This is a genomic window from Microcoleus sp. A6-C6, assembly GCF_036705955.1.
In the GTDB taxonomy this organism is placed as follows: Bacteria; Cyanobacteriota; Cyanobacteriia; order Cyanobacteriales; family Microcoleaceae; genus Microcoleus.
Genome location: NZ_JAUBVR010000038.1, coordinates 1 through 57,671 on the forward strand (window position 1 = coordinate 1; position 57,671 = coordinate 57,671).

The following is a 57,671-nucleotide window of genomic DNA, read 5'->3' on the forward strand; positions in this document are numbered from 1 at the left end:
ATGGGTGTTGAAGGCAGTGACTTAGCAACCATCGATTTAGAAATTGACGGTTCAAAAGATAAGTCGAATTTTCCTGTCAGCAGTTTTCCCGTTTTAAAAAATGTCTGACGAGCGAAATAAACAGCGCTATTGTACAGCTTTCCCGATTGCCGGCAGAGATACTGCAACACTGCTTCAACTTCTTTGTTAGGAGCTAGAAATATTTGTTGTACTCCCATTGCTTTTTTGATTTTAGCCACCCCTTTTTCCTAAAAAATTAATTGATTTATTTAGTTTAAAGGAATATAGTAGACAAGTCAAGTTACGACAACACAATTTTATTTAGCATTGACACTCTCAGCTCTTTCATAGACTGAGATTCTTGAATAGACCGCCGAAGCAATCTTCAAAGGCATTGTCAAAGTGCCTCGCTTTCGCTCAGAACAACTGTCTTGCGACGCTGCTATTGCGCTTACTTTTCTACTTTTGGTTGTTTTCGGAGTTCAACGCAAAGCCAAAATTCGGTACGCTCCCCATCCTACTATTACTTGCTCTTTTTGTGTTGGGTATCTAGCCCCGTACTAAGTAGCCGGAATTTCGCCGTACTAGGAATGGTTCAACACGTAGTTGATTATTCTTACTCACTGCTCAATTATAACAGAAGATTCAAGGCGATTGAAATCGCCGAGTCGTTTCCCTCTCAGGACTAAAGTCGCGCTCGTTTCCCACTTACCGTATTTCTTCTTATGAAGTCGTTAAGAACTATAAAGAAGATCCACACCATTCTGCTAACCAAGAAAGACACGGGGACTGAAGTCCCCGCGTCGCTTTCCTCTCAGGACTAAAGTCGCGCTCGTTTCCCGCTTCCCGTATTATTTTTATGGATGCAACTGTAGGCAGACTGCAAACTCTTATGCAGTGAGTAATTTCCAATTCTTTAATCCCCAATCCCCAATCGAAAATGATATTAGTTTCCCCACACCTGCTGTTTGTGAGCTTCCTTGCAAATACTCAAAATTCGTCGATCGTTGTCGCTGACGACGGAAAGAGGGTAATACTGTTGCAGGTTTACGGAGTAGGGAGAGCGAGTGCCGTCGTAAGTGTCTACTACTGTTAAATTTAACTGATTTCGATCGCCAGTGCCGTAAAAACAGTAAAAAGCAGACCGAGGCAGGTAAAAAGCCCCGACTACCTTGCTCTGACGCATTTCAAATACAAAATATTCTTGTTTAATTTCATCGGGCTGGCTCGACTGGCCGTAGAGGTAAATACCCTCTGATAAACCTGTACTAGCGGTATCTGGCACAGCATTTGGGGGAGATTGCGAACTAAAAACGCCGGATTTGATCTCCGAGTGTCCAAGCGGGCGTGCCGTCCATGCGATGCTAAAGTTACCGGGCGAGAGACCAAGGGCGATCGCCTCTAAACTGCTTGTCAATATCAAATAAGTCAAAACCACTCGCTTGCCCCAAAATTCATAATAACTGCCTCGCAGCGCCTTTTATACCGGTTTCAAAAAGCTCGTCAAGAAACCGGGTATTTGGCTGAACGCAGGTTATTAATTTGAATTCTCGATCGCCCGCCCGGTTCCTGAATTCAAATCTCAGATTAGTTTTGATAAATTTTGCGATCACGCGATCGACTTTCAAATAAAAATATCCTTGCCAGCAGCACAAACACCAAAAAAGGAGTTGAGATTTGGGGGAAATCTCAACTCCTTTAGTGACTAACTAGCCAAGTATTCTCGTACTTGAGATTGGCGCCGCCGCAGGTGGGCGAGAGCTTGATGTTCTAGCTGTCGCACTCGTTCGCGGCTGAGATTCAGCCTTTCTCCGACTTTCGCCAGCGACATTTCGGTGCCGTCTTCTAAACCAAAGCGCAGAATAATCACATCTCGCTGCTGCGGGGTAAGTTCTGAGATCAAAGTATTCAGGTCTTGTCGCAGCAATTCTGAGGTAATATAGTTATCTGGAGATGCAGTTTCGTCCTCTAAGAGTTCTTGCAGTTCGGTATCTTGGTTGTCTCCTACCCGCAAGTCCAAAGAAACGGGATGTCTTGCCATCAGTAGGTATTCTCGAATTTGCGAAGGTTGCAGTTCCAGGGCGGTGGCAATTTCCGCAGGCGAGGGAGAACGGCCAAACTGCTGGGTGAGTTCCCGCTGCACTTTTTTGATTTTGTTGAGTTTTTCGGTGATGTGAATTGGTAATCGAATGGTGCGGGCGTGTTGGGCGATCGCGCGAGTGATTGCTTGGCGAATCCACCAGTACGCATAGGTAGAAAATTTGTATCCCCGCATCGGGTCAAATTTTTCTACTCCTCGTTCTAAACCGAGAGTTCCTTCTTGAATTAAATCCAAGAATTCCATATTGCGTTTTTGGTATTTTTTGGCGATCGCCACTACTAAGCGCAAATTCGCTTCAATCATCTTTTGCTTGGCGCGCCGCCCTATTTGCAATATCCGGTTCAGTTCGGCTTCCGCCAACTCCATTTCGGCAGCCCACTCTTCGTTCGTAAGATCCCGCTGCCATTCTTTAGCAAATGCTTGTTTTGCTTCGATTAATTTCATCATTTGCTGTACCTGCTTCCCGAAAACAATCTCTTCTTCTCGGGTTAGCAGGGGTACGCGACCGATTTCGTGCAGATAGGTACGAACCGTATCCGTTGAGGAGTATGGCCGACTGCTCGTGCGATCGGCTTTCACTGTTTTGGTTTTAGGGGTTGTAGTGGACATGGGTGAGTTTTGCACTCCTTGTAACAACAGATAAAAAGTTGGTGATACCCTGTCCCACTTTTACAAGTGGGATAAAGACTGCGACAGGGGGATGTTACCCATCCTGTTTCTCGGTGACGATCGGTAGAAGCTTGTGGTTTTGGATTACTTTTGTGCTGAATTTTCTAGTAATCCCCGTTGATTTTCCGTAGCTCACTAGCTTTAACGGCTAGTTCCCGGCGAAGTGAAGCAAGAGTTTACTTTTCTCAATACTATTCCAAATTTTCAGGATCGTAAAGGGTAAAAGCCTCTGTCTTAAGGTCAAGATTCTACATTTTTCCTTAAGGTTTTAAATTCCCTGCTAGTTTTAACTGCAACTCAACTTTACAATACTCATGCAAACAGACTCATGCAAACAAACTCATGCAATTCGAGGGCTTTTTTTGCTCTCTGTTCTATCATCGCTTGAATTTTTCTCCCTGCCTAGATGCTAAGATGCGAGATAACCGAACTCGATCGCCCTATTCGCTGCAACTTACGGTTTAAAATATTTATTGACATTTTTCTTAAAATGTGATAAGGAAATTCTGCGAGGAGTAAGTAAAAGTCTATAAAAGCTGGCTGTGAACGCGCCAGCCTAATTTTTTTGCCTCAATGGAATTTCAACGCAAAACTCCGCTCCCGAACCCGGTGCACAAATGCCACGAATCAACCCCTGATGTTTCAAAACAACAATCTGGTAACTGATTGAGAGCCCCAACCCCGTACCCTGACCTACAGGTTTTGTGGTAAAAAACGGGTCAAACATTCGATCGCTCACAAGAGTGTCAAATCCCGGTCCGTTATCGGCAATTAGCACTTGGGCGCGATCGCCCGCCTGCAAAAGTTCCGTGCGAATCCGAATCCTACCGCCCTCACTGGCACCCATTTCTATAGCATCTATGGCATTGCCGAGCAGATTGACAAACACCTGATTGAGCTGTCCTGGATAACATTCTATAAGTGGCAAATCGCCATATTCTTTAATCACTTCAATTTCCGGCCTGCCATTATTTTCTTTGAGCAGGTGTTGCAGTATTAGCAGCGTATTATCTAGCCCTTCGTGGATATTAACAAACTTCATTTCCGCTTCGTCTAGGCGAGAAAAATTACGCAGCGACAGCACGATCTTGCCAATCCGGTCAGCGCCCACCCGCATGGAAGAGCAAAGTTTAGGCAAGTCTTCATTTAAAAATTCAAATTCAATTTCATCTCTATAAGCTAGAATTTCCGGTGCCGGAGCGGGATTGTATTTTTGATAGAGTTCTATCAGTTTCAGCAACTGTTGAATGTTGTCGCGGGCGCAGTCGAGATTGCCTAGAATAAAATTGACAGGATTGTTGATTTCATGAGCTACACCCGCGACAAGTTCACCGAGGCTCGACATTTTGGCGCTTTGGATCAGTTGCGCTTGGGTTTGCTGCAATTCTTGCAGAGTTTTCTTGAGTTGTTGGTTTTGGGCCACAGCATTCGCCGCCTGTTCTGCTTCCTGTAGTGCCGATCGCAATTGAGCTCGCTGTGTGGTTAATTTCTCATTCAATTTTTTAGCATCCGCTAAGGCAGTTTTCTGTGCTTGCAACAAGAAAAGCAAGTCAACTACCCGATCGTGAAGGGCGAAATCGTTAATCGTCAGCCCCAGCGGGGCGAGATCCGCTAAGTCTGCGATCCAAGGGGAACCGAGGAAAAAGATTACTTCTTGATTTTCCGCCGCAACCATCTGCCCTTTGAGCAGCATTTTGTTGTGGAGGGATTCGAGAAGGAAGATCGAGCGAGACTGCTCTCGAATGGCGTCAAATTCTAGAGGAACGTTCGGGCGTTCGATCCGAAAGTGTTCCTTCAGCGAACTTCCTAAAGATAATTCGGGGCAGATCCGAGCTAAAACATCTCCCAAATGCACAATTTCAGTCTCCCATCTCCGGAATGCTAAATGAAATGGAAAAGCTTTTGCAAATATCAGAGGAGAAGAACTGAATGCAGGGGAAACCATAATAGTTTTAGCTAGATTTGCAGTGGATGGAGAACACGTCGCGATCTGCTCCCTGAGTGCGATCGCTTGTTTGCTCGATCTCTACCTCTGTTTGGAATCGGCACGCCAAACCTTTCAACAGCCCCTTCACCATTGGGGCAAACCCTTGCCTGTGAGAGTAATAGTGCAGTTCCATGCTATTTTCTGAGTTTTCAGTACACTGAAACGAAGGCGGTTGAAGCTGGGGAAAATTCAACCCTACGCGGGCGTGGAGGTTGTCGAGGTTTGCCAGAAACTCCCGCAGGTTATCTCCCGCCAGATCGAGGATTTGGGCGTAGCCTTCAGAGGCGGTATAGATTACCCAGTATTCGCCGAAAGCCTGTAAAATATCATCGGCGCTCATTCCTAGCACTTCGCTTGCCGAATGTACCAGGCGGTGAGTGAGATCGTCTGGATAAGCATCCATTGTCATGAAAACGTCAATGTCTACATCTGCTTTCTCTTTGATGGTTTCCCAAGTCTCTTCCCCGAAGCGAGAACAGACCATTTCTTCGATCGCTTTGTTAACTAAACCGTACATAGATTACTCCTGCTTATCGAGGCGAGTGTTTTTTTGATACTTGCACTTCATCGGGCTTGAATTATATTGTAGACCGCCTGCCTCACTGAGAATTTTCAAACTGCGAATTTGAACGGGAATTTCCAACTTGCGATCGCCACGAAGCAACCGTTCTTTGTCTCAAAAAATACATAGTAAATTGGTAAAATTCCTTTAAAACCGATTATGACAGTCGAGAGTGCCGCCAGCGATTAATATAACTTAAACTCAAATTTTGGGTTTCCATAAAGTTAGAGACGATCGGGCTTTCCGACTCCTAGCTAGCTGCTAAAAAATCCTCAAACCCTTAAAAATTGTGTTTAAATGCCTAAGTTTTATTTATCTTAAATTTTGTGAAATGAGGGCTGAGGGTATGAGGGGGAAAACTCCTGGGCTCCTAGATGAGGGCTAATTTTATTTTACTGTCGAGCCTCGCACTTTCTAATTTATAACTCAGGCAAAAACCAGGTATTTCCGTCATTGCCAGCGATCGCCAATTGTTCGCAACGATTAATTTACAGTAACATTTGCCTAAGTTCTGTAATGAATCTAGCCGTTGTCAATCTAAAATCCCAGATCCATTTTAGCAGATTCTGCCTCGGCAAATACTTGTTCATCGGGCATTTCTTGCCAGTCGATATCCCCGATTTCCCTGTAGAATTGCTCATCATAGGGACGAGTCTGTACAACTACCGGCATCGGTACAGCGTGCCCCAAAACTAATGCTTGCTGTTTCGAGTCTAGTTTGGCCAAAACCGATCGCAAACTCTGGCCTCCTGAAACGCCCGTAAAGATAGCATCGATGTCTTTATCGTCGTTTAGCAAAGCTGTAATCCGCGTGCCGACTTGCGACATCACCTCGCCGTCGATACCGGAGGGACGCTGGTCTACAATTAGCAGAGTTACGAAGTATTTTCGCATTTCGCGGGCAATTGTACCAAAAATAGTCGATCGCACGATCGCTGGATCGAGAAAGCGGTGGGCTTCCTCAATGGTAATCACCAATGGTTGCGGGCGATCGCACGGATTTTTACTCTGCAAAAACTTCTCAGCTTTCCGCACATAAGATGCGTGAATGCGGCGAGTAATCACATTGGCTGCTAACATATACGACAGCAAATCCGAGTGCGAACCAAACTCAATTACTACATTTTTACCGCTATCCAAACACTGCAAAACTTCAGTTACATAATTTTTTGGACAGCGTTTGCGAATATATTTCAAATCATTTAAACGCTCTAATTTGCGCTGCAAAGCCATAATCGAAGATTTATTTCCCCGCTTTTCTTCGCAAAACATTTGGATATCTTCGTTGGTCATTTCCAACAACTTGTTAATCCAACCCTTGCCCAACTCATTGCGCAAAATAATCGCATTCTCGATACTAGCTTCCGACAAATTCAACTCCCGCTGCACTAGCGAGATATCTTCCACTTCAATTTCCTCGAAACTCAAAAATAACTCTTGAGCGTCACGGACACCCCGGCGTTTTGTCGATTCTGGATCGAGGGTATAAATCTGAATTTTATCGGGAAATAACTGCCGCAAACCTTTAACAGTGCTGAACTGTTTTCCTTCCGAAACTGCTTCCCAGCCGTACTCCGAGTGCATATCAAAAATTAGATTAACAGCAGCTTGTTTGCGAATAATTCCCGACAGCAGCAAGCGCGTCAGAAAAGATTTTCCTGTTCCCGACTTACCAAAAACTCCGTTGCTGCGTTCCACAAATCGGTCTAAATCCAAGCATACAGCCACGTCCATGTCAATCGGTTTGCCGATCGCAAAATTGCGGCGATAGGGGTCATCTTCCCAGCCAAAAACCGCTCGAAAGTCGGTTTCTTTGGCATCAAACACCTGGGAAAAGTGGCTGGGAATAGTTTTGACCGGCAGCAGTTCCATATCCGCACCACTTTGTGCCTCAAAAGAACCCAAATTGCCTAATGCCAACTTTTTATCGGGGACTCCGTTACCTGTTGGATTGAAGATTGCTTGAGATTTTTCTTTTTCCGCAGTCAGCATCAACATGGGCGCAAGCTCGATCGTACCGTAGGTGCTGCTACCGGCGAGGACTGCGATCAGAAAATCGTCGTTGGGGTTGGGAGGGTTGGATAAAATGCGTCCGCTGGATGTTCCGAGAGACACGTCGGTGAGCATACAGAAAAAGTGCGATCGCACCCCCCGCACTACTAGAAATTTCCCCACCCTCATATCTTCCACCGAAACGTCGGCGTGCAATCGCACTTCTAATCCCTTGCTGAGGGAACCTTGAATAACAGAGCCTAACGGTTTGTCATTAGTCATTTGTCAGTTGATTAGTTGTCAGTTGATTAGTTGTCAGTTGTCAGTTGTCAGTTGTTATTCGTTTATTTGTTATTCGTTTATTTGTTATTCGGCAATTATTAGCAACTAGCAACTGCCAACTAGCAACTGCCAACTGTTAACTGTCAACCGTCAACTGCCAACTGTCAACTGTCAACTGCCAACTGTCAATTATAATTCCGATGCTAATGGCCATTCAAATAAACTCGGATGCAGGTCTACATCGGTCAAATCCGTTTCGCTCAAATAAGCATCGGTCAAAGATACTCCTTTCAAACTTGCGCCTTTGAGGTTTGCACCTTTAAGGTTAGCACCTCTGAGATTAACTCGGAATAAATGAGCATCGCTCAAGTCTACCTCAGTTAAATCTGCTCCCTCCAAATTTACTCTCATCAAATCTGCTTTTCTGAGGTCAGCTTCGTTTAACTTCGCGCCGCTGAGGTCAGCTTTTGTCAAGTCTACACCTCTCAAATCGGCCCCACTCAAGTTAGCGAACAGCAAAGTAGCTCCGGTGAAATCTGTCTCCCTCAAATCGGCATCGCTTAAATTAGCGCCGCTGAGGTCGGCTCTGGTTAAGTCTACACCCCGGAGGTCAGAAGAACACAAGTTTACTTGGTGCAAAATTGCGCCGCTTAAATCGGCTCCTCTTAAGTCTGTTCCCTCCAAGTTTGCACCTTTGAGGTAAGCTTTTTTTAAGCTGGCTCTGCTGAGATCTACATTTTTGAGATTGACCGAACTTAAGTTAGAACCGCTCAAATTAGCTCCGCTTAAATCTGACCCGTTTAAGTCGGCTCCGGTTAAGTTTACCCCTTGCAGCGATACATTGGGAGCAATTAAATAAGCTCCGGCTTGACGGGGGTCAATGCCTTCTGAAAACAATGTTTTGTTGCTGTAAACAGCTTTTTCTAAAATGGTGCCGCTCAAACTGGCTTCCCTCAAGTCCGCTCCGCTGATGTTGGCTCCTGCTAAGTTTGCCCGATCGAGTTTTGCTCCAAATAAAATAGCTTTGTATAAGTTTGTCCGCCGCAAATCGGCTCCTTTTAAGTCGGCTTCGGTCAAATCTACCATAGCCAGATTTAAGCCGGGGAGCGAGGCATTGGGAGCTAGCAAAATTGCTCCCATTGCGCGTGGGTCAATATCGTCAGGAAAGATAGTCCGGTTGTTGTAGACTGTTTTGTCTAAAATGACGCCAGTCATCTGAGAACCGCGCAAATCTGCTCCGCTGAGGTTGGCTCTCGTTAAGTTGGCTTCCTGGAGATTTGCTCCAACTAAATTGGCCTTGATCAAACTTGCTTGTTTGAGGTTGGCTTGACTGAGTTCGGCTCCTACGAGAGTAGCTTCTCGGAGGACAGCACCGGTCAAATCGGCTCTGGTGAGGTTGGCTAAATTGAGCAATGACTCAGCTAAATCCGCCCCGCTGAGATTGGCGCCGGTGAGGTCGGCTTCGATCAGGTCTGCATACCTGAGACTAGCGTCGCTGAGGTTGGTTTCTCGGAGGTCTGTTCCCCTGAGGTTTGCTCCCCGGAGTTCTGCACCGCCGAGGTTGGTGCCTTTAAGTGCTTGTCCCCTGAGGTCGAGCCGGTGCAGAAAGTCACCAACGTTCATTTCCATGTCGATTTGCCCTTTCTATTCTTGACCCTAGCTTGACATTCCGAGGGCTGAATCGGGAATAGGGGAAAAACTATAGATTTTTTGAGGTTGAAGCCTCGCGCACGCGGACGCGACTTGTCCGAGGGGGAGGTTTTCGCGATCGAGCTGGACTTGCAGGGTTTTGAGCGGATCGCCACCGGAGGAAACAATGAATTCTAGTGTTTTCAAGTCGGATTCTGTGCTGATTTCTGCGAGAATTTGCCCGATCGCCTTGACGTAAGGATGATTTGTGTCCGAGTACCAGTCGGGGGCCGCGAGTCCGGCTTGATCGAAGCCTAGGTGAACGATGAGCGAGCCTTCTCCAAACAAAGCTATGCCCACCGGCCGCGCTTCTTCTTGCAGCAGCAAGTCGTGGCTAGCCGCCAAATGCCGCAGTTTTTCTAAGTGTCCGTACCGATTTTGAATGACAGTATCTTCCTCTTTTCCTTCTTCCCTCTTCCTGAATTTCCCCCCTTGGGGGGGGCAGGGGGGGGTTGACTTCTTCCCTCTTCCTGCTTCCTTCGCTGCGTTCCACTGAATCGCCACTGTGACTAAATAAGTTTGCAGCAGCAGATGACCGAGTTTTTCGGCTTTTGTTGCCAGATAGATCGAGTTGTAATCTGTGGCTTCTATCAGTAAGGGGACGCGATCGGCAACTTCAATGCCGTAACCTTTCAAACCAGCAATTTTGCGCGGATTGTTGGTAATCAACCGAATTTTTTGCACTCCCAAATCGTTGAGCATTTGTGCTCCGACACCGTAGTTCCGCAAATCAGCGGGAAAGCCCAACCGCTCGTTAGCTTCCACGGTATCGTATCCCAAATCTTGCAGCGAGTAAGCTTTTAGCTTATTTACCAATCCAATGCCCCGACCTTCTTGGCGCAAGTAAACTATGATGCCAGAACCGGCACTTTCGATCATTTTCAGTGCCGCTTGCAGTTGCATCCGACAGTCGCAGCGCAGCGAACCCAAAGCATCGCCGGTCAGACATTCCGAATGCACTCGCACCATCACGGGTTTGTCCTTAAATTCTGCGGGGTCGCCCTTGACAATAGCAACGTGTTCTGAATTGTCTTGAGTGTCGCGGTAGGCGTAAATCATAAAATCGCCGAATTCCGTGGGCAATTTGGCGACGGTTTCGCGGCGGACGAAGCGATCGTGCTTGAGTCGGTAGCTAATTAAATCAGCAATGCTGATGATTTTGAGATTGTGCGTTTTGGCATACTCGATTAATTCCGGCAACCTCGCCATCGAACCGTCAGGGTTTTGAATTTCGCAGATCACGCCGCTGGGATAGAGGCCGGCGAGTCTGGCGAGGTCAACGGAGGCTTCGGTGTGGCCAGCGCGTTTGAGGACACCACCGTCGATCGCCCGCAGCGGGAAAATGTGACCGGGACGGCGCAAGTCTTGAGGTTTGGTGTCCGGGTGGATGGATACTTGGATGGTGCGGGCCCGGTCTTCGGCGGAGATGCCGGTACTGACACCGTTGACTGCATCGATGCTGACGGTGAAGGCTGTTTGATTGTTGTCGGTGTTTTTGCTAACCATCAGGGGTAGTTCGAGCCGATCGAGTCTTTCGCCGCTCAAGGCCAGACAAATCAAACCCCGGGCGTTCACTGCCATAAAATTGATATTGTCGGGAGTGGCGAATTGGGCGGCACAAATCACGTCGCCTTCGTTTTCGCGGTTTTCGTCATCTACTACTACCAGCATCCGACCTGCTTTCATGTCTGCGAGGGCGCTGTCGATTGAGTCAAATTGAAAGGATTGAGTTGGGGTGTTGTTATTTGGCACTGAGGACTTCAAGCTATAAACTGTATTGTTATCGAAATAGAATCTATTTTTGATTGTAACCTTTTGTTTCCGGCAGGGGATTGCCCTGTCCAGATAAGTTTGAAACCATTTTCGAGCTTTTATACTATAGATATTGCTTTTTGTCAATCAAAAAATGCCTGAGTATTTCGTGAGTTCGATCGAGATTGCGAGGCTTTTAGGGAAAGATCAGCACAATTATGTTTACTCTAAATCCGAATTTTTCCGATATTAATATGATTGTTATAGCGCGGTTGAGTTGTTGATTTAGCAATTATTACTCTAAGCAAAGCAGCGATAAGCGATCGGTTTTGAATTTCTTAGGCACGGTTTTGCGGCGATCAGCCTGCCCGGATGTAGCGCTATTCTTAAAACATGGATCTGTCTAAGAGAGGTGGCGTAATGAGCCAATGCTTTGTCTGAACACTAAAGCAATTGCCAGAACTCAAGTGTAGTGGGACAATAATTGAGATCCCTCCAATTGCCCCAATCATGAATAACTGGCCAAAGTTCCTCCCCTTTCCTGCATCATGGGGAAAAGGTTTTGCATTAAGCAGCGGTTTTTGGCTGATTGTTTCCTTTCTGCTGCCTGGATATTACTACTACTACTACAGATTTAGCACAGCGTACTGGTACATCATCAGAAATTCTGACTCTAAAGGCGCGATCGCATTTGCTTGGTTGTGCCAGATACCGTTATTTGCTTTCTACCATTGGGGCTTAACTAAAGTTGCCGAGTGGGTGGAAATCCGCCGCCACAACCAGCAGCCCACAGTAACAGTATCGGCTTGGCTGCACTGGAGGGAAGGGATTATCGCATTTCTGATGCTGCCGGCTGCAATCGTGATGGGAATTCCAGCGATCGCCTTTTTGATGCTGCCACTCAGGGACTCTTCGAGCAGGATTCTGGCTTTAATTGTAGGAACTGCGATCGCATCTGCTTACTTATATCACTTCCGCTTTGCCAAGCTGCTTAAAATTATTCTCAAATTCCTATGGATTTTCTATGCAAACCTACTAAAAATATTTGAACTCCTGTTAGTTCCAACACTAACCGGTACTCCGTTTTTTCTGCTAACTGTTGCCACGACCGAAATCGTGCCACAAAAGCTACTGCCGCTAACAACCTTTCTGTTAGTTATTTCTGTGTTTCTAAGCGGCATCGTCGGATATGCAGCTTTGCAATATTGGTCAGCGCATTTAGTTAATTGGGCAGCGAAGTGGTGGCCAACTGACTTTCCTGGTAACAGTCGGATTCAAGCTCGAAAAGCTTGGAAACACAACAAAACAGCAGCCAGCCAATCTTTTGTGCGGCATACAACCAGTTGGCATTTAGCGGCTAATGATACTACGTACCTAATTTATTTCAATTTGAGCGCGATCGTACTCGGTGCGATCGCCATCAGGTTGTTTGGAGATCCGTCAAAATGGTCAGAAACAGGAAAAGAGATGTTAGGATGTGTCGTGGCGCTAGTTTGGGTGGCGCAGTGGCATTTCTGGGGTTGGCGTCGTGAAGTAGAAATTGCCAGCGGCGAGCCCTCAGCCAAAAAGCGATCGCCCAATCGTAATTTACCTGCTCCCGATCCAGTTGCAGTCGAACTCAACCAGCTTGCAGCGGAGTTAGGCGATGTTCGGATGAAGCCTGTCAGAAAACCGCCTTCAGCAACGAAAAAGCCTAAGTCACAGCAGGCTCAGTGGTACGTATTCCGCAGCGGTAAAGCCGAGGGGCCTTATACTAAGCGACAGTTGCGAGATGTGCAGCAGATTACCGATCGTACCAAAGTACGCGCGGGTGAAGCCGAATGGCAGCGCGCTGGTGAAATTCCCGAATTAGCACAATTTCTAACTCAAAAAAAATAAGGGGCGATCGCTTCATGTTGACCCGCATTTTACTTAAAAAAAAACCCTCAACATTGTGAGGGTTTTGCGATGCCAAGACGGAGATTTGAACTCCGGACACGTGGATTTTCAGTCCACTGCTCTACCAACTGAGCTATCTCGGCTTGTTTTTTCGCGCTTTACTATCTTAGCAGACACATACGGAATTTAGCAAGCACTTTTTCAAACTATTTTTTAGATCGCCGGGAACCGCCCACCTGTAAGCTAAAGCTGCAACCTAAAATCCAACAATCGCAATGGCAGTGCAACATCGAGACAGCCGGGGCAAGAGTATGCTGATCTTAGGCATAATTTGGCTGCTGGGGGCAATTAGCGATCGCCTCTGGTTTGCCCTCGATCGCTCGGTACCCGCCTGGGATCAAGCAGAATACCTCACTAGCACCCTGAATTACTTCCAAGCGTTGCAGCATCCTCTGTGGTTGTCTGGGGAGTGGTGGACAAATTTCTGGCTGCTGTCAACGAAGATTCCGCCCTTGGTGTACATTTTAACGGTGCCGTTTTTGCATATTTTTGGCGCTGGGGGCGATCGGGCAACCCTCGTTCATTTATTATTTAGTGCTATTCTGCTCGCCTCAGTCTACAATTTGGGCACCAAATTATTTAATCGGCAAGTTGGTTTGTGGGCTGCTGCAATTTGCGTTTTGTTGCCGGGACTTTATCGGTTTCGCCTGCAATTTTTACTTGATTTCCCCCTCACTGCTGCCATTACTTTTTGTTTCTATTGTCTGACAATGTGGAAGGAAGAAGGTTCGGCAGCGGATTTTGTAGCGGATGTAACGGATAGACTGAAGTTGGAAGAAGGAACTAAAAAGAAGCATAAATTCTCTCCCTCTTCTCCCCCTCTCCCCCTCTCCCAATCTCCCAATCTCCCAATCTCCCAATCTCCCCCTCTCCCCCTCTCCCCCTCTTCTTTCTTTTGGGCGATCGCCTTTGGGATTTCTCTGGGTTTATCAATATTAGTTAAACACACTACAGTATTATTTTTGTTTACGCCGATTCTGTGGTTGGCGGTTGGTGCAGTGCGGCAAAAAGCTTGGGGGAGATTAGCTCAATTAGCTGGTGCTTTGTTGCTGTCGGCGGCGGTGTTTGGCCCGTGGGCGAAAACCAATTGGCTGTTAATTTTGACCGGGGGAAAACGGGCAACGCTGGATTCTGCGATCGCCGAAGGAGATCCGGGCTTGAATACCATCGGTGCTTGGATTTACTATATTCAACACTTACCCGAACAGATTTCCTGGCCTCTGTTACTGATTCCCTTAGTTGGATTTATACTGTATTATTGGCTAAACAAAGCCGATAGTCAATCAATCTTGTACCTTAACTCCTGTCGGTGGCTGGCGGTATTTTGGGTAGGATCTTATTTAATTAATTCCCTAAATATCAACAAAGATGACAGATATGTGATACCTTATTTACCAATAGTCGCAATCTTTTTAGCCTACTGTTTAACCCTGTGGCCTCAACGTTGGGGAAAGCAAATTCGTTGGGGAACAATTGGCTTGGCAATTCTGGCGATGCTATTTCATATCTGGCCGCTGGGAGGTGGTTTTGGAAATAGCTTAGTCCAAGTTTTTAGTCCCGGCAATTCCAGCTATCCTTACTTAGGGAAAGAGTGGCCACACCAAGAAGTAATTGCGGAAATTATCGAGACGGAACCTTATTTGCAATCGACTTTGGGCGTGTTGCCTTCGACGCCGGAAATTAACCAGCATAATTTGAATTATTATGGTGCTTTAGCTAATTTTCAGGTTTACGGGCGGCAGGTGGGAACTAATTTAAAAGAAGTGCCGCAGGATGTGCGATCGCTTTCTTGGTTTGTAACTAAAACTGGCCCGCAAGGTTCGATTCGGGAACGGATTAAAAAAGCTCAAAATGCAGCAGTGGCGACGATTGAAACTGGCGGCAAGTTTCAGTTGCAAAAAAGTTGGGTTTTGCCTGACAATACTAATTTGAATCTTTATCGCAAGCGATCGCACGCGGTGGAAGTACAGCCGTTGCCTGAAGCGCGATCGCAAGTACAATTAGAGCAAGTGACTGTCCTGGCAAAACCTGTTCCCGGTGTAGCGCTGCCGGTTACTTATATTTGGTCAGGGCCTTGGCAGCAGTTGCAGTCTGGTTTAGTGTTGTTAACGTGGCAAAATCAGCAGTCTGGTGATATTCCACCGGGACAGACTTTCAGGATTTTACACGATCGCGCGATCGCCCAGGGGACTTTGCATCCGGGGATGCTGGAAGCGGATAAATTTGCTGTGGGATTCCGAGTTGTCGATCGCACCGCGATGCTGACTCCTGCTAATATTGCACCGGGAAGTTACAGTCTGCAAGCTACTTATCTGAATCGCAAAACCGGCGAAACTTATCCGATGAAAGTGCCGCAGGTAACGCTTAAAATTGACGCTGAGCCTGCGGTTATTGCTTCCCAGACTCGAAGGGGGAGCGAAAATGAGAAAAACTTGAAAATCACCAAACAAGTCCCAGCAAACGAAGATATGCCGGAGTTAGATTTGGTGACTCAATTGCGGGAAATGGCAGTTAATTTACCGAAAGGATTGCCCGGTTTAGAACCCGTGTTTGAGGAAATTGGGCGCATCAATCAGTACGATCCAACTCAGGATTATACAGTGCAAGCGCAACAAGCGTTAGCATATCGGCTGAAGCAGGAACCGAATAATCTAGAATGGGCTTATGCTTTGGCATTTTCTACAGTATTGCAGCAGAATGTCGAAAGTGCGATCGCAGCTTTAGAAAAAGTCACCCAACTCGACTCTCAAAACCCCTATGCTTATGCTTATCTCGCCTTCGTCCAGATTTACGGTTGGCATCCCAAAGCCGCTGAAACTGCCTTAAAACCAGCCCTAGCCCTCAACCCCAACCTGCCAGAAATTAGAGTTTTAAACGGTTTAGCAGCCTTGATGCAAGGCAATCTCATCCAAGCGTGGCAAGATTTGCAATTCCTAAAACAGTTGAAAATCTAACAAGTAAGATTAATACTCAATACCTGCTTGAGCTTTAATGCCTTGTTCTCGAAATGGATGCTTAACCAAAGTCATTTCCGTCACCAAGTCGGCGCGTTCAATCAATTCTGGTGGCGCGCCTCGGCCTGTTAGAATCACATGAGAGTCTACTGGTTTTTGGTCTAAGCCTGCGAGCACTTGCTCGACTTGCAAATAACCAAGCTTTAATGCTATATTGACTTCATCTAGTAAGACTAATTTAAATTCGGGATTACAGATAAAAGTTAGAGCTTTATCCCAGGCTTTTTGAGCTGTTTCGATATCTCGATTGCGGTCTTGCGTATCCCAGGTAAAACCTTCACCCATTGCATGGAATTCTAGCTGATTTTCCCAGAGTTCAAAAACGGCTTTCTCTGCCGGTTCCCAAGCTCCTTTGATAAATTGTACTATGGCGACGCGGTAGCCGTGACCGAGCGATCGCAAAACCATACCCAAAGCAGCCGTAGTTTTGCCTTTACCGTTACCCGTATTGACAATAATTAAGCCTTTGTCTTCCGCAGCATTAGCAATTCGCTGCGCCTGGACTTCTTGTCGGCGCTGCATTTTTTGTTTATGCTGTTCGGCAGTTAAGCCAGTCGTCGTAGTTGTTTCTGTATTGGTTTCCATGAGATTTATTTTAACCGCAGATCAACGCAAATAAACGCTGATATATTTAGGATGTCTAGTTAAGCCCAGAGTGTTTGCAAGTTTAGCACGAAACCGGGCAAAATGTCTTCTCCTGAAAGTTCTGTCGGATATTCCAGAATTTCTGTTTCTTGTCCTTGGCGGTAGATTTCAACTCGGCGCGTTTTACGATTGATTAACCAGCCTAATTTTACTTGGTTGTCCATGTATTCTTGCATTTTGTCTTGAGTATCTTTTAAACTGTCAGTTGGTGACATTAACTCTAGGACAAAATCTGGGGCGATGGGAGGGAATTTTTGTTTTTGTTCGGGGGTGAGTGCATCCCATCTGTCTTGTTTAATCCAAGAGACATCGGGAGAACGATTTGCACCGCTGGGTAGTTTGAAACAAGTTGAAGAATCGAAACAAACTCCCAGTTTAGCTTGTCGGTTCCAAATTCCAAAATCAGTAGCTATTTCAAAATTGCTGTTTCCGGTTTCTCCTCCTGTGGGTGACATGACGGTGATTTCTCCTTTGGCGTTGCGTTCAAATTTGACATCGGGGTTTTGGCGACACAGTTGATAAAATTGGTCGTCGGTGATTTGGGCGATCGCATTAAAGTTAATGGTGACTGCTAGCATGGTATTTTAGAGGCTGCATTTGGATTATTTTAAGTGCAGATGAACGTCGATCGATGCAGGTTGTCTGTTCGCCAAAAAATCTTGTAAAACCTAATTTTGCATTACAGGCCAGACTGCTTGCAAGTTTAGCACGAAACCGGGCAAAATGTCTTCTCCTGAAAGTTCTGTCGGATATTCCAGAATTTCTGTTTCTTGTCCTTGGCGGTAGATTTCAACTCGGCGCGTTTTACGATTGATTAACCAGCCTAATTTTACTTGGTTGTCCATGTATTCTTGCATTTTGTCTTGAGTATCTTTTAAACTGTCAGTTGGTGACATTAACTCTAGGACAAAATCTGGGGCGATGGGAGGGAATTTTTGTTTTTGTTCGGGGGTGAGTGCATCCCATCTGTCTTGTTTAATCCAAGAGACATCGGGAGAACGATTTGCACCGCTGGGTAGTTTGAAACAAGTTGAAGAATCGAAACAAACTCCCAGTTTAGCTTGTCGGTTCCAAATTCCAAAATCAGTAGCTATTTCAAAATTGCTGTTTCCGGTTTCTCCTCCTGTGGGTGACATGACGGTGATTTCTCCTTTGGCGTTGCGTTCAAATTTGACATCGGGGTTTTGGCGACACAGTTGATAAAATTGGTCGTCGGTGATTTGGGCGATCGCATTAAAGTTAATGGTGACTGCTAACATGGTATTTTAGAGGCTGCACTTGGAGTATTTTAATCGCAGATAAACCTCGATCGATGCAGGTTGTATAAATCGTAAAGTCGAAATGCTATTTTTGAAGCGGGAAGATTTTGGGAGATCCTTGTGCTAGCATTATATCACAAAGTTATTAAAACCTGTTTATCTGGTCGTAAAAAGCTTTTTCGAGGAAAGATTTGCAGACATACCAATAATAAAATGCAATATTGATTTCACTCAACAACTTAGGAACTCCTTCTAACATACTAGCTAATATTTTACTTTTTAAATGCAGCGCGTCCATGCCGATCGCAAAAAACAACAAGCCCAATCCAGCTAACAAGATTTTGTAGGGAGTAGACTTTAGTTCTCGCCGAAAAAACCATCCGTAGGAGAAGACAAAAATAGCGTACAGCAAACTAACTCCTAACTTGCGAATTCCCAAAGCGCCAATGTATAGATGAATCCTGTAAATTTCATTGATCAGAAATGCGCCTGTCAACAAAGCAGAGAACAGAATAAATCGATGTTTTGAAGGGCGCGGCTGCATAGTGTTAGCCAATCCATAGCTAAAGCTACAAACAATGACTGGTACAGCACATAATACTTGAAATGTGCGAGTTAATAAGGCGACATTGGGATTGGGGGAGAAAAAAGGGTGAAAAAATAAATCGCTGACTTGCAAGCCTGACAACTGAGTCAAGACAACCAGAAATCCCACCAGCAAGAGAGACAAACAATTGAGTCGAAAAGCTGAGCGAAAAATAGTCATAAGCGAGGGACAACGAAAGGAAAGTTTACCGCAGCCGAATAAAAAAATACTTTTCCACTATAGCTGCTGATTTGCTAAACTAAGAAGAGTCTTGTCAAACAGGGTGACACTGATGCTGTCAGTAAAAGAAGCAGAATCGATCGTTCTAAATTTAGCGCAACCCCTCGACAGTCAGCGGGATGTAGAAATTGTAGACTTGTTGGCAGCATCGGGGCGCATTTTGGCTGCATCCGTCACCGGTTCCCTCGATTTTCCCTATTGGGACAATTCGGCAATGGATGGGTACGCGGTGCGGTTTGCTGATGTGGAAAATTGCAGCGCCGAAAAACCAGCGGTACTTGAAGTAGTTGAGGATATTCCAGCGGGATATCTGCCTCAAAGTACGGTACAATCGGGCCAAGCAGCACGGATTTTTACGGGTGCGATGATGCCGGATGGTGCTGATACGGTGATAATGCAGGAAGAAACAAGGCGTGAGGGCGATCGTATTTTTATCCTAGTTTGTCCTGAAAAGCCGCAAGCATTTGTCAGGCACAAAGGCGCTTTTTATCAAGCAGGAACAACTTTGCTAACTCCTGGTACAATTATCAACGCCCCAGAAATAGCGGTATTAGCAACTGCACAGTGCATTCAAGTTCCAGTTTATCGGCGTTTGCGAGTAGCAATTTTTTCGACTGGTGATGAATTGGTATCGCCAGACGAACCTTTAGCACCGGGAAAACTGGTTGACTCGAATCAATATGCTTTGACTGTTTTGTTGGCGCAAATGGGATTTGAGCCGATTCGCTTGGGGATTGTTCCTGACAGTAAAGATGCGCTAACCAAGGCAATCGCTAAGGCTGTTTCTACCGCAGATGTGGTACTTTCGACTGGCGGTGTATCGGTAGGAGATTACGATTATATTGATCAAATATTGGCTAATTTGGGAGGTCAGATTCACATAAGCTCTGTGGCGATCAAGCCGGGAAAACCTTTAACGTTTGCTCAGTTTAAACGAGATGAAAAAAAATCCGATTCGCCGATTTCGAGTTCGGATTGTCTCTATTTTGGTTTGCCGGGAAATCCGGTTTCAGCTTTAGTTTGTTGTTGGCGCTTTGTTGTGCCTGCTTTGCGAAAGATGTCTGGGCTGGGCGCGGATGCTTGGGGCCCGGAGTTTGTGCGGGCTCGATGTGATGTTGAATTGCGATCACACGGCAAGCGCGAAACTTACATTTGGGGTAAACTACATTTAGTTGCCGGAGTCTGGGAATTTGAACCTGCTAGTGGCAGCCAAAATTCAGCCAATTTAATTAACCTCGCCAATACAACTGGTTTAGCAGTTTTGCCACCAACGGAAACCTGGGTTTGGCCCGGCGAATTCGTTGAAGTTTTAAAAGTTAGTCAGTAGTCAGTAGTCATTAGTCATTAGTCATTAGTTTCATAATCGGTACTCTTTTTTTATTCTTTCCTCCCTCTTCCTTCTTCCCTCTTCCTTCTTCCCTCTTCCTTCTTCCCTCTTCCCTCTTCCTTCTTCCCTCTTCCTTCTTCCTTCTTCCCTCTTCCTTCATATTATGAGAATTTTAATTGTTGAAGATGATCCGATGATGCAACTGGGATTAGAGCAAGTTTTAGCCGATTCCCCAGAAATAGAAATAGTAGGACAAGCAGAAGACGGTTATTTAGGTGTAGCAGCCGCACTGAAACTAAAACCTGATATTATTGTGATGGATATCGGTTTGCCGCGACTGGACGGTATAGCAGCGACGCAGCAAATTAAAGCACAACTGCCGGAAGTTCGAGTGGTAATGTTAACTTCTCATACGGCTGAAACTGAAATTATTGCTGCCCTTTCTAGCGGGGCTGATGCTTATTGTATTAAAGGTGCTTCCGTAGATAGGCTGTTAGCCGCGATTGCAGCGGCAGCAGAGGGGGCTACATATCTTGATCCTCAAATTGCTCGGACTGTCATCGAACACCTCAAACCGCCGATGCCTGCCTCTACAACTACTTTTGGTCAGTTGTCACAGCGGGAATTGGAAGTGTTAAGATTAATGGTGGAAGGTAACAGCAATCCAGAAATTGCCGCGGCGCTTTATTTGAGCCCAAATACTATTAAAACTCATGTTCGCGGTATTATGAATAAGTTGGCTGTGGATGACCGCGTGCAAGCAGCCGTTGTAGCGCTGAGGACGGGGTTGGTGTAAAAAAGAAGGAAGAAGGAAGAAGGAAGAAGGAAGAAGGAAGAAGGAAGAAGGAAGAGGGAAGAGGGAAGAGGGAAGAAAGAAGAAAAATAATTCAACGTTTTTCAGTTACCAATTCGCAATTCGTAATTCCCAATTCCCAATTCGCAATTCGTAATTCCAAATTTTCACGATCAATTAGTAGCAATTTGAGTAATAGAATCTATGTCTGAGTGGATAGAAATCGGTACAATTGTAGCAGCTCAAGGTTTGAATGGGGAATTGCGAGTCTATCCCGATTCGGATTTCCCGGAAAGGTTTATTGAACCGGGAAAGCGGTGGCTTTGGCGCCCGAAGAAAACTGAACCGGAACCGATCGAGTTTTTGGGTGGTCGCTACATTCCGGGCAAAGGGTTGTATGCTGTAGAGGTGGAGGGTATTGAAGACCGCGATGGTGCTGAAGCGCTGCGGGGCTGTAAGTTATTCATCGAAAAGGGCGATCGACCTTACCTCGAATCTGATGAGTTTTACGTGCAAGATTTGATCGGTATGGAAGTTTTTAACCAGTTAACCGGGGAAATCTTAGGTAAGGTAAGTGATATTATTCCCGCAGGTAACGACCTTTTAGAAGTAGAAACAGATTTAACAGCGCCGGAACCTGTCGCCCCAGGATTAGAAAAGCCAAAACGCCCTGAAACTCCCAAAGCAAACGCTGACCCCAGAAATACCCGCAAACCAAGGAAAATCCGCGTTAAAGAACCTAAATCAACGAAAATTTTGATTCCTTTTGTGGAAGAGATTGTGCCAATTGTTGACTTGGAAAAAGGCAGAATTGAAATTGTTCCTCCTCCTGGTTTGTTGGAAGACATTTAGACAAGACGGCGGTTGAAACCGCCCAGTCTTCTACAAAATAAAGGAAAGGATTATTCAGGCTAAGCCGGATTGGGTATTAATTATTAACAATGCCCAATGCCCAATGCCCAATGCCCAATTTCCAATATTAATCATTTGATTTATTTGCGTATCGCACTATCAAGTAACTGATGGAAAGGGCGAAAATTGCCGCCGCCAAACCAATCAAGTCGGCTGCGGTTTTTTTTTCCAGGTCAAGAATGATGATTTTTCGAGATACTGCTATCAATGAAGTTACAATAACCAGCTCTACTTGAATTACGTGCTTTTTGAGATAAGCTGTAATATTTTCTAATATTTCCAGAGCAATTAAAACATTTAAAAACAACCCAAATATGACAAACAACGTATCTTTTAACAAAAAAGTCTCATGGTCATTAAACAATTCTTTTGCTAAAAAAAGCAGCAAATCGCAAACGCTGACCATAATTACCAAAATCATCGCCAGCGATAAAATTTTCGATATTATGACTTCTACACTTTCCGCAAAATGAAGAAAGTCTTCATCGCTACCTAGCTTAGAAATTTGCCTAAATAGTTTTTTCAGCATACCCGTGATTTAGTAATCATTCATTCATTGATGATTCTGTCATCGTTTGGTGCACTTGGCAATCCTGAAACTCTATGATTGCTTGTTTCGTTGTGCCACCAGGGCTGTGGGGAAGCGGGTTCTCTCTACCCGTTATATTTCAATACAGTTCATTTAAGAACAATTTGGCTGCCAAGAGAGACTTGTATCTCCCACACAATCGTGAAATTTAATTCGTTCGTAAAAAAGCGCTAACTAAACCGTATTGCGTTATATTTTACAGTTTTTCGCATCAGCTAGGAATCGATCGCACACCGTCGAACTCCTGATTAATAAATTTTTTCCATAAAAAATCCTCAAACTATTGTCTAGCAATATTTTGAGGACTTTAAGACGCGGTACGATCGCAGAACTAACTATCTATTCTCAACAAAGAATGATTGTTGACTGCATTTTCGCCCTGTCGAACACACGGTTAAGCTAAATTTTTAGCTTGGGTGGGTTTAGTAACGGCGAGAAGAGCGGTCGTTGTTGCCCCAGTTACCGCTGTTGGACGAACCACGTTCTTCACGGGGTTTTGCCTTATTGACCTTGAGGTCGCGACCCATCCACTCAGCACCGTCAAGAGCCTCAATGGCTGCGGTTTCTTCTGCTTCAGTAGACATTTCTACAAAAGCGAAGCCACGCATCCGACCTGTTTCGCGGTCAGCAGGCAATTGAATGCGCTTTACTGTTCCGTACTCTGAAAAAGTTTGGCTGAGGTGCTCCTGCGTTACTTCGTAGGATAAATTGCCGACATAGATTGACATTGAACATTCTCCAGAATCGAGGTTGTAGAGATTTAAATCCGGAGGAACGCCGATCGAACGAACTGTACTGCCGAAAATAAAGCCTTATAAAAATATCATAGCACCTATAGGTGCAAACTGCAATTTTTTGATCCGCTCGATCGACTAAAAAAAAGGAAGAAGGAACCAGGAAGAAGGAAGAAGGAACAAGGAACAAGGAAAAACCCCGAATAAAGCAGGAAAAACCAGAAAAAATAAATTTAATTTTCTTGATTCGCGAGCTCTGCCGCAGAACGCAGCTTGTCGGGTGCTTCATTCAGTTGACAGTTGACAGTTGACAGCGACCTCTACCTCTACCTAGAAGGAAAAGGATTGGAGTAATGAATAGTCTGATTTTAATTTCTCGCCTTTAAGGATTCCGGCTTTAAACCAATTCTTTCTGGTAAAGGCTCACAATTCCTTGATGACCGTAGAGCACCCCGCGATTGTGCCGTACTCTAGGGCCCAGAAACCGGGTTTCTTGACAAAAAACTACGATTTTACGTAATTCTGTGGCAAGAAACCCAGGTGATGAGATTGGTGCCACTATGTGAGTTTTAAGATACCAAATTTGGACAGTAGCTCAAGAATTGACGGTGACGGTGGATTTTGCCCAATTAAACTCCCCAACTTCTGTAGCAACTTCTTCGACAACTTCCGCCCCAGTTTCTGCCCCAACCAACACTAACTGCACCGCACAAGCTTTTAACTCGGGCTGTTTAGAATCTGGACAGCTTGCAGCATGAGTCATGGCATTGGCTTCAGCACTTTCTGCCCACAGAGAACCCCAGTGCATCGGTACAAATAGGGTACCAGGGGCGATCGCCTTTGTGACTTTTGCGGGAAACTGCCCCTTGCCGCGGCGCGATCGAACTTCTAGCAAATCACCCTCCTTAATTTGCAATTTAGCAGCATCGCGGGGGTGAATTTCCAAAAATGGAGCGGGGTGCAATTGATTAATTTTCTCAGTTCTCCCCGTGCGCGTCATCGTGTGCCAGTGTCCGTAAACTCTGCCTGTCGTCAACACAAACGGATAGTCTGGATCGGGAGGTTCTGCCAGTCCCCGCGAGTGATAGGCCGAAAATCTCGCCCGCCCGTCAGGAGTGTGAAAACGCCTGTCAGTATACAGGCGTTTCGCTTCGTTGGCTGGATGCACAGGCTCATTTTCGGGACAAGGCCACTGCTGCGGGCCTTGGAGGCGCAAATACTCGTGGCTGAGGCCTGTCATGTCGCAAGGTCTGCCCCCTGTCAACTGCACGTACTCTTTGTATACGTCAGCGCTGCTGTCGAAAGCAAAGTGTTCGGCAAAACCCAAGCGGCGGCCGACTTCTGCGAAAATCCGCCAGTCATCGCGCGCTTCTCCAGATGGTGCGTCGAAACCTGGACAAAACGTCACGCGGCGTTCGGAATTCGTCATCACTCCGGTTTTTTCGCTCCACTGCGTTGCCGGCAGTAGGATGTGAGCGTAGGCTGAGGTTTCCGTGGGATAGTAGGCTTCTTGATAAATGGTAAAGGGCGATCGCAACAAAGCAGCTTTTGTCCGTTCCAAATCCGGCATACTTACTACCGGATTGGTGGCTGCAATCCACAGCAACTCGACATCGCCAGTTTCCAAACCGGTGATCATATCCCAAGCAGTGCGGCCGGGATTTGGGGAAATACTTCCCGGTGCGATTCCCCAAAACTCCTCGACTTGGGTTCTGTGTTCGGCATTTTTCACAAATCGGTATCCAGGCAATAAGTGAGAGAGTCCTCCCGCTTCCCTACCTCCCATCGCGTTTGGCTGGCCGGTCAGGGAAAACGGGCCGCATCCCGGTTTGCCAATTTGACCGGTCATCAAGTGCAAATTAATTAGCGATCGCACCTTTGCCGTGCCTTCCGACGACTGATTGATGCCCATCGACCACAGCGACAAAACCCGCTGCGACTGTTCCCAGTAGTTAGCCGCCGTTTCTAATTCGCTGACAGTAATGCCGCAGCGCGAGGCTACAAACTCCGGCGTGTAGCTGCTAATAACTTCAGCAAAAGCTGAAAAATTCGCCGTGCATTCTTGAATAAAATCAGGATCTATTGCTTTCCTGCGCAACAGCAAATATGCAATTCCGTTAAGTAAATCTATATCCGTACCCGGTTTAATTGCTAAGTGCAAATCCGCCGCTTCAGCAGTCGGAGTCCGCCTGGGATCTACCACAACCATCTTGACATTTGGATGCTTTTTATGGTACTTTGCTAACCGGTTAAATACAATTGGATGACATTCCGCTGTATTGCTGCCGATAATAAAAGCGCAATCTGTTAATTCTAAATCGTCGTAACAGCAAGGTGGCCCGTCTGAACCAAAACTTTGAACGTATCCCGAAACTGCTGAAGACATACACAAGCGAGAATTCGCATCAAAATTATTAGTGCCCAGACAACCTTTCATCAGTTTCTGGGCAACATAATAGTCTTCTGTAGCGAATTGACCCGAACCGTAAATGCACAAAGCATCGGGGCCGCTGGTACTGCGAATTGTTTGGATGCGGTTAACAATGGCATCGAGAGCTTCGTCCCAGCTAGCGCGGCGAAACGGTTGGTCGAGAGAATCTCGGATCATTGGATAAAGTAGCCGATCGCTCCTAATGGACTCTGCTACCGTTGCTCCCTTAATACAAACCATACCCTGACTCGATGGGTGATTGCGATCGCCCCGAACTTTCCAAGTTTGTTTTTTGTCGGGAACAACTTCTAGACCACAACCTACACCGCAATAAGGGCAAAGAGTTTTTATAGTTTCCATCTGGTGATTTTAGATGCTAATTTTTGAAAGCTAATGCATAATTCGTAACTCGTCATTATAGTCGGAACTGAGGGCTCCGGCAAACAATGTATCAATAATTACGAAGTTACCGCAAAAATGCTTCACACAAGCGGAAAATACCCTGATTTTAAAGTAACCGCTATCTTACTGAAACTCGCTAGCGATCTCGATTGTCGCTAGCTTTTCCCCGCTCCTGAATCCCCTCAAACAGGCTCAATTGATACCTAACCAAAGCACAGGGGATTTAAGCCCCCACCTTTAGGTGGATTATTTTTAGGCAGGGGCTTAAATCCCCTGCCTAAAAACTTCGCTGTCAACTGTCAACTGTTAAGGTTGTTCCCCCAAGGGATGGAGGGCTAGCAGGATTTTTTGCAGGACTCAGACAGCGGGCTGGTCATACTTTTGAGTTAGTTGTTGATACCAATCTGAGATTGAGTACGGGAAGATGTTGTCTATTTCGCTGCTTTAACTTCTAGTACGCCATTGTTGGTGGGGCTAAAAGTTACTTGGAATTCAGCCGTTTTTTGAGCGTCTGCTGTGGCACCGGTAGGAATTTGCAAAACTGGCAGAGGAGTTTCTTTCACGAAATCTTTAGCTGCTTTATTTGTGGGATCGAATTGTAGGATATCGCCGTTTTGTTTCACTTTGACCCGATAAGTCAAACTTTCGGTAAATGTCGGAGTTGTCTTCCAATTATCGTTAATTTGTGCATACAACTGCTGTCCGATCGCATCGAGTTCGGCTTGGTCAGAAATCCCTGATGTGGCACTGGTTGCTGCCTTGGGATCTGCGACAGCAGTTGCTGCAATCGGTGCAGGGCTTTCAGTAGCAATCGGTGCAGGACTTACTGCAACAGGTGCAGGGCTTCCAGTAGCAATCGGTGCAGGAATTGCTGCAATCGGTGCAGGACTTACTGGAACAGGTGCAGGACTTACTGGAACAGGTGCAGGAATTGCTGCAATCGGTGCAGGGCTGGGGGGAGAACTCACAACCGCCACCGGTGGTGCAGTTTCTGCTAGTTTCGCTTGCTTGAGTTGGCTGGAAACAGCAGATACATTGACGGCAGCTAAAGTCGCCATTGCTACCAACCACGAAACTGCCAGGATACCGCCTTTGATCGGCGAGGCTTCTAGGGGCTGTGCAGCATGAGGCACAAAGGATACAGGTGGCATCTGTCTGTCAGCAACCGCACGCTTTTTGCTAGCAGGTAATGGTAGCATGACTGCTGATGTGTCTGACTCCGTTGTATCCTCTTCGTGGTGGGCGTAGCGAGAGAATAGGAACTCTAAAGCAAAGTTGCGCAGTTCGTAGTATTTCGGGTCTTCCATAATCCGCGTGCGGTTGCGGGGACGGCTGAAGGGAATGTGCACATCTTCGCCGATCGAAGCAGCCGGGCCGTTGGTCATCATCACGATACGATCGGCTAAAAACAAAGCTTCATCAATATCGTGAGTAATCATTACGATCGTAATTTTGTACTCGCGCCAAATTTTCAGCAATTCTTCCTGCAACTCTTCCCGCGTAATCGGGTCTAGAGCTCCGAAAGGTTCGTCCAAAATCAACAGTTTGGGGCGAGTTGCTAGGGCGCGGGCGATCGCAACTCTTTGTTTCATCCCCCCGGACAATTGGCCTGGTCTTTTGTTGCAAGCTTCGGTGAGCCCCACTAATTCCAAGTGATCCTGGACGATCTTATTCTGTTCGTCTGCGGACTTGTCTGCGTAGACAGTTTCAACGCCGAGGTGGATGTTTTCAGTAGCAGTCAGCCACGGTAGCAGCGAGTAGTTTTGAAACACCACCATGCGATCGGGGCCTGGTTCAGTAATCCGTGCACCTGCGAGAGCAACTTCTCCGCTTGTCGGCCCGTTGAATCCGGCGATCATGTTCAGCAAAGTTGATTTGCCGCAGCCGGAGTGACCGATCAAACAAATAAATTCGCCTTCATTAATCGTCAGGTTTACACCGTCGAGAATCACGAAAGGGTTTTCGGGTTCTTTAAGGTTTGGGTAGACTTTCGATACATCTTTAATAGTCAAAAAGCCTGGTTTGTCCGTTTGAATTTTCGTTGTTTGGGGCGTTTTGAGAGTTTGCATATTTTCAGGAGTGAGATTTTGGCTTGGGGGATTAGACATGAGAAATTAGGATTGAGAATTTTGAATTATGGTGTTAGAAAGTAGGAAATGTGGAGTAGTGCTTCCTGATTAATTGCTCCTCATTCCCTCTTCCTATTTTCTGGTTATGCAGGTGTTTTAATGGAACACTGACTGCCTATTTGTTCAATTAAAATTTCTTCAATGCGGACGTTACGCTTGATTTTGACATTCTGAAGATAGTCGATCGGGTCATCGGCATTAAAGACAGTGCCGTCAAATAGCTCGATCGTCCGACGAACTCTGGAAATATCCGGTAAACCCAACTCGCGCACTGCTTGACCGAAGACATCGGGCCGCAAAACTCGATCGACCACTTCCACCCAGTTTTTCGGGAACGGAATCAGTCCCCAGCGGGCCATCTGCGCCATCACCCACACCATTTCTAGGCGGTCTGGACAATTGGTTTGGTCAACGTAAAACTGGTTGAAATTGTAGAGCATTTCAGGTTCTGCCTCCGTACCGGAGTTGTAGGGGTCGAGGAACCCCGGACGGATGTCTTTCGGATCTGCGCCGATGTATTGTTCTTGGCAAATCAATTGTAGAATTTCTTCGCGGTTACGGCGATCGTCGCAGTAGTCGCAGGCTTCCAAAAGCGCTTTGACGAGGGCGAGGTGGGTTTGAGGATATTTCTGAGCCCAATCTTCGCTAACGCCGAGAACTTTTTCGATGTGTCCGGGCAGAATATCGAGGGAACGGGCCATGACAAAACCGGTACCGTCATTGACTGCTTTGGAGTTCCAGGGGTCGCCCGCGCAGTAGCCGTCAATGTTGCCTGCTTTTAAATTCGATACCATCTGCGGGGGCGGAATCATGGTCAAGGCCACATCTATGTCGGGGTCAATACCGCCGGAGGCCAGCCAGTAGCGGAACAGCAGATTGTGCATGGAGGCGGAGTGTACCATGCCCAAGGTATGTACCGTGTCGGGGGTGTTGGCGATCGCAGCTTTGAAATCCTCTAATGTCCGAATGCCTTGTTTGTAAAGGTTTTTGCCGAAGATAATCGAGTTGCCGTTGCGGGACAGGGTTAAGGCGCTGTTGACTGGCACCGGTTCCTCTCCGTCCATACCTAACAGCATGGCGATCGGCATTCCTGCGACCATTTGCGCGGCGTCCAGCCGTCCTTGGGCGATGCCTTTGGCAATTTCTTTCCAACTAGGTTCGCGGCTCAGAGTGACTTCTTCTAAACCGTGGGCTTTGAAGAATCCTTTTTCTTTGGCTACGACTAAGGGCGCGCAGTCGGTGAGGGGAATAAAGCCGATGTCGAGGTTGACTTTTTCTAGGCCGTTGCGGGCGATCACCACGGCTGGGGCTTGTTGTTTGGCCCGGCGCTGTTTCACCCGTTTTTGCTGGTTGAGGAAGTAAACCATTTCGTTACGCAGCGCGTAGTAACTCGGATGGTTGACAACTTCCATCCGCTTGCGAGGGCGGGGAATATTCACTTCGAGAATTTGCCCGATTTGTGCTTCCGGGCCGTTGGTGAGCATGACAATGCGATCGCTCAACAACAAAGCTTCATCCACGTCGTGAGTTACCATCACGCTGGTGACTTTGCTTTCCTCGCAAATGTTCATCAACTGGTCTTGCAAACCGCCGCGAGTTAAAGCATCAAGAGCACCGAAGGGTTCGTCTAGCAGCAGCAATTTTGGGCGAATTGCCAACGCGCGGGCGATCGCAACTCGTTGTTTCATCCCCCCAGAAATTTCGCCCGGACGTTTATTGGCTGCTGCCCCAAGTCCGACCAATTTAATATGGTATTCGATTACCAACTCGCGATCTTCTTGAGAGTTACCACTGTAAATTTCATCTACTGCTAGAGCAATATTTTCGCGGACTGTCAGCCAAGGTAGCAGCGAGTAATTTTGAAACACCACCATTCTGTCCGGGCCTGGATCGCGAACTTCACGCCCTTCTAAAGTAATCCCGCCCTGACTTGCTGTGTCGAGTCCAGCGATGATATTTAGCAGTGTGGATTTGCCGCAGCCAGAGTGTCCGATTAAGGTGATGAATTCTCCCTTTTTAATTTTAAGTTCGATATTTTTTAGAGCGATGTACTGCTCGCCATTGGGCAAGTTAAATACGCGATCGACGTGATCTACTTCAACAAGTATTGACATGGCTATTTTAGGTTAGTTTGTAATTTGTAAATTAAGTCACTGTAGGCTGTAGGGTGCGCACTGCGCACCTTACCTTGTATTGTCAACCAAATCCTATTTCTGTTCTTCAGGAACAACTTTGGAAGCGATGAAACCAACGATTCTGTCTAAAATCAAACCTACAATTCCTACATAAAGCACTGCCAGAATCACGTGGCTGAGTCGAGAACTGTTGTAAGCGTCCCAGATGAAGAAGCCGATGCCAACGCCGCCGACTAACATTTCCGCAGCTATGATCGCCAGCCAAGACAAACCGATACCAATTCTCAAGCCTGTGAAGATGTAAGGAACTGAAGACGGTAGCAGGATTTTCCAGAAATATTTTTGGTTGGGGAGGCGCAAGACGCGGGCGACGTTTCGGTAGTCTTGGGGTATTTGTTGGACGCCTACTGTGGTGTTAATCAGAATCGGCCAAATTGCTGTAATCAAGATTACGAAAAGCGCCGAAACTTCGTTAGCTTTCATCCCCATACTTTCAAAGGGATTGAACTGTTGAAATACGGCCAGGGCAATGGGCAACCAAGCTAGCGGCGGAATAGTTCTAAATACTTGAAACAGCGGGTCTAAAGCATTGTACATTAAAGAGTTTGTGCCGATCAATATCCCTAAACTTATGCCGAGAATTGCTGATAAAGTAAAGCCGATCGCCACCCGCTGCAAGCTGGCCGCCAGTTGCCAAAATAAGCCTTTGTCAATCCCACCATTGTCGAAGAATGGATTGGTAATTAAAGTCCAGCTTTCTTGGACAACTTTAATCGGGCCGGGCAAGGAGGAACCATCACCGTGGCAAAGGATTTGCCAGATTGTGAGCAAAATTGCGATCGCGACTAAAGGTGGAATGATTTTTTTGCGATTTTTTTGCACCAAATCCAGAACGAAATTTACCGGATTTTTGCTTTTAGAAACAGAGAGGTTGGTTGCCATTTTTCTATTTACTGTGAGGAATTAGCAGTGAATTGATAATTGCTTGTAGATGCTTTTACCTAGTGAGTTGAAATTTAAGATTTGATATCTTCACTCCTGGACGCATTTAGTATCAAAGCAACCGGGCTTTTACCTATTTTCCGGGCTATAACAAACAATATTCGTAAAAAACCCAGTTTCTGACCCAGTGCGTAACTCCTGAGTTTAGAACACTTTTCTAGTTTCAAGGATAGTTATAAATCCGAAATTTCCCACCTTAAATCTCAATCAATTTACTAGCTAATGGTTGATTTTATGCTATCAACCATTAGCACCGAGTCTGCTGCTTATGCTTTTTTGATTGCCAGACTCTTCAGATATTCTTCTGGTTTGTCTGGGTCAAATTTTATGCCATCAAAGAAGGTTTCGATACCGCGAGAAGTCGTAGCTGGAATTTGGGCTGCGGGAACACCAATTGCTGTGGCTGCTGCTTTCCAAATATCCTCGCGGTTAACTTTATCGACGGTTGCTTTGATGTCGGTATTAGCCGGGATATAACCCCAGCGAATATTTTCAGTGATGAACCAAGCATCGTGGCTCTTGTAGGGATAGGAAGCATTGTCAGCCCAGAATTTCATTGCCACTGGACTAGCAGCTTCAACGCGACCCGTACCGTAGTCAATTTCACCTTTAGAACGAGCGACAATATCGGCTACTGGAACTTTTAACCATCTATCTTTACCGATGATTTCACACATTTCTTGTTTGTTTTCTGGCTTGTCGCACCACTGCTGGGATTCCAGTACGGCCATTGTAATTGCTTTAGCAGCTTTGGGATTTTTGGCTACCCAATCTGCTCTTAAAGTTAAAGCTTTTTCTGGGTGATCTTTCCAAAGTTCTCCAGTGATTAAGGCGCTGTATCCTACTTTTTGAGCAATTAGTTGAGCATTCCAAGGTTCGCCTACGCAAAAGGCTTCCATGCTGCCGGATTTCATGTTAGCTACCATTTGGGGCGGCGGTACGGGAATCACGGAAACATCTGTATCTGGATTGATGCCGCCGGCTGCTAGCCAATACCGTATCCACAAATCGTGGGTGCCTCCGGGAAATGTCATAGCAATCGGAACTTTCTGATTGGCGAGGGCTGCTTTAAAAGGTTTGCTGTCTGTACCTATTTTTAAGTCTAGGTATTTTTTGCCGAGGGAAATACCTTGACCGTTAGTATTTAACCGCGCCAGAATGTTCATCGGCACTGGCTGATTGCCTTTGGTAATTGTGCCTAATGTCATCTGGTGAGCCATCGGGGATAAAAGGTGCGCGCCGTCAATGCCGCCTTTGTCGGAACCGAGTTCTAAGTTGTCGCGCGTTACTGGCCAAGATGCTTGTTTGCTGATTTGCACGTCTTTCATGCCGTATTTGGCAAAGTAGCCTTTTTCTAGGGCGATGATTAAGGGTGCTGCGTCGGTGAGGGCGATGAATCCGAGTTTGGCTGCGGTAACTTCGGGGGCGTCGGCGGGGTTGATGTTGACTGCTGGGGCGGCGGTGGGTGAGGTTCCGCTGGGAGTTGCGTTAGATGTGGTGGAACCGGAACTGCAACCGTGGACGAGAAGGGTGCCGGCGGCTGTGGCTCCGGCGGTGATGATGAATTTTCTTCTAGAAAGGTTGCTCATTTGTCTTGAATTATTGTTGTTGTACTTTGAGATGAAATTCTGAGATTAGGCGTCGATCGACACTTTGCCGATCGCCCGCCCGCTGCAAGCTAAGATAAACCCTGGTTCTATGTCGCTCAGCGCGTCCAGTTTGCCATCGTAGGCGACATTGCCTTCTAGGAGTTGCTGCTTGCAAGTGCCACAACTTCCCGATCGACAATTGCTGTCGAGTTCGATTCCGGCCCGTTCGGCAACGTCGAGAATAAACTCATCTTCGCTACAAGCAACTGTTTTGCCCGATCGAGCGAAAATGACAGTAGATGTCTGAGGTTTGGTCGCGAAAGCCGTTTCATCCCTCTCAACCGTCAGTTGCAGTTGCCGATTCAGGGAAGCGACATCGCTTGGAGATTGATTGGGAACAGCCCCAAACTTATCGATTAACAGTTGATGCAGCACCGGTTTCAGGTCTTCGCAAGGAATGCTTTTTTGGACGCAAGTACCCAAATGAGCGTCTTTGCCAACTGTGCCTCCCATGTAGATGTCCACACCTTCGAGGGTTTTACCGTTCTTGCGAACTTTTGTACCCATCAAACCGATGTCAGCTACCTGGGGTTGAGCGCAGGAATTGGGGCAACCCGTCCAGTGAATTCTGACCGGTTTGGGAACGGAGAGCTCGGCTTCCAGTTCCCGAATCATTGCCACGGCGCGGGTTTTGGTTTCGATGAGGGCGAAGTTGCAAAAATTCGATCCGGTGCAGGAAACTAAGGCTCTCGTCAGGGGTGCGGGGTCGATCGAGAAACGCTGTAATAACGGTTCTTTGAGTAGCGACTCAATCCGCGAGTCGGGAACATTGGGAACAATCACGTTTTCTTCGACGGTGAGCCTGAGTTCGCCGCTGCCGTAAACTTCAGCGATTCTGGCCAAATCGTACAAATCCGCTGCTTGCAGGCGTCCGACGGGAACGTGCAAACCTACATAGTTGAGCCCTGATTGTTTTTGGGGGTAGACACCGATGTGATCGCGTTTGTCCCAGATGATTTCATCTTTGAGGGCGGCGACGGACAAACTGCGGCCTACTTCTTTTTCGACTTCGGCGCGGAATTGTTCAATACCGAGTTCGTCAATCAGCCACATCAAGCGGGATTTTTGGCGGTTTGCTCTTGGGCCTCGATCGCGAAATACAGTTAATATAGCTCTGCACAAATCCACAACATCGCTGGGACTAGCCCAGACGTTGAGAGGAATTGCTGCTGCGCAGCGTTTGGCGGAGAAGAAACCACCGACTAAAACGTTAAAGCCGATGTTGCCGTCTTGGTAAGCGGGAACGAAGGCGATGTCGTTGATTTCCGCGTGCACTGAGTTATCGCGGCAACCTGCGATCGCAATATTAAACTTTCTCGGCAAATTAGAAAACTCTGGGTTGCCTTCGCCGCTGTTGGTAATCATGTCTTGGACTTGGTTCGCCAATTCCCACGTATCTATTAGTTCGTCGGCGTCCAAGCCTGCGACTGGGGAACCAGTAATATTACGTACATTGTCCATGCCAGACTGAATGCTGGTCATGCCAGCTTCTTTGAGGCGGCGAAAGATGTCGGGCACATCTTCGATGCGAATGCCGCGCAGTTGCAGGTTTTGTCTGGTGGTGATGTCGGCGCTGCCGTCGGAGCCGTAGCGTTGTAAGATGTCTGCTAGGGTTCTAGTTTGATTGCTGGTGATGACGCCGTTGGGCAAGCGCAGCCGCATCATGAATTTGCCCGGAGTTACTGGCCGAAAGAAGATGCCGAGCCATTTGAGGCGGTGCTCGCGATCAATCTCGTCCATTGCTTCCCAGCCGATTTGGGCGAAGTGGTCGAGTTCGGCTTTGACTGCTAAGCCATCTTTTTCGGCTTTGAGTTTTTCAAATTTGTTCTGGCTGGTTTTGGGTTCTACTGTTTGGGTCATTGGTTTACCCTCGCTGCTGGCTTGTTCGGGGGAGGTATTGACTTGGAGCATAAAGTGTGTTTCCTGCTAACCTTAGTGAGTGTATTGATTTAAAACTGTATATTTAGTTACTTGATGGAATTTCTTTTAAGCATGGTTGGTCTTCTGTATACTTGAGCTTTTCTGGGCGCTGCCTCGATTGCGGCCAAACTATGTATGGTTATAGTTGCTACCGATGGTTCGATCGCTGCGTTTCGATTCACCTTTGTTATGAACGAATGTAAAGCGCACCACAGTAAATATTCGTAGCTATTTTTACAAAATATTGAATTTTATGAAGTTTTTGCATAGACGCTATGCGTTTTATACATCTGTCATGGGGCATGGGGCATGGGGCATGGGGAATAGGGCATCGGGCATGGGGCATGGGGCATTTTTGACTATTGACAACTGACAACTGACAACTGACAACTGACAACTGACTTCCATCCGTTACATCCGTTACATAATCCGTTGCCGAACTTCCTTTGGCTGCTATAAAATTATTTTTGTGACGACGATCGCAGACTTGAAACGAAACTCGTCACACAATTAGAGTGGCGGCTGTCACACAGTTTGGCTCAAAACATCACCTTTTCTGCATATCCAGCGTCACTCTTGATTTTTGGAGAACGAGAGATGATATAAGTATCGAATTCAGAGAACGTCTCATGTTTTTAGTTCAACTTATCCCCGGCGCTATCTCCGAAATACTTGCCTCTGTTACCGATACAGGCAGTTTGACTTTAGCCGATCGCTACGGTTTGATGGCCGCTGTTTTGGACGACTCTCTCGACGAGCAAGACAGGCATTCGCTCAACCGCCTGCTGCGCTCCGTGCTCAAGGGAAAAGTCAAGATCGTCAACGAACTGTCGGCGATATATTAAGAGCATTGAAAAATTTGAGGCTCTTCTGGGTTTGCGGTGGAAACTGTATAATATAGGAACTTTATGCTAGAGCGTCGCTCATAGATTTCCATCTTGACGGATTACTCAATTTGCCAGACATTACGATTGAAAGATGTATTAAAAATGATAGGAAAACAATTTTAAAAGTGGGTTTTTTGACGGATCATGCTACTTGTCCTCACTGTCAAAAGTCCACAGATGAAGTCCATCAGATTCGGACAATCTTGATTCGAGATTTACCGATTTCAGGTCAGTTAATCGAATTGGAAATTCCTCGTCGCCAATACTACTGTAAAAATTGTCAAAAATATTTCACAGAGCAACTGTGTTTTGTTGATGAAGGTCGGCGCTATACTCAACGATATGAGGAGTATATTTATCACCGTGTTCAGGTGACAACAGTGGAACAGGTAAAACGAGAGGAAGAATTAAGTTGGGATCAGATTCAAGGAATTTTTAATCATAAGCGTTCACAAGTAAAAAAGCCTCATGGGGAGCGGTTAAACGTCTGAGTATCGATGAAATTAGTATGAGAAAAGGGCATCAAGATTTTGTGACTGTAGTTTCCGATATTGACCAAAGTCAATTGATTGAAGTGATCGACAGTCATGAACAGCAAGATATCATGGAAATCAGAAGTGCAGCAACCGATTGAGGTTCGTGAACAGGTATCAGAAGTGAGTGTAGATATGTGGGGTGGTTTTCCAAAAGTGATCCAAAAAGTTTTTCCGAATGCGATTGTAGTGTATGACCGATTTCATGTGATGAAATATGTGAATGAGGAATTGAATAAAATCCGAATACAAAGCAATATTAAAGGAAAAGGTAGCAGATTTATTGTCCTGAGAAATGGTGTAGATTTAAAAGAAGAGGAACGGGTTAAATTGGCTACAGTTTTAAGTCAATCTAAGCGTCTTAAGCTTGCCTATGAATTGAAGGAAGAATTCAGAGAGATTTTTGAAAGTCATCATAGTGTGGAAGAGGGGGAAAGAATCACTGCTTGAATGGATTAAGAAAGCACAACCAATTTACAGTGATACCCTAACCATGCTTCGCAATCATATCGATGGAATTTGTAACTATTTCTTGAACCGAACAACGAGTGGTGTTATGGAGGGAATCAACAATCGTCTCAAACTGATTAAACGTCAAGCCTATGGATTTGTTAATTTTGACAATTTTCGAGCTCGACTATTAGCTTGCTTTTCTAATTAGTCTTTCTTATCACCGCAAACCCAGAAGACCCAAATTTGATTGATTTTTGCAGCGCTTCAATTGCAAAAACTACCGCCTGAGTTAGAATTAACCCGCGATGCCTGCTGTGATATATTGCAGAAATTTGCTTGACTGTTTTCAAAACCTGATCTATCCTCGTCGTCTGGACTTTTTGTGATTTTCCAATTATTTAATTTTGCGAGATTGTTTCACTTCCTTTTACCGTGAATTAATTTTAATTTACTATTTGTTTACTGATTAGTTTTTTTTTACAGATCTAGTTGAAATTACGTAATTGCCAGAAAAAATCTTTACCAAAACTTTAACAAATTCTGCCGGAATCTATGATTTACTAAAAATTAAAAATAGTCGATCGACAGACTTGATTTTTTAACACTCATTCATCAGGGAACTTTCTATGAATTCCACTACTAAAAAGAGCATTCACTGGACTTGCTCAGCGGCTGTTTTCTGTGCAATTATGGCACTACACCCACAACAGGCTACAGCAGCAACCCTATCTAACGGCTGGAATTATGCGATCGACTCCTTCACCGACGGCGTGTCAGGGCCCCAAATCGGAGGCGGCGAGTTTGAATTTTACGGCATCGCCGTCAAAGAAACATCAGATACAGCTTTCATCGCCATCAACTCCAATCTAAGTTTAGCGGGATATGCAGACAGCGCCGCTCTCCGAGGCAACATCAACTACGGCGATTTATTCTTCAATTTTTCCGGTCAAAACTTCAACACAGCAAATGCCAATGGCAGCTTATTTGCCGTGCGCTTTGCCGACGGAAATGACTCAGGCGTGGCGACAACAGGTGTTTACAGCAATGTTACCGCTAAAAACGTCACCCAAACCAACTCCGGATTTACCAATTTAAATCAATACAACACCGTAGTTGCATCTAACGGCGGAACCCCATCAATGGGTGATTTAGCTGCGACTGACCCCTATTTTCAACAAACAGGAAATTGGACAGTTCTCAACTCAATTGGTTCTGGAACAAAAGTTGGAGAAATCTCTGCTTTAACTTCCGCAACTTTGAGCGCAATGGGTCTAAATTTTGGGCAGTTCAATGCAGTAGGTTCTCAAACAATCGGATTCAGTTTTAATAAATCCTCAATGCCTTCTGGTAGCTATATTGCTAATTTTTTTGCTGAGTGCGCTAACGATGCGATCGCCATTAAAGGAGAATTTGAGCCTGTACCCGAACCTTCTACTTGGTTTGGTACTTTAGTAGGATTGGGCTTTTTAGGTATGGGTGCGGCGAAACGTAAAATTAAGCCCAAGATTGCTTGAGGCGATTGCAACATTCTGAAGAACCAGCAAGATGCCGGTTCCACAAAAACTCAATATTCTGGTGGAATGGGCATCTTGCCCGTTCCTAAACACAAACACTAAATCTTCTGGTGGAATGGGCATCTTGCCCGTTCCTAAACACAAACACTAAATCTTCTAAATCTTCTGGTGGAACTGGCATCTTGCCAGTTCCTAAAAACCCTTCGCGCACCTAACAACCTTATCGTGAGATAAAATGCGCCCAAACATTCCCATCCGGCCCAGCAACTTGATTAACGTAACTGTAGGGATACATCAACTTTCTCCCCTCAGTATCGCTGTAGCCGGTGAGTGCATCTCCCCAAGGATCTTGCACGATATAACCATCAGAATTGTAACCAATTAAAGTGATAATGTGACCGGCAGCAGTAAAATCTCCCGCTAAAACTATCGGCCGCCGATTCAACAATTCCGATCGCACATCCGCCCATTTGCGAGTCGTACTAAAACTCGTCTTAAACCCGTAAGCTTGAATCAGCGCCGTCAGCACGTTGTGATCGGTTTGAGAACCAACGCCTGCATAGTCGAAACACCACTGCAATAACTCATCCTCCAACTGTCCGCCCCACTTAGAACGAACGCCATAATAATACAGCACCATCGCGATCGCAGTTACGTTGCAAGTAGACCAGTCAAAACGCGGATTGTCCCGCTGCGAAAAATACGGCACGTTCAATTCCACATTATTCGGAACCGGATCGAAAATTTTATCTCCCCGCTTGAACTGAACAAAACTCGGAAAAACATAACCTGTATTGCCAAAATTTTGCAGTTCTTCAGTCAGGGAAATTTTTAGGTGATTTTGTTCCAAACCGTAGCTTTCCACGCCGTAAACTCGACCTAAAGGCAGTGTAGTTCTCTCGGTAGCGGTCAGCTTAGCAGCATCTACCGGGCGTTTTTTAAACACAGTTGGTTGCAGCATTGTCATCGTCAAAGCATCGGGGTCAAAGGGAACTTCTTTGCCATTTTTCTTGATTTTAACGTGCTGCCAATAGATAAATCCGATGTTGCCAAAACCGGGAATAGATTCGGCGAGAGTTACTCGGAAATGCCCCAAAATGCAGGCATAACCAGTAATGGCATAGGTACTGCCTAAAATGAGCTCAGCAACTTGATTGGCAGGGAGTTTCGATGAATCTTGTGGTTTACCTTTAATCAGAGTTGTTTGAGTTACCAATAGTTGAGCGTTCCCGTTGCTATTCGGTACGTCTGCCAGGTCAAATTTCAGGACTTTTGTACCTTTGGCAAGCTGAACGTCTGGTTCGTAAAAATAGCCAAAAGTGCCCACTGGAGAAATTTCCGAATCCAGAACCACCTTGAGATGCCCGTCAATAAATCCGTATTTGCTAATCGTCAAAGTCTTACCTGCTTTGACAAGAACTTTTTGCTGATTGTTGAGCCGGGAAGAATCAACCGGAGCTACCTTAAACAAAGTGTCAGAAACTATCTTTAAGCTCAAACCTTTTCCGACAGTCAGCGGATCGGAACTTACGGTAATATAAATTATTTGGCTGCCGGTAACGTTGCCTTTGCTGTCAGTTGCCCGCAATCTCAGCCAGCGAGCTCCCGGTACGCTAAATCCTTTAGGCAAATTCACTTGCCAAGTGCCTGCTTTTTGGTTTAGTGTTACGGTTAACGGCAGTTTATCCTCAGCTATTACCTCAATTTTTGCTGCTTCTTGTTTGTCAAAAGTACCTGAAAGTGCGATCGCCTGATTGACCAAAACTTCCGTCGGGCCTTGATAAGTTAAATTGGGCGCTGGATTGAAAGATTTGCCACCGCGACTGAATTGTACGAAATCGGGAAAAACAAAACCCGTATTCCCAAAGGGTGGTAAATTTTCAGTAAGTGAGACTTTAACGTGACCTTGTTCTATAGAGAATCCCGAAACTCCGTAAATCATTCCCGCCGGCAAAGTAACCTTTTCTGGAGGTTGCAGACTTGCCGCAGCCACAGGTCGCTTTTTAAACACAGTAGTTTTGACAACAGTCATGGTAACTGCATTTTTGTCAAACGAAATTCCCCTGCCGTCTTGCAATATTTGGACGTGTTGCGAGTACAGAAATCCCGAATTTCCGAAGTTGGGAATCGGGCGATCTAATGTGACTCTAAAATGATTTTCTACGCAAGCGTATCCGAGAATATTGAAAGTTTCTCCCTGGTTAAACCGTACTTTCTGAGTTGGGGCTAAAGTAGCAGAATCTGCGGGGTTACGCTTTAACCAGGTTTTTTTGTTCACCCACAGCAACTGCATTCCAGGTGCTGGGGCCGGTAGTTGAGTGCGATCGAAGATCAGGATTTTGGCACCTTTCGTGACGACTACGTGCTTTTCGTAGAAAAAACCAGATTTTCCCACCGGAGAAATTGGATTATTTAGTTGAACTTCTAGGTGTCCGTCTTCTAACTCGTAGTCGGTAATTTGATAAGTTGTTCCGGCTGGTATGTCCGCTTTTTGCGTATCGTTAAGATTGCTAGTCGGCACTGTTCCGGCTTTGAATCTGGTAAATTGGAGAGTAATTAACGTAAAAGATTCATCGGGTGTATTAGAAGCAGGATTAACTTTGATGTTAATTGTTTGTTCGCCGATAACTTTGCCTGTTTTATCAGTAGCCTTCATCTGCACCGTGCGAGTTCCGGCGCGATCGAATCCTTTATCTAAACTGATGTTCCAAATACCTGTCGATAAATTTATCCCTGTTTTCAGGGCATTTGAGCCTTCTGCTGCCGAAATCGCCGCCACTTGATTTTTGTCAAAACTGCCAACTAAGACAGCGCCTCGATTGGCCTCAACTTCTTGTGGGCCTAAGTAATTCAAAATAATTTTACTGCTTGTCATTATCTATTCGCCTACCTACTTAATTATTCAGCTACAGCAAGGATAACTTCTCATTTTATCAAACACAATGACTTGATCCCGGACAAAACCGCTCCGAGACTGAATTTAGGGGCGATTAAGGCATTTTAAAGCATGAATTTTTAATTGTTGGCGGGATTATTCCAGAAATCTAATTGTAGGGCGCGCATTGCGCATCTTACCCGAATATACCGCTGATCGAGCAGATTTGTGGCGCAAGTCTTGAGGAAAAAAATTTGGTTTGAGCAGGGTATTACCCCCTGTACCTTTGACCCATCACTAGGTTGGGACTTAGGAAAAAAAACCGGTTTCTACGAGAATATTGCGTGTAGCAATGAGGTATCTTGGCAGAAACCGGGTTTTTAGCCGTTTGGTGCGTTTAGGGGTGTTAGTGCGATCGGCTAAACTTCGGCTAAACTATGGTGACAAGAATATCTTGAGCGTGAGAGTCAACTTTCAGATTATCTCCTTCATAAACCTGAATAATTTTGCCAGTACCATCGATCGCAAAAGTAACGCGCTTAGAGTAATCACCTTTCTCAACATCGTAAGCTTTGGTAATTGCGCCATCAACATCTGCTAATAGCTGGAAAGGCAAACCGTACTTCTCCGTGAACTTTTGGTGCGATTCTTCATTATCGCGGCTGACACCGAGAACTACGATATCTTTGCCCTTGTAATCTTCATAGGCTGCTTTGAAGCTTTGGGCTTCTCTGGTGCAGCCGGGGGTGTCATCTTTGGGGTAGAAATACAAGATTACGGTTTTACCGGTGAAGTCGGAGAGGGAGACTGTTTTGCCGTTTGTGTCTTTGGCGGTGAATTGAGGAGCCGCGCACCCTACTGGTAATGTCATAGTTTTGTTTCTCTTGCGATGGATAAAGATATTTTAGTTGATTTTGGGCTGTTGTTGTCAATTTCTTAAATACGAGATTCGGGATTGAGTGCAGAAAATGAAAAATCTGCCTTGGGGAATAGTTTTTATTGGTGATTCTATGCCTTAATTTTGGGAAGATTGTGTGTTAAATTATGGGGTGTAATCCGAGTTTTTTGGCGCAATTAAAACTTAATAAATAAAGTAAAATATGAGAGCTTTTTACACTGTTGTTATCCGCAAAAGTGCCGATGATTGGGTGACGCTGTGTTTGGAGAATGAATTAGTGGGACAAGGAAATACTCCCGAACAATCCATCGATAAGCTCAAACAGGCGATCGAGTCATTTTCCGAAGTTTATGAAGCTGAATTAGATATTCATCTAAGCCCACTTGCTCTTAATGAATTGCAGGAATTTCTGACTTTAGAAGATGCGGAAGCTTCAAACACTTATGAACTAAGAAAAGTTTATGCCTAAAATTATTCCTGTGCAACTTACTATAAATACTTGTTGGCAATGCAGAAAAAGGCTAGCGTAAAATGCCTTTTACAAGCAAAATCGTCTCATTTGTCCTAAAATAGAATAGACATCCTACATTAATTCTCTACCATGTCGATCGCAGTAATTCAAGAACACATCGAAATCACCCCTGGAGTCTGTGGGGGAAAACCCCGTATCGCCGGACATCGCATCCGAGTTCAGGATATTGTTGTTTGGCACGAACAAATGGGAATGTCACCAGACGAAATTTTGTATCACTATCCCAGCATTACTTTATCTGATATCTATGCAGCTTTAGCTTATTATCACGATCGTCGAGATGAAATCCGCTCTGCAATCGAAGCAGATGCAGAATTTGCCCGCCAATTAAAAGCTCAAACCCCATCGCTATTGCAACAAAAATTAAAAAATCGTCAGCATGGCTAAGATAAAATTTCATCTCGACGAAAATATAACTCTTGCCATAGCGAATGGATTGCGAAGACGTGGAATTGATATCACCACGACACCAGAAGAAGGAATGATCGGGCAATCCGACGAACAACAATTAGCATTTTCCCTGTCTCAAGAGCGAGTAATTTTCACCCAAGATACGGATTTTTTAAGACTGCATTATGCAGGTTTGTCTCACGCGGGTATTGTTTACTGTCCGCAAACCAGTAAATCGATTGGGGAAATTTTGCAAGGGTTAGTATTAATTTGGGAGATACTGAATGCTGAAGAAATGAACAATTATTTGGAGTATTTGTAAAAACAGGCGATCGGCACTTGCAGCATGAGTATTAATCTGACCGTAGTTGCGAATCTGTTGAACTGCTGTGAAAATATTGGTAGGTTTTTTTCCAGTTCAATTTGACTATAAATCTGTAAGAATAAAAAATATACTACCTATTCAGAGCCAAATCAATGACTTTTATCCCATCCGAAGCGTTTAAATCTATTAGTTATCCCGATCGCACCGTAAAAAGAGCCGATCGCGCGATCCGGTGTGCCCCATTTCAATTACACTTCTTCCAGACCATCCGCGATAACAGTGTTTTCCTCAGTGCGATCGCCTCCAATGGAGGTGTCGAAAGTGGCTACACCCGATCGCCCGTATCAGAACTCGTAGCCGAAAACTCCCTGCTGTGGCTGATCCAAGTCGGCGTTTTGCGGCGCGAAGTAGACGGACAAGGGATTACCGACAGTTTTCGCCTCACGCCGCTTGGCCGCCAACTTGTGGAAAAATGGGAACAGCAAGGAAATAGCTTACCAACTGCATCATTGTGCGATCGCATGGGAAATACCATTAGCCGGGGGTTCGGACTATTTTCATAACGAAATACAGTTCAGATCAGAGCGTTAAGGCGGTAAGGTGCGCACTGCGCACCTACATAATTAGATTTTAATAAGGGTTGAAGTCCTCACTACTAACGTCAATTTCTCTCCCCGAATTTTCACGCAATTAGCGCTGATTCAAAAAGCGCGTCGCCATCGACATGGCGTCAGTAATATCTACGTCGCCGTCTCCATCTCCATCTAAAAACGCATTCAAAACGGGATTTCCGCCCTGGGCTGGATTTTGGGCGTTGCCGCCGGTTTGCAGCAAATTGAGCACGATCGGCACTAAAACAGGTATCATCGCTTGCACTGTAGCGTTATTCAAACCGGTTCTTTGGGCGATATCAGCCACTATTTGCGTCAGTTGGCCACCTCCGAACAAACTCTGTACCGCTTGTGGATTGGGATTTGTGCCGCTAAATTGGTTGACAACTTCTTGGGCTTGTGCGTCTCCAGATTGCGATCGCACGTCTTGTAAGGCCGATCGCACGTATCCACCCAAAACCGACATCGCTAGCTGAGTCGTACCCGCATCAACGCCCTGGCTACCGCTCAGTTGCTCTACCGCACCCAGAATGTTGCCCAACTGATTGGGACTTGCTTGTTGGTTCGGATTGTCGATCGCGCTTAAGATTTGGTCAAATAGTCCCATAATTTTCGATCCTTGCTGTAATTGCTCCAGTCTAGATTAACCGATTACCCATTACCAATTACCAATTCTCAAGCTCAAATTTCAAATCCCCATAATATATTCTAATGTTTGATCGGCAGGGCGATCGCAAATTCCGTCCCCATTCCCATCTCTGACCAACAGTTAATCGTCCCGCCGTGTTTTTTGACGATAATTTCGCGGCCGATTGCCAATCCCAAACCAGTACCTACACCTCTCGGTTTAGTCGTAAAGAATGTTTCAAACATTTTTTCTTGACTGGCCACAGGTATTCCCGTACCGTTATCGGAAATTCGCACTACCACTGAGTCATCGTCCAAGTATTCTGTAGTAATCACAATCTTCCGCGAAAAACTCGGCACTTCCTGTTTGCTCGACTCCAAATCGGATTGTTTTTTGTCCTCCTCAGAGCGGATTTTTTCAATTTTCGCTTGTTCTTCCACAGCATCTATTGCATTGTTCAAAACGTTCACAAATACCTGGTAAAGCAAACCCATATAGCCTTCAACAGTCGGAATATCCCCGTAATTACGCACCACTTCAATGCCCTGTTTGATTCGGCTGTTGAGAATCAGCAAACTGCTGTCTATGCAGGCGTGCAAATCGACCGGATGAGGCGCTGCGTCGTCGAGTCTAGAAAAATCTTTCAAACTTAAGATAATAGCTTTGGCTCTTTCAGCGCCAACTTGCATTGAGTCGAATATTTTCATCAAATCTTCTTTGAGAAAATCGATGTCTATTTCTTCGGCTTTTTCGTTGACGGCGGGAGGCGGATTTGGGATTTCTGTTTCGTAAGTTTTGAGCAAATCTAAAATATCTTCCACGTAATTTTTCGCGGGGTCGATGTTGGCATAGATAAAATTGATTGGGTTGTTAACTTCGTGAGCCACACCGGCTAACATCCGCCCCAAACTTGCCATTTTTTCATTTTGAAATATTTGGCTTTCTTGTTCAGATTTTAATTGTTTTAGCAAGTGATTTACTTTCAGAATCAGTTGATTTAGCGAAGTTGCTAATACTCCCACTTCATCGGTGCTGGTCACTGGTGCTTGCAACTGAAAATTAGACTCTTGGGTCACTCGCTGAGCGATTTTAGTTACAGCGGTGAGGGGTTTGGCGATCGCCCGACTGGTGAAGCTCGCCAGTAGTGCTGCAACGACGATCGACAGTGCCATGCTACCAAAAATGATTTGCACCCGCAGCGTCTGCGCTCGCAGCAGGGCCTCCCGCGCTGCATCCTCTTGCTCTTGGGCGCGATCGATAATTGCTCCTAAATCATTAGTCGTCTTCTCTAATTTTAATCCAATTTTATCTCGCTCGAAATTCAACAACAACTTGCTTTTAACACTTTTTTGAGCTAGCGAATGTGGCAGTTTACTGATTTGAGCGTTAACTGTTTCTAGCTGCTGAATGTAATTTAACAGAAGCCGATCGTAACTTTTTATAAAAGCCTGTAAACCTGCTGCCTGTTCCATCTTTTTCTGATTTTTAACTTCAGATAGCGACAACTTCAAACTGTAGATATTCTTTTGTAGCTGTTGGTATTTGCTGTCAAAAATTTCGGGCTGTTCTATCCCGTAAATCAATCGCTGTTGGCTGTTTTGCGTCCGCAGTAAAGCCACCTGCAACTTATTTAAAAGCTGACTTTCTCGATCGATGTGTACTTGATTGTTAGTTCTGCGATAGTAATGATTCCCCGCCAGCATTCCGACAGTCGTTCCCCCAATCGCCACACAAAGAGCCAGTGCGTAGCCACGGCAGATTTTGTCGCTAATACTGAGGTTTCCGAAGGATCGGGCTATTTGAGCAAAATAATTAAGCTTTGGTGGGTGGCTCTGTTTGATTTTATACTCGAAAGAGGTAGGGAGTTCTTGTGAAGCCTGGTTATGATGTTTGAGCTGCATAGATGCGAACCTGTGAATAATTCACGCACTGAAAATTAAGCTTAACTTAACTCACGGCTGATTATAAAGTACCGCATCGATAATTAATGTGATAATTTTTGTTAATGAGGACGCTCTTACCCTGGCTGAGAAACCGGGATAATTTCAGTTTTGCATTTATAGTGCGAGCTGTCGCGAGCTCGCGAGTACAATACGCGAGCGGGGACGATCGCACTATAATAAAAAAAATGCTTTTTGCAAAACCCAGATGCTCCCGATAAACCAGGTTTCGGGTTTCCGCTGTCGGAGCTTTTAAGACGCACTTATACTGTTTTAGATTTTAGAAGAATTGGGAATGACCAGCGCTAAAAACGGAGACAAGCCCCAGACATGAATCGTGGAGTTCCCAAAGTTAAAGCTCCCAGACTCATCTGTGGATTAAATCTAAAATCTACAATTTAAAATCGATTGACTGATTCGGTAAGGGTTTGGATCGCGGACTCGATCAGTTGCATTCTTTGAATGAAACTGGTATTGCGTTAAGAAACCGTGTTTCTACGTAACTCAATGCGATATTTATTTTTTTTATAAAGAAGTGTGGCTTGAGGGGCGATCGCATAAATCACCGATTAAATACGTAGGTGTCAAGAAATCGGCTTTCGGCGATCGGGCGGGTGTACGCACCAATAAACAGCCTGCACCCGCTACAATTGCAGCTTTGGGCGCGCACTTGTCCGCCTGCACTCGCTACCACTCAAACCCGCTTGCATTCTGCTGACAGCACAAGCAGAATCGGGATTGGCAGACTAAGCAGTGCGATCGGGCACTTCGCCATTTTATATTTTAGATTTGCAATAACTAATTACTATCGCGGTAATGTAAAAATCAAAGCATAGCCCTTTTATTTGCCGCTGCCCTCATGCCTTTGCCGCGCCTGTTAACCTTAATTGCCGCTTTCTGCCTCACCCTGGGGCTGATTATTGGGCTGGTGAGTTCCTTAACAGGGCTTTACAGTCAAGTTGCGTGGTCTGCTTCTCCGCTGCTGGCTAATTTGCTAATTTTCCTGATCATTGTACTTTTGGCAACGCTAATTTTTGCGCTATTTTACTATTTTCGGCTGCTACAACGACCGGGAAAAGTTAAGGGAAAACGGGCGATCAATCCCAAGATTCCTGTTGTCAAAAGTGAAGCTGCTTCGGAAAATCTCAAAGCAATCAGACAGCAAGTCGATCGCATTCAAGATGAAGTAGCGCGCCAAGCTTTGCTGTTGAGATCCCGCGAAATTGAAGCTAACATGGCTCGCGGCAATGTTCGGATAGTGGTTTTCGGCACCGGTTCTGCGGGCAAAACTTCCGCTGTAAATTCCCTCGTGGGGCGGATGGCGGGACAGGTGGGCGCGCCGATGGGAACTACCGAAGTTGGAGAAACTTACACTCTGAAATTGAAAGGAGTCGATCGAGAATTAGCAATTACAGATACCCCAGGCATCTTGGAAGCGGGAGTAGCGGGGACTTACAGAGAGGAATTGGCGCGGCAGTTGGCGGCCCGGGCTGATTTGATCTTATTTGTGTTGGACGGCGATTTGCGTAAATCTGAGTATGAACCGCTGCGGACTTTGGCGGAAATTGGCAAAAGGTCGATCGTAGTTTTTAATAAAGTTGACCTTTATCCCGACAGTGACAGAGACGAAATTCTCGATCGACTGCGGCAGCGAGTCAAAGGTTTTGTATCAGCAATGGATGTAGTTGCAATTAGCGCCAACCCGCAAAAATTTGTACTAGAAAGCGGCACAATATTTCAACCAGACCCGGATATGATGCCCTTAATTCGGCGCATCGCAGCAATTTTGCGAGCCGAAGGCGAAGACTTAATTGCGGACAATATTTTGCTACAATCTCAGCATTTGGGAGACCAAGCCCGCAAATTAATTGACGCTCAAAGGAGGCGCGCCGCTGATAAAGTAGTAGAGCGATTTCAGTGGATCGGAGCCGGAGTAATTGCCGTAACGCCTTTACCAGTTGTAGATTTATTGGCGACAGCAGCAGTTAACGCTCAAATGGTAGTAGAAATTGCCAAGATTTACGGTTGCGAATTAAATATCGATCGCGCCAAAGAATTAGCATTATCTCTCGCCAAAACCCTAGCCAGCTTGGGAATAGTAGAAGGCGTAATTCAAGTAGTGTCAAGGGCGTTGCAATTAAGTGTAGCCGGATTTGTACTTGGCAAAGCAATTCAAGCAGTCAGCGCCGCTTATTTAACCAGAATTGCCGGGAAAAGTTTTATTGAATATTTCCGTCATGACCAAGATTGGGGCGACGGTGGCATTGCCGAAGTCGTGCAAAGGCAGTTTCAGTTAAATCGGAAAGACGAGTTTGTCAAAGCTTTTGTCAAAGATGCGATCGCCCGCGTTGTCGAACCTCTAAACATCTATCAGCAAGAAGCATCGGAACTAGAATTAGAAATGCCAACAGAATTGGAACCAGAACCCTTGTATCAGCGGCAATCCGACGATTGGGAAAATTACAGTAATAAGCGCAACGATGAATGGTAGTTAGTCATGAGTCATTAGTCATGAGTCATTAGTCATGAGTCATTAGTCATGAGTCATTAGTCATTCTGCTAAGACCAGTCCTCCTAGCGGTTAAGATTGTCCGAAGAGAGGCACGAAGCAAACGAGCGTGTCTATTTTTCATAGGGTTTGATCGACTGGACTCTCTTCTTCCAAGCGTATTGGGTTAAAACCCAATACGGTTCACTTAACACTATTTATTGCCCGGAGATCCCCCTAAATCCCCCTTAAGAAGGGGGACTTTGAAGAAATTCTTGTTCCCCCCTTTTTAAGGGGGGTTAGGGGGGATCTGTCTTAAGTGAACCGTATTGGGTTAAAACCGACTAGCATAATAATATGCAGTCAGACAGGGGCTAAAACCCCTGTCTGACTGCTGCTGTGAGATCGATAAACAGCGTTATTTGAAATTAGTCGATCGCATCTGCCGCTCTTTCTGCTGCTCGTTGAGTTTTGTCAATATCTCGATTCACTTTCGCGCGCACCTTGTCCGAGGCATCTTCAGCGTTGTATTTTACATTTCGCGCTGCATCTTTGACATTTTCTTTGCCTTGGTTGACATTATATCTCAGCGACTCAGTACCTTCACTAGCTCTTTCTTTTGCTCCTTCAGTGGCTTCTTTAACAATCTCTTTTGCTCCCTTCAAGCCTTCGCGAGTATTTTCCTTGAGATTAGCAAAGCCTTCTTTTGTTTTGTCACCAAACTCATCAGCTTTCCGCTGAGCGGTGCGAGCATTGTCATTCATCTTGTCGCCAATTTGGTCAAGTTTGTTCGGCGCGTCATCTGCTACCCGCCGCACGTTTTCGCGCACATTGCTGCTAGATTTGGTGTCGATGCGGCGCTGGGCTTCCTCTTTGAGAAGCTTAGCTTTTGCTTCTGCTGCTGTAACGTTTGGGTTTCTGGGATCTGTATCGCTGTATTGATTCTGGCCGCCTTTGTATACGGAAGTTACAGCCTCTGAAGGCACTTCTTCTCTAATTTGGTCGGACGTTTTTGCTGTTGGCTCGGGCGTTTTTCCTGCTATCACATCAGCGCGAGTACAGGCAGTGCTCACTAATACTAAAATCCCGGCGAGAAACACTGTTAAAATTTGTACAGCTCGAATTTTTTTCAGAAACGCAGTTAGTCGGTTCATAAAAATGCTCCTTTCTATTGTGAGATGCTCAAATGCTTGCTGGTTCTGTAGATGGCTAGCATTACAGAATTAGGCGTTTAAACACTTTTTTTAGTATACGAATAGAAACAGGAGTTTTTTATCTATCTCAAGTTAGATTCCTCAAGTTATAGCAGTGTTTAATCGGATGAAATACAGCGCAGGACACGCGAGCATCTCTGTTTTGCATTTATAGTGCTGTCCCCGCTCGCGAGTTGTACAATACGCGAGCGGGGACAGCACTATGATAAAAAAAATGCTTTTTGCATTTGCAAAACTGAGATGCTCCCCAGGACAGCAGGACACGGCACTGCCCTGTCCTGCGCCCGATATCTGTACTTCACTCATGCGACAATCCTCAATCTTATACCAATTATTAAAAGTCGCAGTTTCCGGTAACGAAACGGCAATGCCGTTTCCCTACTTGGCTGAGCGTTTGCTACTGGGCGCGTGCACTGCGTTAAAATATTTTGCGTTTTGGGAGCTAAAAAAAACCCTCCGGTCAGGAACCAGAAGGAAGGCGGTATATGATCTCAAGTACAACAAGGTCTTTAATGCCAATTTTCGCCGTAAGTGGCGATCGCCCACATCTGTCTAATGGCTGAAAATATCTGCACAGTTAGTAATCATTTTGAATCGCTGTTTTGAGACTCTTGCAGAATTCGCCGATCGCCTCTAAACCCTCTTCGGGAGTGCCTTGGGCCAAGCGTTTAACAAAAGCACTGCCAACAATCACAGCGTCTGCACCCCATTCTTTGACTTGGCGAGCGTGTTCCGGTGTCGAGATACCAAAGCCAACGCCGATGGGTTTGTCGGTGATGCTGCGGATTTCTTGCAGCAACTCTTTTGCTCGCGTATCTAAGCCTTCGCGCACTCCTGTAACCCCCGTCACGCTGACTAAGTAAATAAATCCTTGAGACTGGCGGGCGATCGCTTCTATGCGACTTTTGGGACTTGTGGGAGCAACTAATAATGTTAGTTCAATCCCTAATTTTTGGGCAGGTTGGATGAGGCTGTCGGCTTCTTCCAAGGGTAAATCTGGTACAACCAATCCCTGAACTCCAGCACTTTTGATTTGCTGCAAGAAGGTTTCGATACCTCGGTACAAAATCGGGTTGTAGTATGTAAAGAGAATTATGGGCGATCGCAAATTCGGACTAACTTTAGCTACCATTTCCAGCACCGGATCTAACCGCGTTCCCCGCTGCAAAGCCCTAGTAGCGGCGGCTTGAATCACCGGCCCGTCAGCCAGCGGGTCAGAATAGGGAACACCAAGCTCGATCGCATCTGCACCGTTATCATCCAAAACTTGTAGTGCTTTAGCCGTTGTCTCCAAGTCTGGATCGCCAGCAGTAATAAAAGGAATTAATGCACATTGGTTGCTTTTACGCAACGTTTCAAAACAATTAGAAATACTCATTAGTTATGATAGAAGGAAGAAGGAAGAGGGAAGAAGGAAGAGGGAAGAGGGAAGAAGGAAGAAGATCGTGCTTATTTTCTGGGACGTGATATCTGCAATCAATCATCAGTCCCCAGTCATTTGAGAGAGAGTTTGTTACTAACGACTAATCGCTAATAACTCATCAATAACTAATGACTAATGACTGAGGACTAATGACTAATGACTAATTATCTTTTTCCTGTTCAATTTCGGCTTGAAGTTTGGCTAACTCTTCAGGAGTGAGTGCATCTAGCTGCTTCTGCAAGACAGCATCTTTGTACTCTTTAAGTTGCTCGCTATAAGTCATCTTTTGAGTAAGTGCACGAAATAAATAAGTCACCAGCCAGCCAATCAAGCCGGCGACTAAAAATAACTGACTCCAAATGCCTGCATTCATGCTGTCGAGTCCGGCGAATTGTAGTACCAAGTAGGCCAACCCACCTGCTACAAAAAAGCCGAGACTGATTCCAATTACATCAATACGTCGCATTTAGGCTTCTATCTGCCGCCGTTTGGGGCGAAAATTCAAAAAGGGAGCTAGGAGAAACATACCTGGGAAAAAGAAGAACATCAAGAAGTACATAAAGCCACGCTCAAAAGAGGTGGCCACGTACCAGCGGCTGTTCAGGTAGGCGTAGGTGGCTGCGGGTACTACCAGGAGGTAGGCTCCGGCCAAGACGGCATAAAGCAGTAAAGTAATATACATAGATTTGATTTAGGGGGAAAATCACACGGGTAAGTGCGTTGACACGCTCCGCTAGCTGGTTAACTATTGTACCGCTTGGGGAGATCCAGCGCGACTTTTGAGAATTTTTCGATTAGGGGTTGCGTAAATTGGGGTTTGGTTGTAGAATAAAAGGCTGTTGTTGTCACTGGCTCAAACCCACAGCAGCAGCTTGACGAAAGGGGGGTGTGGCGGAATGGTAGACGCTACGGACTTAAAATCCGTTGACCCGAAACGGTCGTGTGGGTTCAAGTCCCTCCACCCCCATACAATTCTATGTTTTGTGAGTTAACAAGCTGTTGCGGCATTTAACTTTGTTTTTCTGGGCGGGCTCTTCCGCCCACCCCACAAGAGTTTTAAGAAAGAAGATTTTTCAAATTAGATGCGCGCCAGCTTTTAGTAATTCTTGCAAGATTTGTGGGATGGGCTTTGAGCCATTAGTGTCAACTTAACATCAAACGTAGTTACAGACTGCTGTTTACCGCTGAGGCCCGATCCCCCCTAGCCACCATGATAGTCGGGGGGGACAAGAATCTTCTCAAAGTCCCCCTTCTTAAGGGGGATTTAGGGGGATCTGGTCTCGGATAAAAGCGAGATTTATCAACGGTTTTAGGCGATTGTTGACACCAATGGCTTTGAGCAGCGTCCCGAATCGCCTGCTATACTACGCAGCAACTGGCAAATTAATTACAAATTCCGTGCCCTGTCCTATTTGAGAATTCACCTCGATTTTGCCTTGATGCTTGGCAACGATTTGATAGGAAATAGCTAATCCCAATCCAGTGCCTTTGCCGATCGACTTTGTAGTAAAAAATGGGTCAAATATCTGCTGGGCACTGGCTGCTGCAATTCCCGGCCCATTATCCCGAATCTTGACAGTGACAGCGTTGTCTGCCATAACTTCCGTGCTAATCCAAATCGTTGGTGAAAACCCTTTGTCTGTCTTTTTCACCTCCTCCAGCGCATCTATTGCATTACTAATAATATTCATAAATACTTGATTCAGTTGCGATCCAAAGCACTCAACCGGAGGCAAATTGCCGTATTTTTTAATAACTTCAATACCTTGTTTGAGTCGATGATTGAGAATTACCAGGGTGCTGTCTATTCCTTCGTGAATGTCGGCAGGTTTCATTTTGCCGTCATCTAAGCGCGAAAAGTTACGCATGGATACGACAATTTCATGAATGCGATCGGCTCCCATTTTCATCGAAGAAAGTGTTTTTGGCAAATCTTCTCTGAGAAATTCCAATTCAATATCTTCGATGCGCTCTTGAATTGCATCTGGTGGGTTGGGATAGTATTCTTGATAGAGAGTTACCAAACCTGCCAAATCTTCGATGTATTGGTTGGCATAGTCAATGTTGCCCCCGATGAAGTTGACGGGATTGTTGATTTCGTGGGCTATACCTGCTACCATGTGACCGAGAGACGACATTTTTTCGGTCTGAATTAATTGGGATTGAGTTTGTTTGAGTTCTTCTGTATACTCGCTAACTCGCTGAATTAATTGATTGAAAGAAGCTGCTAAAACTCCGATTTCGTCTTCGGTTGTGACTGGTACTTGCAGGTTAAAATTCGATTCGCGGGCGACTTGCTGAGCGACGTTAGTGACGGTTTCGAGGGGTTGGGCGATCGCACGGCTGGTTTTGTCCGCCAGTAACACGGCGATCAGTGCTGAAATTAGCATCCCCCCCCAAATAATTCGGTTTCCCAAACCTTCTGCTTCTTCTAATGCTTCCGCTCCTTGCAGTTTTTGAATTTCTACTGTAGAAATTAGCTCGGTTAAACTGTGAGCAAGGTTATCTAGTACCATCGCCTCTTGACCGCTGCTCGTCCTCAACATTTGTAGCTGTGCGGACTCGATGCTGTTGGGTGGCAAGTTCCAAACATCCGCTTCTTTTAACTGCAATTTAATTAGCTGATCGTAGTAATCAATGACGATGGCATATCTCTGCAATATAGCGTGCAATGCTGCCTCTTCTGTTGCTAGTTTATCGGGATTTTCTCGTGCGAAAGATTCAATTTCTGAAATCAGGATTTTCGCCTGATTGATTTGCCCGACAAAGCGATCGTGTTCGTATTGCAGCCACACCGTGTCTCCCAAAACGGCCGGCAATTTCGCCGCGTGCGATCGGGCTTCAAATACGGTATTTTGCAAATTTTGCAGCAGTTGCTGCTGTTGCCCAGCAACATTTACCTGAATTAAAGCTTGCTTGCGAAAGTAGTCTCCGGCTTTCAGTCCCGCACCCGTACCCAAAATCGCTATGCCGATCGCTAAAGCATAGCCGTAGCTAATTTTTTGGCCGATCCGCAAATGATTGAATCGTTCCCTCACCCAATTGAGATTAATAGATGAATGCTGGAACAAGTTTTTTTTAACATAGCAATTTGACTCTAGTTTACTATCTTGGCGCTGATTTTGAGTAAATAATAACATTTAAAGTTCCTCCCAAAACAATCAGGAGTTGTTGACATCCTGCACAATTTTTTGTAAGTTTGAGGAACAGCCAAAACCTGAATTTATCGGTCAATCGTTTAACTTAGGTTAAAACCTATAATATTTCGGCTCTTACTCCTGAAAAAATGCGATCGGGAGATCCGACAGTTTTTTTGGCTTTTAACTTTTGGCGTTATTTTGGGGTGGACAGTCGGTTGCGTACAAAATATTGAAACTATTTTTTGTCTTAAGTCCACCAGATAAATGCTGTTTTCGCTGCTAGCAGACGCAATTTAGCCGATCCCTTCTGAATTATCTCTGTTATTATGCGAGAATGTTTGTGATCTGTATCAACAATCTATGTGATTTTACGCTGATTTACAAAACTTATGATAACTGCGAGCAATATTTTCAATCAGTTGGGGACAGAAGGCCCAACTACGGGTTCTCCCCGTTTTTCTTTTTCTGCCAGTTCTAGGTTCAATTCCAGCAGTTTTGCTAAGATATCGTCGCTGTCAGTAAATCCGTAAGCTGCATTACATTGGCGATCGAGCGCTTCGTGGAGTTGATAAAGTTGGCTGGTTGGTTCTGCAAAAAACTTGTTGTAAAGTTGAGTAATTCCCCACTGTTTTGTTGACATCTGTTGAGTGCGATATTGGTGCAGTTCGACAGCAGTTGCGCGAATTTGCTCTACTAATTTGCGGTTGGCTGTCTGGGGAAATGGGAAAGTTTCAAAGCAGGTATTGTGGGTGTAAGCGATATCTGCTTTGAGAGTTGATTTTTGAGCGTGCATCCAAGTCCGGTGTACTTGAGATGTCAGGATGCCAAACACATAAAAATCATCAGAGGCAACAACTTTAGTTTTATTTCCTGGGAGCCATTCACAAGGGCAAGACACGAAAATAGCCCACTTAGATACCTCTGGAACTGCAAAGTAGTGAGATAATAGTGCGATCGCCTTTCTCATTCCTAAGCGTTTGCCTTCATATTTCCACCAGTTTATTTTTAGTGCTTCATTGCGATTATTCTGACGTTCGATGGGAATAGTTGATTTCAATCGATTAAAAGGTAGTTCGTAGTTGCTAGCTTGTTCTATCGTCATGTCATTAAAATCAATAATCCATCTATCAGGTACGCTGTTTGCATTTTTAGCTAGATTCGCACCCATTGAAAAAAGTTTAATAACTTCCTGATTGTTTAAATCAGCTTTAATCCAGTCTTTAGCCTCTTCTTCAGTAAGAATGAATCCTTTACCATTAGGAATTACACCTTGAAAGCATTTATTTAAATTCGCTAACAACCTAGCCGCTTGAGAAACATCAATCGTAGCTTGCAGCGAAGAATTAATATTTAAAACTGGGCGACCATCTAAATTGTAACCTTTCGGTTCTTGCTTACTCCAATTAACAATACTCACATGAACTTTAGCTTCACCAGACCAAGGTTGAGTAGAAATAGCATCATAAATATAACCGCCATTTTGAGCAATATAATCTAAACCAGCAGCGCGGCTTTTCCCTTGACTAATTGAATTAGTAGCCACCAAACCAGCCCGACCATTAGTGCCTAAATTCTTATGAGCAATCCGAAACCAATAAGAGCAAAAATCTACAGAATCTTTGACATCTGAAAACCGTTCAAATACGCGGTCAATATATTTATCATTCAGTGTCATTCTCATATGCTTTCCTCCTAAAAAGGGCGGATTTCCGATAATCGCGTCCGCCTTCACCCACTCAGTAAACAAAGCATCAGCACAGACAATATTTTGATCCAAAGTATCCAAAGGCAGAGAAGGTTCTTGCAATCCCAAATTATCAATCGCCACCTTGCGGCCAATCATCAGCGTCACCCGCGCCAACTCCACCGCAAAGGAGTTAAGATCCATACCATAAAATTGCTGCGGCGTAACTACTGAAAGGTGAACTTTTGAACCTTCACAGTCATTTAACTTATCTAACAATAACTTTTCAATCTGCTTGAGTTCCTGATAAGCCACATAGAGAAAATTTCCCGAACCGCAGGCAGGATCTAGTACCCGATAGCTACCTATTTCCTGGTGCAGATTTTGCAGTTGCTTAACTGTAGTTGCAGCTTGAATCCGTTCCTCCCAGTAATAAGTAATCGTTGGCAAAACAATCCGCCGAATGTCTCCCTCTGAAGTGAAGTGAATGCCATGTGCGTGCCGCTGTTTTTTATCATTCTTCAACGCCCCCTCAAAGATATTACCAAAAATAGAAGGGCGTACTTTACTCCAATTTTGCTCGGCACAAACTTCTAATATTTTTAACTCACCTTGTTGCAATTCTATGGGGTGAATTTCCGAAAATAAGCCGCCGTTAAAATATTCCACACCTTCATAACGTCCCCCAGGCGTGACTCCATCCTGGTTCATTGCTTGAAATAAGCCGCCTAAAACATCGTAGGTACTTGCCCCTTCTAAGCAATCTTTAACGCAGCGAGTAAAAAGTCCTAGCGGCAAAAGTCCCCTATCTTCCGCAAACATTGCTAACACGCACTGCAACACAAATCGCTGGGCTTGAAGCTCATTAAATTTAGGAGATTTGCGCTCAATTAGCATTTCCAGCAACATCCCCATTCTGCTAGCAGCTTTTTCTGTAATCTCGACTTGATTATTTTTAAATATCGGGCGGCGGGCGACAGATTCCATAAAAGCAAAAGCGGGCGAACGCGCTGGCAATTGCTTTAATGCTATAATGTCTAAAGGTTCATCAGGCTGAAGGTCAAAATCGTAAATGTGAAATTCATCAAAATTGCACATTATCACGTAGCGAGGGCGATCGTCTTTTTTTAGGCGCAGATAATACCGCTCAGTTTGGGCGCGATACTCCCTTTTAGTTAAGTCTTCTCCCCGCTTTTTCATTTCAATCAAAACGTGCTTTTTCCACACCAAATCAGCAAATCCCATGTGACCTTTCTTGCTGGCTTTTTCGATGCGTTGTTCATAGGTTGCGCCAGCTTCCAATGTCCCTTCGTGACCGAATGCCTGAAAAAAGCGGTCTAAAAATACCTGTGCTTGTCCTTTTTCATCGCCTGTAATGTTTTGTTGGCAATAGGCGA

General features: G+C 45.4%; 48 protein-coding genes, 2 tRNA genes and 1 pseudogene (1 of these 51 running past the window's edge). 19 read left to right on the plus strand and 32 right to left on the minus strand.

Features of this window, described 5'->3' with window-relative positions; all coding sequences use genetic code 11:
- The 8 genes and pseudogenes from QUB52_RS16500 to ribBA all read right to left on the minus strand — a co-directional run.
- Nucleotides 1-239: pseudogene (locus tag QUB52_RS16500) on the minus strand (RNA-guided endonuclease TnpB family protein); the annotation flags it as partial.
- Nucleotides 240-946: 707 nt separating this feature from the next.
- The gene (locus QUB52_RS16505; protein ID WP_265233487.1) at nucleotides 947-1,438 is read right to left on the minus strand and encodes a hypothetical protein; all 492 of its coding nucleotides are present in this window, start codon (nucleotides 1,436-1,438) and stop codon (nucleotides 947-949) included.
- 267 nt (nucleotides 1,439-1,705) lie between these two features.
- Entirely contained in the window at nucleotides 1,706-2,710 is a 1,005-nt protein-coding gene (locus QUB52_RS16510; protein WP_265233486.1) for an RNA polymerase sigma factor, RpoD/SigA family, read from the minus strand.
- Nucleotides 2,711-3,326: 616 nt separating this feature from the next.
- Nucleotides 3,327-4,715: a sensor histidine kinase gene (locus QUB52_RS16515; protein ID WP_265233485.1), complete on the minus strand. Its 1,389-nt coding sequence runs from the start codon at nucleotides 4,713-4,715 to the stop codon at nucleotides 3,327-3,329.
- Nucleotides 4,716-4,722: 7 nt separating this feature from the next.
- Nucleotides 4,723-5,274: a heme NO-binding domain-containing protein gene (locus QUB52_RS16520; RefSeq protein WP_265233484.1), complete on the minus strand. Its 552-nt coding sequence runs from the start codon at nucleotides 5,272-5,274 to the stop codon at nucleotides 4,723-4,725.
- A 582-nt stretch (nucleotides 5,275-5,856) separates the two neighbouring features.
- Nucleotides 5,857-7,593, minus strand: a complete 1,737-nt coding sequence (locus QUB52_RS16525) for a helicase HerA domain-containing protein (protein ID WP_265233483.1) — start codon at nucleotides 7,591-7,593, stop codon at nucleotides 5,857-5,859.
- A gap of 189 nt (nucleotides 7,594-7,782) precedes the next feature.
- Nucleotides 7,783-9,222 (minus strand): pentapeptide repeat-containing protein, encoded by a 1,440-nt coding sequence (locus QUB52_RS16530; RefSeq protein ID WP_265233482.1) that lies wholly within the window; start codon nucleotides 9,220-9,222, stop codon nucleotides 7,783-7,785.
- A 27-nt stretch (nucleotides 9,223-9,249) separates the two neighbouring features.
- Nucleotides 9,250-10,968 carry a bifunctional 3,4-dihydroxy-2-butanone-4-phosphate synthase/GTP cyclohydrolase II gene (ribBA, locus tag QUB52_RS16535; RefSeq protein ID WP_442923181.1) on the minus strand — a complete coding sequence of 573 codons (1,719 nt, stop codon included), beginning with the start codon at nucleotides 10,966-10,968 and terminating at the stop codon, nucleotides 9,250-9,252.
- A 576-nt stretch (nucleotides 10,969-11,544) separates the two neighbouring features.
- Between ribBA and QUB52_RS16540 the strand changes: the two genes are divergently transcribed.
- Nucleotides 11,545-12,912, plus strand: coding sequence for a DUF4339 domain-containing protein (locus QUB52_RS16540; protein WP_332972998.1), 1,368 nt, complete (start codon nucleotides 11,545-11,547; stop codon nucleotides 12,910-12,912).
- A gap of 70 nt (nucleotides 12,913-12,982) precedes the next feature.
- Here QUB52_RS16540 and QUB52_RS16545 read toward each other — a convergent pair.
- Nucleotides 12,983-13,055: transfer RNA gene (locus QUB52_RS16545), tRNA-Phe, on the minus strand.
- Nucleotides 13,056-13,187: 132 nt separating this feature from the next.
- On the opposite strand from QUB52_RS16545, the gene QUB52_RS16550 reads away from it, so the two are divergent.
- A complete protein-coding gene (locus QUB52_RS16550; RefSeq protein WP_332972997.1) occupies nucleotides 13,188-15,926 on the plus strand; it encodes a glycosyltransferase family 39 protein in 2,739 nt (912 codons plus the stop codon).
- A gap of 9 nt (nucleotides 15,927-15,935) precedes the next feature.
- Here the strand turns inward: QUB52_RS16550 and cobO are convergent, their stop codons facing one another.
- The 4 genes from cobO to QUB52_RS16570 form a co-directional block, all read right to left on the minus strand.
- Nucleotides 15,936-16,571: a cob(I)yrinic acid a,c-diamide adenosyltransferase gene (gene cobO / locus QUB52_RS16555; protein WP_265233478.1), complete on the minus strand. Its 636-nt coding sequence runs from the start codon at nucleotides 16,569-16,571 to the stop codon at nucleotides 15,936-15,938.
- Between the two features lie 59 nt (nucleotides 16,572-16,630).
- On the minus strand, nucleotides 16,631-17,209 hold the full coding sequence (locus QUB52_RS16560; protein ID WP_265233477.1) for a Uma2 family endonuclease: 579 nt from the start codon (nucleotides 17,207-17,209) through the stop codon (nucleotides 16,631-16,633).
- 90 nt (nucleotides 17,210-17,299) lie between these two features.
- A complete protein-coding gene (locus tag QUB52_RS16565; RefSeq protein WP_332976215.1) occupies nucleotides 17,300-17,890 on the minus strand; it encodes a Uma2 family endonuclease in 591 nt (196 codons plus the stop codon).
- A 145-nt stretch (nucleotides 17,891-18,035) separates the two neighbouring features.
- Nucleotides 18,036-18,656 (minus strand): hypothetical protein, encoded by a 621-nt coding sequence (locus tag QUB52_RS16570; RefSeq protein WP_265233475.1) that lies wholly within the window; start codon nucleotides 18,654-18,656, stop codon nucleotides 18,036-18,038.
- Nucleotides 18,657-18,768: 112 nt separating this feature from the next.
- Between QUB52_RS16570 and QUB52_RS16575 the strand changes: the two genes are divergently transcribed.
- Nucleotides 18,769-20,043, plus strand: a complete 1,275-nt coding sequence (locus QUB52_RS16575; RefSeq protein WP_265233474.1) for a molybdopterin molybdotransferase MoeA — start codon at nucleotides 18,769-18,771, stop codon at nucleotides 20,041-20,043.
- Between the two features lie 10 nt (nucleotides 20,044-20,053).
- On the opposite strand, the gene QUB52_RS16580 is transcribed toward QUB52_RS16575, so the two are convergent.
- Nucleotides 20,054-20,203, minus strand: a complete 150-nt coding sequence (locus QUB52_RS16580; protein WP_265233473.1) for a hypothetical protein — start codon at nucleotides 20,201-20,203, stop codon at nucleotides 20,054-20,056.
- A 3-nt stretch (nucleotides 20,204-20,206) separates the two neighbouring features.
- Between QUB52_RS16580 and QUB52_RS16585 the strand changes: the two genes are divergently transcribed.
- Together QUB52_RS16585 and rimM are read left to right on the plus strand one after the other, a co-directional pair.
- The gene (locus QUB52_RS16585; RefSeq protein ID WP_265233472.1) at nucleotides 20,207-20,839 is read left to right on the plus strand and encodes a response regulator; all 633 of its coding nucleotides are present in this window, start codon (nucleotides 20,207-20,209) and stop codon (nucleotides 20,837-20,839) included.
- A 201-nt stretch (nucleotides 20,840-21,040) separates the two neighbouring features.
- Nucleotides 21,041-21,688 carry a ribosome maturation factor RimM gene (gene rimM / locus QUB52_RS16590; protein ID WP_265233471.1) on the plus strand — a complete coding sequence of 216 codons (648 nt, stop codon included), beginning with the start codon at nucleotides 21,041-21,043 and terminating at the stop codon, nucleotides 21,686-21,688.
- A gap of 127 nt (nucleotides 21,689-21,815) precedes the next feature.
- Here the strand turns inward: rimM and QUB52_RS16595 are convergent, their stop codons facing one another.
- From QUB52_RS16595 to QUB52_RS16635, 8 genes are all read right to left on the minus strand, one after another.
- Nucleotides 21,816-22,277 carry a phosphate-starvation-inducible PsiE family protein gene (locus QUB52_RS16595; protein WP_265233470.1) on the minus strand — a complete coding sequence of 154 codons (462 nt, stop codon included), beginning with the start codon at nucleotides 22,275-22,277 and terminating at the stop codon, nucleotides 21,816-21,818.
- A 482-nt stretch (nucleotides 22,278-22,759) separates the two neighbouring features.
- Complete coding sequence (locus QUB52_RS16600; RefSeq protein WP_265233469.1) at nucleotides 22,760-23,065, minus strand: RNA recognition motif domain-containing protein; 306 nt, start codon at nucleotides 23,063-23,065, stop codon at nucleotides 22,760-22,762.
- A 601-nt stretch (nucleotides 23,066-23,666) separates the two neighbouring features.
- Nucleotides 23,667-25,862 (minus strand): molybdopterin oxidoreductase family protein, encoded by a 2,196-nt coding sequence (locus QUB52_RS16605; RefSeq protein ID WP_332972995.1) that lies wholly within the window; start codon nucleotides 25,860-25,862, stop codon nucleotides 23,667-23,669.
- A 473-nt stretch (nucleotides 25,863-26,335) separates the two neighbouring features.
- Nucleotides 26,336-28,012: an ABC transporter ATP-binding protein gene (locus tag QUB52_RS16610; protein WP_332972994.1), complete on the minus strand. Its 1,677-nt coding sequence runs from the start codon at nucleotides 28,010-28,012 to the stop codon at nucleotides 26,336-26,338.
- 104 nt (nucleotides 28,013-28,116) lie between these two features.
- Nucleotides 28,117-30,147, minus strand: coding sequence for an ABC transporter ATP-binding/substrate-binding protein (locus QUB52_RS16615; protein WP_265233466.1), 2,031 nt, complete (start codon nucleotides 30,145-30,147; stop codon nucleotides 28,117-28,119).
- A gap of 93 nt (nucleotides 30,148-30,240) precedes the next feature.
- Entirely contained in the window at nucleotides 30,241-31,110 is an 870-nt protein-coding gene (gene ntrB, locus QUB52_RS16620; RefSeq protein ID WP_332966817.1) for a nitrate ABC transporter permease, read from the minus strand.
- Between the two features lie 326 nt (nucleotides 31,111-31,436).
- Nucleotides 31,437-32,759: a CmpA/NrtA family ABC transporter substrate-binding protein gene (locus tag QUB52_RS16625; RefSeq protein ID WP_265233464.1), complete on the minus strand. Its 1,323-nt coding sequence runs from the start codon at nucleotides 32,757-32,759 to the stop codon at nucleotides 31,437-31,439.
- Between the two features lie 45 nt (nucleotides 32,760-32,804).
- Nucleotides 32,805-34,730 (minus strand): ferredoxin--nitrite reductase, encoded by a 1,926-nt coding sequence (locus QUB52_RS16635; protein ID WP_442923179.1) that lies wholly within the window; start codon nucleotides 34,728-34,730, stop codon nucleotides 32,805-32,807.
- 638 nt (nucleotides 34,731-35,368) lie between these two features.
- On the opposite strand from QUB52_RS16635, the gene QUB52_RS16640 reads away from it, so the two are divergent.
- The 6 genes from QUB52_RS16640 (at nucleotide 35,369) to QUB52_RS16660 (ending at nucleotide 38,126) form a co-directional block, all read left to right on the plus strand.
- Nucleotides 35,369-35,584 carry a hypothetical protein gene (locus QUB52_RS16640; protein ID WP_265233463.1) on the plus strand — a complete coding sequence of 72 codons (216 nt, stop codon included), beginning with the start codon at nucleotides 35,369-35,371 and terminating at the stop codon, nucleotides 35,582-35,584.
- 110 nt (nucleotides 35,585-35,694) lie between these two features.
- Nucleotides 35,695-36,117, plus strand: a complete 423-nt coding sequence (locus QUB52_RS16645) for a transposase family protein (protein WP_332972993.1) — start codon at nucleotides 35,695-35,697, stop codon at nucleotides 36,115-36,117.
- Between the two features lie 17 nt (nucleotides 36,118-36,134).
- Nucleotides 36,135-36,260, plus strand: a complete 126-nt coding sequence (locus QUB52_RS16650; protein ID WP_332972991.1) for a hypothetical protein — start codon at nucleotides 36,135-36,137, stop codon at nucleotides 36,258-36,260.
- Nucleotides 36,244-36,609: an ISL3 family transposase gene (locus QUB52_RS29275; RefSeq protein ID WP_442923178.1), complete on the plus strand. Its 366-nt coding sequence runs from the start codon at nucleotides 36,244-36,246 to the stop codon at nucleotides 36,607-36,609. Before QUB52_RS16650 ends, QUB52_RS29275 begins: the two co-directional genes overlap by 17 nt.
- On the plus strand, nucleotides 36,578-36,820 hold the full coding sequence (locus tag QUB52_RS29280) for a transposase (protein WP_442923180.1): 243 nt from the start codon (nucleotides 36,578-36,580) through the stop codon (nucleotides 36,818-36,820). The genes QUB52_RS29275 and QUB52_RS29280 overlap by 32 nt, the downstream gene beginning before the upstream one ends.
- 418 nt (nucleotides 36,821-37,238) lie before the next feature.
- On the plus strand, nucleotides 37,239-38,126 hold the full coding sequence (locus QUB52_RS16660) for a PEP-CTERM sorting domain-containing protein (protein ID WP_265233462.1): 888 nt from the start codon (nucleotides 37,239-37,241) through the stop codon (nucleotides 38,124-38,126).
- Between the two features lie 220 nt (nucleotides 38,127-38,346).
- Here QUB52_RS16660 and QUB52_RS16665 read toward each other — a convergent pair whose 3' ends face one another.
- A complete protein-coding gene (locus tag QUB52_RS16665; RefSeq protein WP_332966815.1) occupies nucleotides 38,347-41,001 on the minus strand; it encodes a C39 family peptidase in 2,655 nt (884 codons plus the stop codon).
- Nucleotides 41,002-41,431: 430 nt separating this feature from the next.
- Nucleotides 41,432-41,872 carry a peroxiredoxin gene (locus QUB52_RS16670; protein WP_265233460.1) on the minus strand — a complete coding sequence of 147 codons (441 nt, stop codon included), beginning with the start codon at nucleotides 41,870-41,872 and terminating at the stop codon, nucleotides 41,432-41,434.
- Nucleotides 41,873-42,101: 229 nt separating this feature from the next.
- Between QUB52_RS16670 and QUB52_RS16675 the strand changes: the two genes are divergently transcribed.
- The 4 genes from QUB52_RS16675 (at nucleotide 42,102) to QUB52_RS16690 (ending at nucleotide 43,709) form a co-directional block, all read left to right on the plus strand.
- Complete coding sequence (locus QUB52_RS16675; protein ID WP_332972990.1) at nucleotides 42,102-42,368, plus strand: hypothetical protein; 267 nt, start codon at nucleotides 42,102-42,104, stop codon at nucleotides 42,366-42,368.
- 132 nt (nucleotides 42,369-42,500) lie between these two features.
- Nucleotides 42,501-42,818 (plus strand): DUF433 domain-containing protein, encoded by a 318-nt coding sequence (locus tag QUB52_RS16680; RefSeq protein ID WP_265233458.1) that lies wholly within the window; start codon nucleotides 42,501-42,503, stop codon nucleotides 42,816-42,818.
- Nucleotides 42,811-43,143: a DUF5615 family PIN-like protein gene (locus tag QUB52_RS16685; protein WP_332966814.1), complete on the plus strand. Its 333-nt coding sequence runs from the start codon at nucleotides 42,811-42,813 to the stop codon at nucleotides 43,141-43,143. The genes QUB52_RS16680 and QUB52_RS16685 overlap by 8 nt, the downstream gene beginning before the upstream one ends.
- A 155-nt stretch (nucleotides 43,144-43,298) precedes the next feature.
- Entirely contained in the window at nucleotides 43,299-43,709 is a 411-nt protein-coding gene (locus QUB52_RS16690; protein WP_332972989.1) for an Npun_F0494 family protein, read from the plus strand.
- A gap of 127 nt (nucleotides 43,710-43,836) precedes the next feature.
- Here QUB52_RS16690 and QUB52_RS16695 read toward each other — a convergent pair whose 3' ends face one another.
- Nucleotides 43,837-44,364: a hypothetical protein gene (locus QUB52_RS16695; protein WP_332972988.1), complete on the minus strand. Its 528-nt coding sequence runs from the start codon at nucleotides 44,362-44,364 to the stop codon at nucleotides 43,837-43,839.
- 101 nt (nucleotides 44,365-44,465) lie between these two features.
- Nucleotides 44,466-46,286 (minus strand): sensor histidine kinase, encoded by a 1,821-nt coding sequence (locus QUB52_RS16700; protein WP_332972987.1) that lies wholly within the window; start codon nucleotides 46,284-46,286, stop codon nucleotides 44,466-44,468.
- Nucleotides 46,287-46,906: 620 nt separating this feature from the next.
- Between QUB52_RS16700 and QUB52_RS16705 the strand changes: the two genes are divergently transcribed.
- Nucleotides 46,907-47,161, plus strand: coding sequence for a hypothetical protein (locus tag QUB52_RS16705; protein WP_265233452.1), 255 nt, complete (start codon nucleotides 46,907-46,909; stop codon nucleotides 47,159-47,161).
- A 23-nt stretch (nucleotides 47,162-47,184) separates the two neighbouring features.
- Complete coding sequence (locus QUB52_RS16710) at nucleotides 47,185-48,816, plus strand: YcjF family protein (RefSeq protein WP_332972986.1); 1,632 nt, start codon at nucleotides 47,185-47,187, stop codon at nucleotides 48,814-48,816.
- Nucleotides 48,817-49,241: 425 nt separating this feature from the next.
- On the opposite strand, the gene QUB52_RS16715 is transcribed toward QUB52_RS16710, so the two are convergent.
- Both QUB52_RS16715 and trpA read right to left on the minus strand, forming a co-directional pair.
- Nucleotides 49,242-49,967, minus strand: coding sequence for a DUF6658 family protein (locus QUB52_RS16715; RefSeq protein ID WP_265233450.1), 726 nt, complete (start codon nucleotides 49,965-49,967; stop codon nucleotides 49,242-49,244).
- Nucleotides 49,968-50,604: 637 nt separating this feature from the next.
- A complete protein-coding gene (gene trpA, locus QUB52_RS16720) occupies nucleotides 50,605-51,405 on the minus strand; it encodes a tryptophan synthase subunit alpha (RefSeq protein ID WP_332972985.1) in 801 nt (266 codons plus the stop codon).
- On the opposite strand from trpA, the gene QUB52_RS16725 reads away from it, so the two are divergent.
- Entirely contained in the window at nucleotides 51,365-51,529 is a 165-nt protein-coding gene (locus QUB52_RS16725) for a hypothetical protein (RefSeq protein ID WP_265233587.1), read from the plus strand. The genes trpA and QUB52_RS16725 overlap by 41 nt on opposite strands.
- Before the next feature lie 81 nt (nucleotides 51,530-51,610).
- On the opposite strand, the gene QUB52_RS16730 is transcribed toward QUB52_RS16725, so the two are convergent.
- Nucleotides 51,611-51,916 (minus strand): DUF3007 family protein, encoded by a 306-nt coding sequence (locus tag QUB52_RS16730; RefSeq protein ID WP_265233448.1) that lies wholly within the window; start codon nucleotides 51,914-51,916, stop codon nucleotides 51,611-51,613.
- On the minus strand, nucleotides 51,917-52,132 hold the full coding sequence (gene ndhL / locus QUB52_RS16735; RefSeq protein WP_193972727.1) for an NAD(P)H-quinone oxidoreductase subunit L: 216 nt from the start codon (nucleotides 52,130-52,132) through the stop codon (nucleotides 51,917-51,919).
- A gap of 200 nt (nucleotides 52,133-52,332) precedes the next feature.
- Here ndhL and QUB52_RS16740 point away from each other — a divergent pair.
- Nucleotides 52,333-52,417: transfer RNA gene (locus QUB52_RS16740), tRNA-Leu, on the plus strand.
- Between the two features lie 397 nt (nucleotides 52,418-52,814).
- Here the strand turns inward: QUB52_RS16740 and QUB52_RS16745 are convergent.
- The gene (locus tag QUB52_RS16745) at nucleotides 52,815-54,590 is read right to left on the minus strand and encodes a sensor histidine kinase (protein ID WP_265233447.1); all 1,776 of its coding nucleotides are present in this window, start codon (nucleotides 54,588-54,590) and stop codon (nucleotides 52,815-52,817) included.
- Nucleotides 54,591-55,005: 415 nt separating this feature from the next.
- A protein-coding gene (locus tag QUB52_RS16750; RefSeq protein WP_332972984.1) for a DNA methyltransferase crosses the window boundary here: on the minus strand, nucleotides 55,006-57,671 show its 3' portion. It continues 34 nt past the right edge of the window; 2,666 of the gene's 2,700 nt are visible here — the last part of the coding sequence; its start codon lies beyond the right edge, outside the window; the stop codon is at nucleotides 55,006-55,008.

Excerpts from the sequence above, each read along its gene's own strand:
- QUB52_RS16510 (WP_265233486.1), bottom strand. The coding sequence starts at position 2,710 with ATGTCCACTACAACCCCTAAAACCAAAACAGTGAAAGCCGATCGCACG.
- QUB52_RS16515 (WP_265233485.1), bottom strand. The coding sequence starts at position 4,715 with ATGGTTTCCCCTGCATTCAGTTCTTCTCCTCTGATATTTGCAAAAGCT.
- QUB52_RS16520 (WP_265233484.1), bottom strand. The coding sequence starts at position 5,274 with ATGTACGGTTTAGTTAACAAAGCGATCGAAGAAATGGTCTGTTCTCGC.
- QUB52_RS16525 (WP_265233483.1), bottom strand. The coding sequence starts at position 7,593 with ATGACTAATGACAAACCGTTAGGCTCTGTTATTCAAGGTTCCCTCAGC.
- QUB52_RS16530 (WP_265233482.1), bottom strand. The coding sequence starts at position 9,222 with ATGGAAATGAACGTTGGTGACTTTCTGCACCGGCTCGACCTCAGGGGA.
- ribBA (WP_442923181.1), bottom strand. The coding sequence starts at position 10,968 with ATGAAAGCAGGTCGGATGCTGGTAGTAGTAGATGACGAAAACCGCGAA.
- QUB52_RS16540 (WP_332972998.1), top strand. The coding sequence starts at position 11,545 with ATGAATAACTGGCCAAAGTTCCTCCCCTTTCCTGCATCATGGGGAAAA.
- QUB52_RS16550 (WP_332972997.1), top strand. The coding sequence starts at position 13,188 with ATGGCAGTGCAACATCGAGACAGCCGGGGCAAGAGTATGCTGATCTTA.
- cobO (WP_265233478.1), bottom strand. The coding sequence starts at position 16,571 with ATGGAAACCAATACAGAAACAACTACGACGACTGGCTTAACTGCCGAA.
- QUB52_RS16560 (WP_265233477.1), bottom strand. The coding sequence starts at position 17,209 with ATGCTAGCAGTCACCATTAACTTTAATGCGATCGCCCAAATCACCGAC.
- QUB52_RS16565 (WP_332976215.1), bottom strand. The coding sequence starts at position 17,890 with ATGTTAGCAGTCACCATTAACTTTAATGCGATCGCCCAAATCACCGAC.
- QUB52_RS16570 (WP_265233475.1), bottom strand. The coding sequence starts at position 18,656 with ATGACTATTTTTCGCTCAGCTTTTCGACTCAATTGTTTGTCTCTCTTG.
- QUB52_RS16575 (WP_265233474.1), top strand. The coding sequence starts at position 18,769 with ATGCTGTCAGTAAAAGAAGCAGAATCGATCGTTCTAAATTTAGCGCAA.
- QUB52_RS16580 (WP_265233473.1), bottom strand. The coding sequence starts at position 20,203 with ATGAAGGAAGAGGGAAGAAGGAAGAAGGAAGAGGGAAGAAGGAAGAGG.
- QUB52_RS16585 (WP_265233472.1), top strand. The coding sequence starts at position 20,207 with ATGAGAATTTTAATTGTTGAAGATGATCCGATGATGCAACTGGGATTA.
- rimM (WP_265233471.1), top strand. The coding sequence starts at position 21,041 with ATGTCTGAGTGGATAGAAATCGGTACAATTGTAGCAGCTCAAGGTTTG.
- QUB52_RS16595 (WP_265233470.1), bottom strand. The coding sequence starts at position 22,277 with ATGCTGAAAAAACTATTTAGGCAAATTTCTAAGCTAGGTAGCGATGAA.
- QUB52_RS16600 (WP_265233469.1), bottom strand. The coding sequence starts at position 23,065 with ATGTCAATCTATGTCGGCAATTTATCCTACGAAGTAACGCAGGAGCAC.
- QUB52_RS16605 (WP_332972995.1), bottom strand. The coding sequence starts at position 25,862 with ATGGAAACTATAAAAACTCTTTGCCCTTATTGCGGTGTAGGTTGTGGT.
- QUB52_RS16610 (WP_332972994.1), bottom strand. The coding sequence starts at position 28,012 with ATGTCTAATCCCCCAAGCCAAAATCTCACTCCTGAAAATATGCAAACT.
- QUB52_RS16615 (WP_265233466.1), bottom strand. The coding sequence starts at position 30,147 with ATGTCAATACTTGTTGAAGTAGATCACGTCGATCGCGTATTTAACTTG.
- ntrB (WP_332966817.1), bottom strand. The coding sequence starts at position 31,110 with ATGGCAACCAACCTCTCTGTTTCTAAAAGCAAAAATCCGGTAAATTTC.
- QUB52_RS16625 (WP_265233464.1), bottom strand. The coding sequence starts at position 32,759 with ATGAGCAACCTTTCTAGAAGAAAATTCATCATCACCGCCGGAGCCACA.
- QUB52_RS16635 (WP_442923179.1), bottom strand. The coding sequence starts at position 34,730 with ATGCTCCAAGTCAATACCTCCCCCGAACAAGCCAGCAGCGAGGGTAAA.
- QUB52_RS16640 (WP_265233463.1), top strand. The coding sequence starts at position 35,369 with ATGTTTTTAGTTCAACTTATCCCCGGCGCTATCTCCGAAATACTTGCC.
- QUB52_RS16650 (WP_332972991.1), top strand. The coding sequence starts at position 36,135 with ATGAGAAAAGGGCATCAAGATTTTGTGACTGTAGTTTCCGATATTGAC.
- QUB52_RS16660 (WP_265233462.1), top strand. The coding sequence starts at position 37,239 with ATGAATTCCACTACTAAAAAGAGCATTCACTGGACTTGCTCAGCGGCT.
- QUB52_RS16665 (WP_332966815.1), bottom strand. The coding sequence starts at position 41,001 with ATGACAAGCAGTAAAATTATTTTGAATTACTTAGGCCCACAAGAAGTT.
- QUB52_RS16670 (WP_265233460.1), bottom strand. The coding sequence starts at position 41,872 with ATGACATTACCAGTAGGGTGCGCGGCTCCTCAATTCACCGCCAAAGAC.
- QUB52_RS16675 (WP_332972990.1), top strand. The coding sequence starts at position 42,102 with ATGAGAGCTTTTTACACTGTTGTTATCCGCAAAAGTGCCGATGATTGG.
- QUB52_RS16680 (WP_265233458.1), top strand. The coding sequence starts at position 42,501 with ATGTCGATCGCAGTAATTCAAGAACACATCGAAATCACCCCTGGAGTC.
- QUB52_RS16685 (WP_332966814.1), top strand. The coding sequence starts at position 42,811 with ATGGCTAAGATAAAATTTCATCTCGACGAAAATATAACTCTTGCCATA.
- QUB52_RS16690 (WP_332972989.1), top strand. The coding sequence starts at position 43,299 with ATGACTTTTATCCCATCCGAAGCGTTTAAATCTATTAGTTATCCCGAT.
- QUB52_RS16695 (WP_332972988.1), bottom strand. The coding sequence starts at position 44,364 with ATGGGACTATTTGACCAAATCTTAAGCGCGATCGACAATCCGAACCAA.
- QUB52_RS16700 (WP_332972987.1), bottom strand. The coding sequence starts at position 46,286 with ATGCAGCTCAAACATCATAACCAGGCTTCACAAGAACTCCCTACCTCT.
- QUB52_RS16710 (WP_332972986.1), top strand. The coding sequence starts at position 47,185 with ATGCCTTTGCCGCGCCTGTTAACCTTAATTGCCGCTTTCTGCCTCACC.
- QUB52_RS16715 (WP_265233450.1), bottom strand. The coding sequence starts at position 49,967 with ATGAACCGACTAACTGCGTTTCTGAAAAAAATTCGAGCTGTACAAATT.
- trpA (WP_332972985.1), bottom strand. The coding sequence starts at position 51,405 with ATGAGTATTTCTAATTGTTTTGAAACGTTGCGTAAAAGCAACCAATGT.
- QUB52_RS16730 (WP_265233448.1), bottom strand. The coding sequence starts at position 51,916 with ATGCGACGTATTGATGTAATTGGAATCAGTCTCGGCTTTTTTGTAGCA.
- ndhL (WP_193972727.1), bottom strand. The coding sequence starts at position 52,132 with ATGTATATTACTTTACTGCTTTATGCCGTCTTGGCCGGAGCCTACCTC.
- QUB52_RS16745 (WP_265233447.1), bottom strand. The coding sequence starts at position 54,590 with ATGTTATTATTTACTCAAAATCAGCGCCAAGATAGTAAACTAGAGTCA.